Source organism: Ideonella sp. BN130291, assembly GCF_036231905.1.
Classification (GTDB): Bacteria; Pseudomonadota; Gammaproteobacteria; order Burkholderiales; family Burkholderiaceae_C; genus CAMLIZ01.
In genome coordinates, this window is the sequence record NZ_JAZARE010000006.1 from 163,958 (window position 1) to 218,128 (window position 54,171).

Consider the following 54,171-nt stretch of genomic DNA (forward strand, 5'->3'; position numbering starts at 1 on the left):
ACGCCGCGCAGCACCGTCATCTTCCAGCGCCCGTCGTACACCGTGCGCAGGGCCCACACGCCATAGCCCACCACACCCAGCACGCCCCAGAAGGTGGCCGCATCGGGCAGCAGCCACAACGCCAGCAGCGCCAGGAACCAGAACGCATGCATGTGCAGGGCGAATACCACGTGCTCGCCATAACGCATGCGCCGGCTGCGGTAGGCCAGCATCACGATGGCTGCGAACACCGGCAACATCAGGAACACCGCGTAGGGCACCATCGATGTGAAGCGGGACAGGAAGTGCTCGCTGGCGCGTGGGTCCTGCTTCCAGCGCTGGGCGGCGCTCGCAATCGAGGTCTCCAGCCGGCCGCAGCGCGCGCCGGGCTTGAGGCATTCGGCGAGGTCCCCGGCGTCGTCCTCCACCACGCCCTCCTGCTCGATGGCCTGCTTCGGGTTGAGCAGGCCATGGCTGCCGGGCGGCGGCGGTGCACCCGGCATCAGCTTGATGATCAGGAAGAACAGGAAACTGCAGGTGAGGTACAGCCGCAGCGGCAGCACGTAGCGCCGGCGCCGGCCGGCAAAGTATTCGAGCGTGAGCTGGCCGGGCCGCGTGATCAGCAGCGTCAGCGTGCGCCACAGTGCGCCTTCCAGCGCGATGTAATGGCCGACGAATTCATGCAGGAACTCGCCCAGCGTGGGCGGGTGCAGCGCAGTCTCCTGGCCGCACTGCCCGCAGTAGCGCGGCGCGGGTGCCTGCAGGGCCAGTTCGCTGCCGCAGTTGCGGCACGCAGTGGCGGCATCGTGATGGTGCGACGTGTCGCTCAACGGAAGGCTCCCTCTCTCGCCGGTCGGCGCGCGATTATCGGCGGCCCAATGACAACGGGCGCCTTTCGGCGCCCGTCGCAAGGCCGGCCCATCGGCCGGCCGGTGTGCTGGCTTATTGCACCACCTGGGCCAGCTCGCCGCTGGCATAGGCCTTGGCCACGTCGGTCAGCGCGCGGGCCTTGATCTTGGGCGCCTGGCCCTCGCAGCCGAATTCCATGTAGCGCTGCTTGCAGATCGCCTTGGCGGCCTCGCGCGCGGGCTTCATCCACTCGCGCATGTCGAACTTGTCGGGGCTTTCGGCAAAGAGCTTGCGCACCGCGGCGGTCATCGCCAGGCGGATGTCAGTGTCGATGTTGATCTTGCGCACACCGTGCTTGATGGCCTCCTGGATCTCCTCCACCGGCACGCCGTAGGTTTCCTTCATGTTGCCGCCGTACTTGCGGATCTCGGCCAGCAGGTCCTGCGGCACGCTGGAGCTGCCGTGCATCACGAGGTGGGTGTTGGGAATGCGGCGGTGGATCTCCTTGATGCGGTCGATCGCGAGGATGTCGCCGGTGGGCTTGCGGCTGAACTTGTAGGCGCCGTGGCTGGTGCCGATGGCGATGGCCAGTGCGTCCAGCTGGGTCTTCTTCACGAAGTCGGCCGCCTGTTCGGGGTCGGTGAGCAGCTGCTCGCGCGTCATGGTGGCGTCGGTGCCGTGGCCGTCTTCCTTGTCGCCGCGCATGGTTTCCAGCGAGCCCAGGCAGCCGAGTTCACCCTCGACCGTGACGCCCAGCTTGTGCGCCATGTCCACCACCTTCTTGGTGACATCGACGTTGTACTCGTAGCTGGCGATGGTCTTGCCGTCGGCTTCCAGCGAGCCGTCCATCATCACCGAGGTGAAGCCCAGGTCGATGGCGCCCTTGCAGACGTCCGGGCTCTGGCCGTGGTCCTGGTGCATCACCAGCGGCACGGTGGGGTAGGCCTCCAGGGCCGCCAGGATCAGGTGCTTGATGAAGGGCTCGCCGGCGTATTTGCGGGCACCGGCGCTGGCCTGCAGGATCACCGGGGCGCCCACCTCGGCGGCGGCCGACATCACGGCTTGCACCTGCTCCAGGTTGTTGACGTTGAACGCCGGGATGCCATAGCCGTTTTCGGCGGCATGGTCGAGCAGCTGGCGCATCGAGACGAGTGGCATGACGGTCTCCAGAAGTGAAAAAACTTTGGCGGCGCGTGGGCAGCGCTTGGGGGTGTCGCCGGCGGAGAAGCAAGACAGGTGCCCTCGGCCGACTGTGCGCCGTAACCGCGCCGTAACTCAAGGGATTCTAACGATCACCCTGCTGGCCGGCCGGGCCGGCAGCTCCTACACTGCCGCCACCCCGCGAACCGGTGGACGGCGTTTGCCACCACCCTGCACATCACACAACAGCGGGGCAACCCTGGAGGGAAATCATGGACACCCTGGTCTATCCGCGCGAGCGCACACTCGGCACCATCACCCTGGTGGTGGGCAGCATCCTGTGGCTGCTCATCGCCGTGGGCACCGTCGGCATCGTGCTGCTGTACCTGCTGATGGGTTTCATCGCCTACCTGTTCGCGCAGTCGGCACTCATCGCCTACATCCGCAACACCGCGGTGCAGCTGTCGCCGCAGCAGTTGCCCGACCTGCATGAGCGCTTCCTCGCCTGCTGCGAAAAGCTCAAAATCGACACCCCGCCCGAGGCCTATGTGCTGCAGGGCAACGGGCTGCTCAACGCGTTTGCCGCCCGTTTTCTCGGGCGCCATTTCGTGGTGCTGCTGTCGGACGTGGTGGACGCGCTGGAGCCGCTGCCCGACGGCCTCAACTTCTACATCGGCCATGAGCTGGGCCACATCCGCATGAAGCACATGACCGGGCAGATCTGGCGCTGGCCGGTGCTGTGGCTACCCCTGCTCGGCGCCGCCTATTCGCGCGCCAAAGAGAGCACCTGCGACCGCCACGGCCTCGCCTGCTGCGAGAGCCCGGAATCCGCCGCCCGCGCGCTGGCGGTGCTGGCCGCCGGCAGCCGGCGCTGGCAGACCGTGGACCTGCGCCACTACGCCCGCCAGGCGCAGGAGAACAACGGCTTCTGGGCCGCCTTCCATGAGCTGGTGGGCGGTTACCCGTGGCTGACCAAGCGGGTGGCGCGGGTGATCAAGCCGGACGCCCGCATGCCCGGCCGCAGCCCGTTCGCCTACCTGCTGGCGCTGTTCGTGCCCTATGGCGGGCGCATGGGCTCGGCTGCTGGCCCGCTGATCGTGGTGGCGATCATCGGCGTGCTGGCCGCCGTAGCGCTGCCCGCCTACCAGGACTACACCCAGCGCGCCAAGGTGCAGGCGGCCTGGAACCAGGGCAGCGGCGCCCGCGAGACGCTCGCCCGCTTCTACGACAGCCAGCACCGCGCACCCCAGTCGCTGGACGAAGCGGGCCTCGCCGACCGCCTGGCCGACGGCAGCGCGCTGAGCCTGGACGAAAAGCACATGGTGCTGACGGTGACCACCGCACTGGGTGAGCTGGCGATGGTGCCGCAGCTGGACGCCCAGGGCAAAGTGCACTGGGCCTGCCAGGCCGGCGAGGGCCTGCGCCCGGCCGCGCTGCCCGCCAGCTGCAAGGCGGCCCCCGCGCCGCGCTGACGGCGGCGGCTTCAACTGGCCCGCAAAGGGCCGGTTATTCCACGTTTGGGCCGGCCGGCGCGGCGCAGACACTGGCATGAGGACCGCTCCCCCTGCCAGCGATGCAACGCCTCAACCTGACCGCCATGACCTCGTGGATCACCGCCGCTGCGCTGCAGCGGCCGGATGACCTGGCCAGCCTGGTGATGGAGCGCACTGGCGCCAGCCGCGCTTCGGCGCTGAAGGCGCTGCGCCGGTTGGTGGCCATGCAATGGCTGCAGCGCAGCGGCAGCCGCCAGCGCCCGGTGTACGCACCCGGCCTGCTGCGCCAGGTGGTCAAGCGCTATCCGCTGGCCGGGTTGTCGGAAGACCTGCCCTGGTCACGCGACTTCGCGCCCAACTTCGCGCTCACGCCCGCCGTGGGCCGCATGCTGCAGCACGCCTTCCAGGAGCTGCTGAACAACGCCATCGACCACAGCGAGGGCACGGCGGTCACGATGTCGGTGCGGCAGACGCCCACCCAGGTGCAGCTGCTGGTGTCCGACGACGGACGCGGCCTGTTCGACCGGGTGCGCGAATCGTTCGACATCGACGATCCGATGCACGCGATGCTGGAGCTCAGCAAAGGCAAGCTGACCAGCGCGCCCGACCGCCACACCGGCCGCGGGCTGTTCTTCACTTCGCAGCTGGCCGACGTGTTCGACCTGCACGCCAACGGCTCGGCCTTCCAGCGCCGCGGCTGGGACGGCCCGGGCTGGCGCAGCGGCCGGCCGCTGCCGCGCCAGGGCACCTCGATCTACCTGGCGATTGCGCTGGACACCCGGCGCACGCTGGACTCGGTGCTGGACGCCTGGAGCTGCGACGGCAGCGGCGTGGCCTTCGACCGCACCAGCGTGTCGCTGCGCCTGCTGGCCGGCAGCAACATCGCGCTCGATTCACGCGCCCAGGCGCGCCGCGTGGTGGCCCGGCTGCAGCAGTTCCGCCGCGCCGAGGTGGATTTCGACGGGGTGCACGACATCGGCCACGGTTTCGCCGACGAGCTCTTCCGCGTGTTCGCTCAAAGTCACCCGGGCGTGCAGATCGTGCCGACGAACATGAGCGGCCGCGTCGCCGCCCTGGTCAACGCCGTGCACGCCGGCACGGCCTGAACCTCAGCCGACCCGGCAGACTTTGAGCATGTTGGTGCCGCCGGGGTAGCCCATCGGCTCGCCGCAGGTGATGGCGTAGGTATCACCGGGCTTCAGCACACCCCGCTCCACCAGCAGTGATTCCGCAGCCGCCAGCGCCTGGTCCCGGTCCTGGAAGGTGGGCATCGGCAGCGGCGTGACGTTGCGGAACAGTGCCATGCGGCGCTCGCTCACCGTCTGCGAGGTGAGGCCGTAGATCGGCACGTGCACGCGGTGGCGGCTCATCCACAGCGCGGTGGAGCCGCTTTCGGTCAGCGCCATGATCGCCTTGCAGCCCAGGTGGTGCGCGGTGAACAGCGCCCCCATGGCGATCGACTGGTCGATCCGGCCGAAGCGCTTGTTGGTGAAGTCGGCGTCCAGCGCCACGTCCTCGGCGCGCTCGGCGGCCTCGGCGATCGCGGCCATCGCTTCCACCGTTTCCACCGGGTACTTGCCGGCGGCGGTTTCGGCGCTGAGCATCACCGCGTCGGTGCCGTCCAGCACCGCGTTGGCCACGTCGCTCACCTCGGCGCGGGTGGGCACCGGGTTGACGATCATGGACTCCATCATCTGGGTGGCGGTGATCACCACCTTGTCCATCTCGCGTGCCATCTTGATCATGCGCTTCTGCAGCGCCGGCACCGCGGCGTTGCCCACCTCCACCGCCAGGTCGCCGCGCGCCACCATGATGCCGTCGCTGGCCTTGAGGATCTGGTCCAGCACGGGGATCGCCTCGCTGCGCTCGATCTTGGCGATCATGCCGGGCTTGTGGCGATACGGCTCGCCGGCCACGTTGGCCAGCTGGCGCGCCATCTCCATGTCGGTGGCGTTCTTGGGGAAGCTCACCGCCAGGTATTCGCACTGGAAGCTCATCGCGGTCTTGATGTCTTCCATGTCCTTGGCGGTCAGCGCCGGGGCGGTGAGGCCGCCGCCCGCCTTGTTGATGCCCTTGTTGTTGGACAGCTCGCCGCCGATCTTCACCGTGGTGTGCACCTGCTCGCCCTTGATGAACTCCACCGTCAGCACGATCAGGCCGTCGTTGAGCAGGAGCGTGTCGCCTGGCTTCACGTCGCGCGGCAGTTCCTTGTAGTCCAGGCTCACCCGCTCGATGTTGCCCAGCTCCTTCATGGCGGCGTCCAGGATGAAGCGTTCGCCGTTCTGGAGCTGGACCTTGCCTTCCTCGAACTTGCCGACCCGGATCTTCGGGCCCTGCAGGTCGGCCATGATGGCCACCGACTTGCCGACCTTGGCGGCCACCTCGCGCACCAAGGTGGCGCGGTCGATGTGGTCCTGCGCCTTGCCGTGCGAGAAATTCAGCCGCACCACGTCGACGCCGGCCCGGATGATCTGTTCCAGCACCTCCGGCGAGGAGGAGGCGGGGCCGAGCGTGGCAACGATCTTGGTCTGGCGTGGCATGGGGGCGGACTCCGGCAGCAAAGGCAACTTGTGATTATTGCGGCCGATGATGCCTCATCGGCCGTCAGAAGTTACCAGCAAGGAACAAGCGCAGGCTCAGCGTTGCTCCGCCGCGTCGGCCACCGCCAGGGCCGTCATGTTCACCACCCGCCGCACCGTGGCGGACGGCGTGAGGATGTGCGCCGGCTGCGCCGTGCCCAGCAGCACCGGCCCCACGGTGACGCCGTGGCCGCCCGTCATCTTGAGCACGTTGAACAGGATGTTGGCCGCATCCAGGTTGGGCATCACCAGCAGGTTGGCCTCGCCGGTGAGGCTGCTCTCGGGCAGGAAGCGGTCGCGCACCTCCTGCGACAAGGCAGCGTCGCCGTGCAGTTCGCCGTCGCATTCGATGCCGGGGGCCATCTGCTTGAACAGCTGTGCCGCCGCCCGCATGCGCCGGGCCGACTCGCGGGTGGACGAGCCGAACATCGAGTGCGACAGGAAGGCCACCTTGGGCGGCAGGCCGAAACGCTGCACTTCCTCGGCCGCCATCAGGGCGATCTGCGCCAGCGCTTCGGCGCTGGGCTGCTCGTTGACGAAGGTGTCGGTGAGGAACAGGGTGCGCGACTCCAGCAGCAGCGCGTTCATGGCGGCCAGGCCATGGGCCCCCGGCTTCACGCCGATCACGTTGCCGATGTGCTCCAGGTGGTGCTCGAAGCGGCCCACCAGGCCGCACAGCATCGCATCGGCGTCGCCGCGCTTGAGCAGCATGGTGGAGATGAGCGTGTTGGAGCGCCGCATGGCCGCCTTGGCCATCTCCGGCGTCACACCCTCGCGGCCCATCAGCTGGTGGTAGGCCTCCCAGCATTCGCGGAAACGCGGGTCGTCGTCCGGGTTCACCGCTTCGAAGTCGCGGTCCATCTTCAGGCGCAGGCCGGCGCGCTCGATGCGCATCTGCATCACCGACGGGCGGCCCACCAGGATGGGTTTGGCCAGGCCTTCGTCCAGCACCACCTGCACCGCACGCAGCACCCGCTCGTCCTCGCCTTCGGCATAGACCACCCGGCCGGGCTTGGCCTTGGCGGCGGCGAAGATCGGCCGCATCACCATGCCGGTCTGGTAGACGAAGCGGTGCAGGGACTGGCGGTAGGCGTCCAGGTCGGCAATCGGCCGGGTGGCCACGCCGCTCTCCTCCGCGGCCTTGGCCACCGCGGGTGCGATGCGCAGGATCAGGCGCGAGTCGAAGGGTTTGGGGATGATGTAGTCCGGCCCGAAGATGAGCTCCTGGCCGGCGTAGGCCGCCGCCACTTCGTCGCTGGTCTCCGCCTTGGCCAGCGCCGCGATCTCGCGCACGCAGGCCAGCTTCATCTCCTCGGTGATGCGGGTGGCACCGCAGTCCAGCGCGCCGCGGAAGATGTAGGGGAAGCACAGCACGTTGTTGACCTGGTTCGGATAGTCCGACCGGCCGGTGGCGACGATGCAATCGGGCTTCGCCTGCTTGGCCAGCTCAGGCCGGATCTCCGGCTCCGGGTTGGCCAGCGCCAGGATGATGGGCCGCGAACCCATGGTGGCCACCATCTCGGGCGTCAGCACGCCGGCGGTGGAGCAGCCGAGGAACACGTCGGCGCCGTGCATCACGTCGGCCAGCGTGCGCGCGGTGGTCTTCTGGCAGTAGCGCTGCTTGCTTTCGTCCAGCTTGCCGCTTTGCGCGTCGGCACGCTCATGCTGGATCACGCCCTTGGAGTCCACCACGAAGATGTGCTCGCGCTTCACGCCCAGGCCGACCATGATGTCCAGGCAGGCGATGGCGGCCGCACCGGCACCCGAAGCGACGAGCTTGATGCGGTCGATCGGCTTGCCCACCAGCTCCAGCCCGTTGAGCAGGGCGGCGCCGGAGATGATGGCGGTGCCGTGCTGGTCGTCGTGGAAGACCGGGATCTTCATGCGCGCCTTGAGCGCCTTCTCGATGTAGAAGCACTCGGGCGCCTTGATGTCCTCCAGGTTGACCCCGCCCAGCGTGGGCTCCAGGGCCGCAATGATCTCGATGAGCTTGTCCGGGTCCTTCTCGGCGAGCTCGATGTCGAACACGTCGATGCCGGCGAACTTCTTGAACAGGCACCCCTTGCCTTCCATCACCGGCTTGGCGGCCAGCGGGCCGATGTCGCCCAGGCCCAGCACCGCGGTGCCGTTGGTGATCACACCCACCAGGTTGCCGCGCGAGGTGTACTCGGCGGCGAGGTTCGGGTCCTGCTCGATCGCCAGGCAGGGATACGCCACGCCCGGGGAATACGCCAGCGACAGGTCGCGCTGGTTGGACAGCGGCTTGATCGGGTGCACCGCGATCTTGCCGCGCGCCGGCTTCTGGTGGTACTCGAAGGCGGCGTCACGCAACGCCTGTTCGGCCGGGGACAGCGGCTGGGCCATGGCTGAATTCCTCAAAATCGCGGGGACAGCGAGGTTACAGCCGCAAGCGGCGCTTGGCAGTACGTAGATGGCGCAGGCCCATGCCGCTTAGGCATGGGCCCCTATCGAACGGGTTATGAAGCTTTAACCGGCCGCGCGCTTGGTCAGGATCTCGAAGGCCGGCAGGGTCTTGCCTTCCAGCACCTCCAGGAAGGCGCCGCCCCCGGTGGAGATGTAGCCCACGTCCTGCTCGATGCCATATTTGGCAATCGCGGCCAGGGTGTCGCCCCCGCCGGCGATGCTGAAGGCGTCGCTGCCGGCAATCGCCCGGGCGATGGTCTCCGTGCCCTTGGCGAAGGCGTCGAACTCGAACACGCCCACCGGGCCGTTCCACACGATGGTGCCTGAGGCCTTGAGCTTGTCGGCCAGCTTGGCCGCCGTCTTGGGGCCGATGTCCAGGATCATGTCGTCCGGCTGCACGTCGGCCGCGGCCTTCACCGTGGCGGGCGCGTCGGCCTTGAACTCCTTGGCCACCACCACGTCCTCGGGGATGGGCACTTCCGCGCCGCGCACCTTCATCGCCTCGATCACCGCCTTGGCCTCGTTCAGCAGGTCGGCTTCCACCAGCGACTTGCCCACCGGCAGCCCGGCGGCCAGCATGAAGGTGTTGGCGATGCCGCCGCCGACGATCAGGCCGTCCACGTTGCGCGCCAGGCTTTGCAGGATGGTGAGCTTGGTGCTCACCTTGGAGCCGGCCACGATGGCCACCAGCGGCCGCTTGGGATGGGCCAGCGCCTTGGTGATCGCATCGATCTCGGCGGCCAGCAGCGGGCCGGCGCAGGCCACCTTGGCGAACTGCGCGATGCCGTAGGTGGAGGCTTCCGCGCGGTGGGCGGTGCCGAAGGCGTCATGCACGAAGATGTCGCACAGCGCCGCCATCTTCTTGGCCAGTTCCTCGTTGTTCTTCTTCTCGCCCTTGTTGAGGCGGCAGTTTTCCAGCAGCACCAGCTCGCCGGGCTTCACGTCCACGCCGTCGACCCAGTTGGACTTCAGCGCCACGTGGCGGCCCATCAGCTCGCCCAGGCGGTCGGCCACCGGCTGCAGCGAGTCGGCGGGCTTGAACTCGCCCTCGGTGGGGCGGCCGAGGTGGGAGGTGACCATCACCGCCGCGCCCGCCTTCAGCGCCAGCTCGATGCAGGGGATGGAGGCGCGGATGCGGGTGTCCTCGGTGATCGTGCCGCTGTCGTCCTGCGGCACGTTGAGGTCGGCGCGGATGAACACGCGCTGCCCGGCCACCTTGCCTTGGGCGACCAGGTCGGTAAAACGGATGACGTTCATGGGGCTGTGGGTCTGCGGTTGGGTGGACCCCGGATTCTAGGGAGTCACCAGCCCAGGCCCAGCCGCAGCGCCAGCATCACCGCGGTACCGGTGACGATGGTGCCCAGGATGCCGCGGCGCCAGAAGAAATAGGCGGTTGCGGCGGCCGCGGCATACAGGCGCGCGTCCTTGAACGTGTGGATCAGGTGGCCCTGGGTCATCACGACCTCCGGCACCACGATCGCCGCCATGGCGGCCAGCGGCGCATAACGCAGCGCCTGCTTCAGCCAGCGGGGCAATGGAACTTCCTTATCGGGGAACAGGAAGAAGGCGCGGGTGACGACCGTCACCGCCGCCATGCCGAGGATGGTGACGAAGGCTTCGACAAAGCTCATGTCCTGTCCTCCACCGGCCGCGGCGTGCGGGCGCTGTGGTCCAGCACCAGCCCGATCGCCACCGAGGCGGCCACCGCCACCAGGATGTTCAGCTTCAATGGCAGCCCGTAGGCCGCCACCGCGGCACAGCCGGCCACCGCGGCGGAGATCCAGGTGGCCTTGTCGGACAGCATCGAGTAGATGAGCCCCAGCAGCGCCACCGTGCCGGCGAAGCCGATGCCCCACTCCGTGGGGATCGAGTCCGCCGCGAAGATGCCGATCATCGAGGGCACCTGCCACGCCAGCCAGTTCACCGCCACGCCACCCAGGAAGTACGGCACCTGCTCCGGCGACGGCTGCGGGCGCGGAAAGCGCCGCATGAAGATCACGTAGTTGAGGTCGGCAGTGAAGTAGCTCAACGCCACCCGTTTGGCGCGCGGAAAGTGGCCGAAATACGGCCGCCATTGCGCGCTGAAGATGATGAAACGCAGGTTCACGCAGAAGGCGGTGGCCCACACCACCCAGATCGGCGCGCCGCTGGCGATCAGCGGCAGGGAGGCGAGCTGGGAGCTGCCGGCAAACACCAGCAGCGACATGGCCACCGCGAGTGGCACGCCCAGGCCGCTCTTGGTCATCGCCACGCCGGTCACCAGGCCCCAGGCCGCGATGCCCATGGCGGTGGCCACCATCTCCTGGGCGCCGCGGCGGAATTCCGGATGGCGCCAGACGGCTTGCGCCGGCGCCGGAGACAGTTCGGTCATCTGCCGGATTGTCCCGCGCGGCACCCGGTGGCGCTGGCGCGGGGTTACCGGCGCTCGTTCAGCGGCGGCTGACGCTGCCGCTGCCGGCGATCGAGGTCTTGAGCTGGGCGTCGCCGTGATAGATCACGTCGCCCGAGCCGGCGATGGAAACGCTCAGCGTCTTGTTGGCGGTGACGTCGGCATCGCCGCTGCCGGCAATGCCCACCGTCACGTCGTCGGCCTTCAGGCCTGCCATGCGCACGTCGCCGCTGCCGGCGATGCTCACCTTCACCCGGCTGGCGCTGCCGGCGGCGCTGATGTCGCCGCTGCCGGAGATGCTCACGGTCAGGTCGTCGGCCTGCAGGGAAGCCAGGCTGGCATCGGCGGAGCCGGCCAGGTTCAGCGCGAGCGAGGGTGTCTTCAGTGCCTCCACCCGCACGTCGCCCGAGCCCGCCGAAGCGATGGCTTTCAGCTGCACCACGTCCACGGTCACCACCATGTCGCTGTGGGTGCGGATGTTCTGGCCCTTCTTCACGCCCACCATCAGCGTGCGCCCGTGGCTGCCGCTTTCCACGGTGGTCTCGATCAGCGGCAGCAGGTTGTCGTCGGCGCGCACTTCCACCGCCTCGCGGCTGGCCTGGCGCACCACCAGCCGCACCGGCCCCCTGGCGGTGATGGCCTGGAAGTCGCTCAAGGGCCGGGTTTCACTGGCCGGCTTGCCGGAACCGACCACGCGGGCGCCGCCGCCCACGTTGATCTCCAGGGCGTGGGCAGGCAGGGTGGCTGCGGCGGCCAGCAGCAGGCCGGTACCGGCATGGCACAGGCGGGAAAACAAGGAAGTGGGGGCGGTCATGCGTGCTCCTCTGATGTCGAGGGCCGCAGCATGGCGGCGCCATGCCCGGGCGTCAGCTCGCGTGCGACGCACCGCCGCGCGAGGCGGACAGACGGTTGCTGCGTCGGTCCGAGCGGAGTCCTTCTCAGGAGTCGTGCTTCTTGGCGTCGGCCTTTTCGCCCTTGGCGGGCTTTTTCGGCGCCGGGTCTTCCACCGGCGCTTCGGCAGGCGCGCTGCGCGCTACCTCGGTGGGCGCGGTCAGCTGGGGCGACACCGCCTCGATCTTGTTCTCGCGCATGTAGTCGTTCATTTCCCGCCAGCCGGCAAACACCGCGGCCTTGTCGGCCTTGCGGTTGAGCGCGTAGCAGTCCTCGATCGCCCGGCCGGCGTGGCGGCAGGCGCCACCGATGGCCTTGCCCTCGGCCTCGCGCTGGGCGGCCACGGCGGTGCTGGACTCGATGCCCAGCATGTCGCAGCCAGCGAGCAATGCCGCAGCGACACCGACGAAGAGAAAGGAGCGCAACATGCACTGCATATCGGCCAGGGGCGGCGCCGCTTGAGGGCGGCCCTTGGGCGGCGCAACGCTTGTGGCGCCGCCGGCCGTGCGCTATCTGACGCCGCGCGCCGCCATCTCCAGCAGCCGTTCCACCCGTTCCTCGGTGGACGGATGGGTGGAGAACAGGCCCTTGAGCCCGCCACCCGACAGCGGGTTCATGATCATCATCTGCGCGGTGGCCGGGTTGCGCTCGGCTGCTTCCAGCGGAATGCCCTGGGCATACCGCTGGATCTTCTGCAGCGCGGCCGCCAACGCCTGCGGGTCGCCGGAGATCTCGGCGCCGCCGCGGTCGGCCTCGAACTCGCGCGCCCGACTGATCGCCATCTGGATCAGGCTGGCGGCGATGGGCGCCAGGATGGCGACCAGCAGGCCCACGATCGGATTCGCCGGCCGGCCTTCTTCGTCGCGACCACCGAAGATCATCGCGAAGTTGGCCAGCATGCCGATCGCACCCGCCATGGTGGCGCTGATGGTGGAGATGAGGATGTCGCGATGGCGCACGTGCGCGAGCTCATGCGCCATCACACCGCGCAGTTCGCGCTCGCTCAGCACCCGCAGGATGCCGGTGGTGGCGGCCACGGCCGCATGCTCCGGATTGCGGCCGGTGGCAAAGGCGTTGGGCGCGTCTTCCTGGATCAGGTACACGCGCGGCATCGGCAGCTGCGCCCGTTGTGCCAGCTCGCGCACCATGCGGTAGAACTGCGGCGCCGAGGTTTCGTCCACCTCCTGCGCGTTGTACATGCGCAGCACCAGCTGGTCGGAAAACCAGTAGCTGAAGACGTTCATCCCCAGCGCCAGCAACAGCGCGAACATCATCCCGGCCTTGCCGCCGATGAGCGCACCGATCGCCATGAACAGCGCGGTGATCGCCGCCATCAGCACGGCGGTCTTCATCAGATTGAACATGCAGTCTGCCCTCCAGAGCAGCATAGATGCGGCCGGGCGGCCGGAGTTCAATCGGCCAGGCGCTGCCCAGAGGCCAGCGGCCGGCCGTGCACGAACGCCTGCACCGGCTGTCGGCGGCCTCCGGGGCGCTGCAGTTCCAGCAGGTCCAGGCTGCCCTCGCCGCAGGCCACCGTCAGGCGCTGGGCGTCAGCGTGCACCAGGGTGCCGGGCTCGCCACCCGCGTCGGCGCGCAGCGCGGCACGCCAGAGCTTGATCGCATCGCCGCCCAGCTGGAAGCTCGCGCCGGGAAATGGATCGAACGCGCGCACGCGGCGTTCGATCACCGCGGCGGGCAGCGACCAGTCGATGGCCGCTTCGCTCTTGTCGATCTTGTGCGCGTAGCTCACGCCCTCCAGGGGCTGGGGCCTGCGCGGGAGGCCGCCGCAGGCCGCGGCTTCCAGCGCTTCGACGATCAGGCGCCCGCCCAGGGCCGCCAGCCGGTCGTGCAGGGTGCCGGTGGTGTCATCGGCGGCGATCTCGAGCGGCTCGACCAGCAACATGTCGCCGGTGTCCAGGCCGGCATCCATCTGCATGATGGTGATGCCGGTGCGCGTGTCACCGGCTTCGATCGCACGGTGGATAGGCGCCGCACCGCGCCAGCGTGGCAGCAGCGACGCATGGATGTTGAGGCAGCCCAGGCGCGGCAGGTCCAGCACCCACTGCGGCAGGATCAGCCCGTAGGCGGCCACGACCAGCACGTCCAGCCGTGCCTCCACCAGTTGCCGGCCGGCGGCTGCCGCGTCGTCGGGGTACTTGCCGTCCAGGCGCAGGCTGCGCGGCTGCAGCACCGGGATGGTGTGGGCCTGCGCCAGTTGCTTCACCGGCGAGGGCTGCAGCTTCATGCCGCGGCCGGCGGGCCGGTCAGGCTGGGTCAATACCAGGGGAACGGAAAACCGGGCCTCCAGCAGGCGCTGCAGCGCGACCGCCGCAAACTCCGGCGTACCGGCAAACCCGACGCGCATCAGGCGCGCCGCGCCGGCTGTTCTTCGCGCGCCTTCTTCAGCATCTTGGACTTGATGCGGTCGCGTTTAAGCGGGCTGAGGTACTCCACGAACACCTTGCCCACCAGGTGGTCCATCTCGTGCTGCACGCACACGGCCGTCAAGCCCTCGGCGTCGAATTCATACGGCTGGCCGTCGCGGCCGATGGCACGCACCCGCACCCGCGCGTGGCGCGGCACCTTGTCGTAGATCTGTGGCACCGACAGGCAGCCTTCGTCGCCCAGCATCATCTCTTCACTGCGCTCCAGCAGCTCGGGGTTGATCAGCACCCGCGGCTCGTCACGCGCCTCGGAGGTGTCCATCACGATCACGCGCTCATGCACGTCCACCTGCGTGGCGGCCAGGCCCACGCCATCGGCCGCGTACATGGTCTCGAGCATGTCGTCCACCAGTTGGCGGATGCGCTCGGTCACTTCGCCGACCGGTTTGGCCACCGTGTGAAGCCGCGGATCGGGGTATCGCAGGATGTGAAGAAGGGCCATGGTGATGCTGCGCGAGCGGGTCGGGAAACGTGCTGAAACATTGTGGGCGCGTGAGAACGCGCACCTGCGTGAAAGGCTTCGCATAAATCGCGCCTGCGCCCAAGTTTCGTTGCGATATCAAGGGTTTAGGGGCAGAATCTGCGAAACCGTATGAGCATTTTCGCCGAACTGCCGAGGGCAATTTCGGCAGCGCTTCAGAAACCATACAGGGCGAGATTTTGCCCGCCGCGCCGAGTTTCAAGCTCGCGGCTCTTACAACGCCCGGGAGACCCCCTTTGATGATGCGACGCCCGCCTTCCCGTGTTCGTGCAGTCCACGCCGTGGCCGCGGGCAGCGCCTCGGTGCTGATGTGGGCCCTGGCCGCACAACCGGCCGTCGCGGCCGGCAATTACCCCGTCACCCCCCAACAGCGCGCCACCGCGCAACAGGTGGCCCAGGCCGGCGTGCCGCTGTCCGAACTGGCGCCCAATGCGCCCGATTCGCACACCGTCAAGTCCGGCGACACGCTGTGGGACATCTCCAGGCTGTTCCTCAAGAGCCCGTGGCGCTGGCCCGAGCTGTGGGGCATGAACCTGGACCAGATCCGCAATCCGCACCTGATCTACCCGGGCCAGGTGCTGGTGCTGGAAAAGGTCGATGGCCGGGCCCGCCTGCGCCTGGCGGACGGCAGCGGCGGCACCACCGGCACGGTGAAACTGTCGCCTCGCATCCGCAGCGACCTGAACGAAAGCAACCCGATCTCGGGCGTGCCGCTGCACCTGATCCAGCCCTTCCTGAACGACGCGGTGGTGTTCGACACCGACGAGCTGGCCGCCGCACCGCGCATCGTCGCCGCGCAGGAAGGCCGTGTGATGCTGTCGCGTGGGGACACCGCCTATGTGCGTGGTGAACTCAACGGCCAGCGCGAGTTCCGCGTGTTCCGCACCGCCAAGCCGCTGCTGGACCCCACCACACGCGAGATCCTCGGCTACGAAGCGCCGTTTGTCGGCACCGCCGACTTCGTGCGTGCCGGCGGCACCACCGATGAAGCCGATGGTGGCAAGACCCGCGTGGTCCCGGACACCTTCGTGCTGAGCAGCATCCGCGAGGAAGTCGGCGTGGGCGACCGCCTGGCGCCCGTGCCGCCGCGCGACTTCAGCACCTACGCTCCGCATGCCCCCGGCGCGCCGATGTCCGGGCGCATCATCTCCATCTATGGCGACGCGCTGAACGCGGGCCAGAACCAGATCGTGGCGCTGAACCGCGGCGCGCGCGATGGGGTGGAACGTGGCCACGTGCTGGCCCTGTGGCGCAATGGCGCCGATGCGGTGGACCGCACCGACGGCTCGCGCACTGCGATGAAGCTGCCCGACGAGCGCCACGGCATGCTGTTCGTGTTCCGTGTGTTCGAGCGCGTGTCCTACGCGCTGATCCTGACGGTGCAGGAGCCGGTGAAGGCTGGCGACCGCTTCACCCAGCCCTGATCCAGGGCGCGGGTGTTGACGGCGATGCTCGCCGCCAGTGAACTGGCCGCCTGGCTGCGGCTGCTGCTGTCCGATGGCCTGGGCCGCACCAATGCGCGCCGGCTGCTCGCCGCCTTCGGCAGCCCCGAGGCCGTTTTCGAAGCGCCGCCGGCGGATCAGCGCGGCGTGGTGGGTGCGGCTGCCGATGCCCTGGCGCGGGAGCCGGACGACCTGCGCACGCAGTGCGCCGCCGTCGACGCATGGCTCGCCCTGGGCGGCGGGCGCAGCATCATCACCCTGGGTGACCCCGGCTACCCGCAAGCCTTGCTGGAAACGGCGGACCCACCGCTGCTGCTGTTCCTGCAAGGGCGCGCCGAGCTGCTGCAGGCGCCCAGCGTCGCCGTGGTCGGTAGCCGCAACGCCAGCCCGCAAGGCCTGGAGAACGCGCGAGCCTTCAGCGCCCATCTGAGCCGGGCAGGGCTGTGCGTGGTGTCCGGGCTGGCTGCCGGCATCGACGGTGCGGCCCATGAAGGCGGCCTCACTGGCCCCGGCAGCACGGTGGCGGTGGTCGGCACGGGCCTGGATCGCGTGTACCCCCAGCGCCATCGCCAGCTGGCCCACCGCATCGCCGCGGAAGGCTTGCTGGTGAGCGAATTCCCGCTCGGCACGCACCCGCTGGCGCAGAACTTCCCGATGCGCAACCGCATCATCGCGGGGCTGTCGCTGGGCACGCTCGTGGTGGAGGCTGCCGTCCAGTCCGGTTCGCTGATCACCGCCCGCCTGGCGGCCGAGATGGGCCGCGAGGTGTTTGCCATCCCCGGCTCCATCCACCAGCCGCAATCACGCGGCTGCCATGCGCTGCTCAAGCAGGGCGCAAAACTGGTGGAGAGTGGCGAGGACGTGCTGGAAGAGCTGCGCTTCACCGCGCCTGCCCCGGCGGCGCCCGATGCCGGCGGGCGGGACACCCCGCAGCACGAGGCGGACCCCGTGCTCGAAGCAATGGGCCACGACCCGGCCACCCTGGACACCCTGATCGCGCGCACCGGCATACCGGCGGCCACCCTCAACGTGCGGCTGCTGGAGCTGGAGCTGAACGGCCAGGTGGCGCGCCTGCCGGGTGCCCTCTTCCAGCGCCGTTTCGCCGGCTGATCCGCCGCCGGCCTGCCCTGCCGAAAGCGGGCCTTTTGCACCGCCGGGCACAAGAACCCTCAGGTATAGTGGGTCGCATGTTTGACGTGCTCGTCTACCTGTACGAAAACTACTGGCGGCCGGACGCCTGTCCGGACCACGACCAGCTGACGCGCAAGCTGTCCGCCGTGGGGTTCGAATCCGACGAGATCCAGGAGGCGCTGAGCTGGCTCGATGGCCTGGCCAGCGCAGCCGAGTCCTACGACGGCCAGCAGGGCCCGCTCAGCATGCGCGTCTACTCCGTGGGCGAGCAGGAGCTGCTGGGCGAAGAGTCCATCGGCTTCATCAGCTTCCTCGAGTCTGCCGGCGTGTTGCCGCCGCCCATGCGTGAGGTGGTGATCGACCGTGCCACCGCCATCTCCTCCGGCCCGCTGGAGCTGGAAGACCTGAAGATCATCGTGCTGATGGTGTTCTGGAGCCTGGGCGAGGAGCCCGATGCGCTGATCCTGGACGAACTTTTCGTCGACGTCGAGGACCGACTGATCCATTGATTGATTGTTGGCCCCCGCCGCCTGGCGGCGGCCCCCGTGGGGGCTCGAAACACGGCCGGGCAACCCGTCCGTGTTCCGCCCCTCCGCCATCACCGCCCCTGGCCGCTGCGCGGCCTGTCCCCAAGGGGGCCGGGTTGCCTCGGCAGGACCGTTGTGTGAGGTTCGGTCTGGTCAGTTCAGCAGGCGCGCGGGATCCACATCCAGTTTGGCCAGTGCCGTGCGCGTGGCGCGCACGGTGAGTGCCTCGTCCTGCGCCGGCAGCAGCAGGCCGGCCTGCAGGAACGCCGCCAAGCGCTGCTGTTGGAACAGCACGCAGCGGCCTTGGGCAGTGACAAACAGCGACAGCTGCTTGCGCAGGCCTTGCCATGCCAGCTGCACCGCCTCGTTGCGGCCGCGGTAGTCCAGCATGTACCAGGAACCGACCTGCAGCTCGCGCGCCCACGCGAGCATCGCAGGCGTGGGCATGGAGCCACCTTCGGCCACCACCTCCAGCTCCGAGCTTTCGTGGCCGGACAGGTCCAGCACCAGCGACTCGTCGATCTGCATCTCGGCGTCGGGCAGCAGCTCTTCCAGGGTTTCCAGGCGTTCCATCAGCTCTTCCAGCCGGTCCGATGGAATGACGGCCGACTTGGCGGTGAACGCCGCCGCCAGTGCGTTGTTGAGCGCATGGATCTGCTCGTCCTGCTTGTCCTGCGCCAGACCAGCCGACGCCATGCCTTCGCGCAAGGTCTTCAGCAGCGGCGGCAGGCGGCGAATCACCTCGGCACGCTCCTCCCGCGACACCTTGGCGCCCGCTGACCAGATGAGGTCCGTCGCCGCGCGTTTCATCGCCTTGGTGTCCTCGGACTGCGGCCCCGACTTCACCGCCGCCATCGCCAGCACGTCGGCCCACACCTGGAACAGGAACTGGCGCACGCCCTCCTGCACCGGCACGCCCTCGAGCATCTTGCGCAGCTCGATCGTGTACTGGATGGCCAGCGTTTCGCGCTGCTCCACCTGCTGCGCAAGCGACACGCCCTTGCGGGTGGCTTCGTTCTCGTTGCGGAAGTAGTGCTCCAGGAAACGCTCGAACTCGGTGAGCACGGTCTGGAACACGCGGCGCCCGGTGTCGGGGTAGGCCTCCACCACCTGCACCACGCGCTTGATCTCCTTCTCGAGCGCATCCCCCACCGCGCGGGCCGACGCGTCGAAGCCCATCACGCAGGCGCCCATGCGGTCGATCAGCCGCCGCGCCGGGTGGTCCACGGTGGCAAAGAAGTCGGGTTCGCCGATCGCCACACGCAACACCGGCATCTGCAGGCGCGCGAACCACACCCGCACCGTGGCGGGAATGCGCTCCTCGGTGAGGATGCTCTGGAACAGCAGCGCGACGATCTCGATGGTCGCGCGTTCGATCGGGGTTTCGGCCGCCTGCTTGAGCGCCCGCTTGCGCTGGTCCAGCTGCTGCAGCAGCGCCGGCGTGGTGATCTGCTCGGTGATCGGGCCGGTGTCGCGCAGCTGCTGCCGCATGCTGGTTTCGACCTGCGCGATCGCGGCGCGCAAGGCCGGCGAGGCGGGTTGTGCGCGCGCCGCGGTGTCGGCAAACGCGGGCAGCTGGCGCCCAATGAGGCGGTTGAGCCGGCCCAGCACGGCCTCGGCATGGTCGGGCATGCGGCCGAACCCCGGCGAGCGGGTCATCAACCGGGTTTCTTCCTGCACTGCAGTGGCCGCCGGGTCCTGGCCGGTGCCGGTCCAGCGCGAGGCAAAGGTGCCGGTGGGCTGGCCGCCAAAGCGGGTGGCGTCGCCCAGGCCGCCCTGGCCCGAGGGCGTAGCGCCGCTCTCGCGCGTGCGCCGGATCATCGGGCGCAGGTCCACCTCGGGCAGCACGCCCTGGGACATCAGCCAGCGATTGGTCTCGTGATAGGCCTCTTCGACCAGCAGCGACAGCTCTTCCTGCAGCGTCGCCTGCAGCTCGCGCCAGGCGTCCAGCGACAGGCCGGCGGCACGCCAGGCGTCGATGACGATGCGCGACATCACGTGGGCACGCAGCATGTCCTGCGGGTCCAGCTCCTCGCGCCGCTCCAGCACCGAGATGCGCGAGCGCAGGTCGGAGAACTCCCAGGAGGCGCGGTCCATGATGGCCAGGGACAGGCGCGAACTGAGGATCTCGCGCTCGATGGTGTCGTCGTCCACCAATGACAGGTCGCCCAGCACCTGGCGGCCCGGCGGCGGCAGGTCCGACGGCTTGGCAGCCGAGAGCCCATGGTTGAGCGCCCGCTGAAGGCCCTGCACGACGGCATGCTGCCAGGCGGCGATGGAGCGCTGGATTTCCTCTGCCACGTCGCGGCGGCGCTGGGCCACCGCGTGTTCGGCCGGCTTGCCGCGCAGTTCACGCGCGGCTTCGGCCAGGTGCCGCACCACGCCGCCCATGCCCTTGACCAGCTCTTCCGTATGGAGACGGCGTGCTTGTGTGGCCAGGGTCAAGGAGGCGGCGCTGGTCGCCATGAAGCTCAGGGGTCGGCGCCCTTCAGACGGAGTGCACCAACTCTACACCACGGCCCCGGCGTTGGGGTCGTTCGGATCGGCGGCCTTGCGCTCGCCAGCCTTGACCAGGTCCTCCCGCTTCACGCCCAGCCACATCGCGATGGCGGCGGCCACGAACACCGAGGAGTAGATGCCGAACAGGATGCCGATGGTCAGCGCGATCGCAAAGCCGTGCAGCGTGGGGCCGCCGAACACCAGCATGGAGACCACCATCATCTGGGTGCAGCCGTGGGTGATGATGGTGCGGCTGATGGTGCTGGTGATGGCGTGGTCGATCACCTGCACGGTCGTCATCTTGCGGTACTTGCGGAAGGCCTCGCGGATCCGGTCGAAGATGACGACCGATTCGTTCACCGAATAACCCAGCACGGCCAGCACCGCAGCCAGCACCGTGAGCGAGAACTCCCATTGGAAGAAGGCGAAGAAGCCGAGGATGATCACCACGTCGTGCAGGTTGGCGATGATGGCTGCCACCGCGAACTTCCACTCGAAGCGCATCGCCAGGTAAGCCATGATGCCGATCACGGTGACCAGCAGGGCCAGCGCGCCGTCGCGGGCGAGCTCGGCGCCGACGCTCGGGCCCACCGCCTCGCTGCGGCTGAAGGTGAGCGGCACGGCGCCCGCGGCCGTCTTGCAGGCCGGCCGGCTGATCGCTTCGCCCTTGGCGCTGGTGAACTGCTCGGTGCTCACCGTGCCACCTTCGGAGCGGCAGAGCTCGGCGAACACCCGGCCGGCCACCTCGGTGGGGTTGACGCCCTTGCGCACCGGCAGGCGCACCAGCACGTCGCGCGAGGTGCCGAAGTTCTGCACCTGCGATTCGCCCAGGCCGAGCGCGTCCACCGCGTGGCGCGCCTTCTCCAGGTCGGGCGCCTGCGCGTACTGCACTTCGGTGAGCGTGCCGCCGGTGAACTCCACCGACAGGTGCAGGCCCTTGGTGACCAGGAAGAACACCGCGGCCAGGAAGGTGACCAGCGACACGATGTTCAGCACCAGCGCATGGCGCATGAACGGGATGTCGCTCCGGATCCGGAAAAATTCCATGTGTTTGCTCCGTCAGGCTTTCAGGCCTTGCCCGCCGGCTCGGCGGCCGGCTTCCACACCTGGCCGATGGCCACGGACTTCAGCTTCTTCTGGCGGCCGTACCACAGGTTCACCAGGCCGCGCGAGAACACCACCGCCGAGAACATCGACGTGGTGATGCCCAGCACGTGCACCACCGCAAAGCCGCGCACCGGGCCGGAGCCGAAGATCAGCAGCGCGATGCCGGCGATCAGGGTGGTGACGTTGGAGTCCAGGATGGTGGCGAAGGCGCGTTCGTAGCCGGCGTTGATCGCCGTCTGCGGCGACGAGCCGTTGCGCAGCTCCTCGCGCACCCGTTCGTTGATCAGCACGTTGGCGTCGATCGCCATGCCCAGCGTCAGCGCGATGGCCGCGATGCCGGGCAGCGTGAGCGTGGCCTGCAGCATGGACAGCACCGCCACCAGCAGCAGCAGGTTGAACGCCAGCGCCAGCGTGGAGAACAACCCGAACAGCAGGTAGTAGGCGCACATGAACAGCGTGATCGCGGCAAAGCCGTAGAGCACGCTGTCGAAGCCCTTGGCGATGTTCTCGGCGCCCAGGCTGGGGCCGATGGTGCGCTCCTCGATGATCTCCATCGGCGCGGCCAGCGAGCCCGCGCGCAGCAGCAGCGCCTGGTCGTTGGCTTCCTGCGTGGTCATACGGCCGGAGATCTGCACCCGGCCGCCGCCGATCTCGCTGCGGATCACCGGCGCCGTCACCACCTCGCCCTTGCCCTTCTCGAACAGCAGGATCGCCATGCGCTTGCCGACGTTCTCCCGCGTCACGTCGCGGAAGACGCGCGCACCACGGGCGTCCAGCGTCAGGTTGACGGTGGGCTCTTGGGTCTGGCTGTCGAAGCCGGGCTGGGCGTCGGTGAGGTTCTCGCCAGTGAGGATGACCTCTTTCTTCACGATCAGCGGCTGGCCCTCGCGCTCCAGGAAGCGCTCCGTGCCGAAGGGCACTGGCCCGCTGCCCACCGCGGCCGCGGCGGCTTCGGCGCTACCGTCCACCATGCGGATCTCCAGCGTGGCGGTGCGGCCGATGATGTCCTTGGCGCGTGCGGTGTCCTGCACGCCGGGCAGCTGCACCACCACGCGGTCCAGGCCCTGCTGCTGGATCACCGGCTCGGTGGTGCCGAGTTCGTTGACCCGGTTGTGCAAGGTGGTGATGTTCTGCTTGAGCGCAGCCTCCTGCACGGCGCGTGCGGCCTGCGGCTTGAGCGCACCGGTGAGCTTGAAGTCGGAGCCTTCGGCCGACTCGGTCCACTGCCAATCCGGCAGCTGGTCGGCCAGCACGGCCTGCGCCTGCTGCAGCACCGCGTGGTCGCGAAAGCGCACGTTCACCGTGTCGCCGTCGCGCGAGATGCCCGCGTGGCGCACGTTCTTGTCGCGCAGCAAGGTGCGTGCGTCGCCCACCACGGCCTCGGCCTTCTTGGTGAGCGCCGCCTTCATGTCCACCTGCATCAGGAAGTGCACGCCGCCGCGCAGGTCCAGGCCGCGCGCCATCGGCAGCGCCTTCAGCTTGGCCATCCAGGTGGGCGTGCGCGCCATCAGGTTCAGCGCGACGATGTAGCTCGGGTCGTTGGCGTCGGGATTGAGCGCGTGGTTGAGCGCGTCCTTGGCCTTGAGCTGGGTATCGGTGTCGGCAAAACGGGCCTTCACCGAATTGAGCTCGAACTGCACCAGGTCGGCCTTCAGGCCCGCCTGCTGCAGCACCTGCTCCACCCGCGACACGATGCTGGCGTCCAGCTTGAGCGTGGCCTTGCCGCTGGACACCTGCACCGCAGGCGCCTCGCCAAAGAAGTTGGGAATGGTGTAGAGCAGGCCGATCAGCAGCGCGATGCCGATGATCGCGTACTTCCACCAGGGATACCGGTTCATGATGCCTTCCTTGCGCAGCCAAGACGCTGCGGCGGGCAGTGAGGCGGCCGCCGCGGCGGCCGGCCTGGTTGGACTTACTTCAGGGTGCCCTTGGGCAGCACCTGCACCACCGCGGAACGCTGCACCTGCAGCTCGACGCCGTTGGCCACTTCAAGGTTCACGAAGCTGTCACCCAGCTTGGTGACGCGGCCCAGCAGGCCGCCGGAGGTGACGATCTCGTCGCCCTTGGCCAGCGCCTCGATCATGGCCTTGTGTTCCTTCTGCCGCTTCATCTGCGGCCGGATCATCACGAAGTACAGCACCACGAACATCAGCACCAGGGGCAGCATGCCCAGCAGGCTGGATTCGCCGCCGGACGCTGCGGCCGGCGCGGTTTGCGCAAAAGCTTCGGAAATGAACACGTGTGGAATCCTCGAAAGGCAAACCCGCGAGATGCGGGCGAAGCCGAAAATTCTAAGCCGCGAGGAAACCCTTGCATGCGCTGGAGCTGCGCACAAAAGAAAACAGGCCCCGGACGGGGCCTGTTTGTCTGAATGCTGGTTGCGGGGGCAGGATTTGAACCTACGACCTTTGGGTTATGAGCCCAACGAGCTACCAGACTGCTCCACCCCGCGACTGAAAAAAGGACTATAGCAGAAAATCCCAACCTGCGAGTGGGCGCTTGCAGCCGCGGGCTTGGAACGCCCGCTTCAGAGCCCGGCCGCGCGCAGCGTCTGGCTGAAGCGCTCGGCGTTCTGGAAGCCCACCACGCGCAGGTTGCGCATCTCCCGGCCCTGCGCGTCGAAGAAGATGGTGCCCGGCGGGCCGAACAACTTGAAGCGGCGCAGCAGCTCGCGGTCCTCGGCGGTGTTGTGGGTGACGTCGGCCTTCAGCAGCAGGGCCCCGGCAAGCTGGCGCTGCACGTGTGCATCGGTGAAGGTGAAACGCTCCATCTCCTTGCAGGAGACGCACCAGTCGGCATAGAAGTCCAGCATCACCGGCCGGCCGGCGGCCGCCACGGCGGCATCGAGCTCGGCCACGCTGTGCACCGCCTGGAAGGGCAGTGCGGACGCGGCGCCGCCCTGCCCCGGCACCAGGTGCGCCAGCGGTTGCAGCGGATTGCTGCCGCCGCTGGCCGCGCCCACGAACTGCAGCAGCGCAAACACACCGGCCAGCACGCCCAGCACGCGCTTGGCGGCCACAGCCACCGTGAAGCGGCCACGATGCTGGCGTGAGAACGGCCGCAACAGCGCCGACGCCAGCGCCAGCAGTACGCCCCAGGCGGCCAGTGTCAGCGCCGCGGGCAGCAGCGGCTGGATCATCCAGATGGCCACGGCCAGCAGCAGCAAGCCGAAGAACTGCTTGATGCCTTCCATCCACGGGCCGGCCTTGGGCAACAGCGCACCCGCGGAGGCACCCACCAGCAGCAGCGGCACGCTCATGCCCAGCGCCAGCGCGAACAAGGCAGCGCCCCCCAGCAGCACGTCGCGTGTCTGGCTCAGGTACACCAGTGCGCCGGCCAGGGGCGCGGCCACGCAGGGGCTGACGATCAAGGCCGACAAGCCGCCCATGACGAACACGCCGGCCATGCGGCCGCCCTGCACCCGGTGCGACGCATTCGCGAGGCGGCACGTGATCGCCGAAGGCAGGCGCAGTTCGTACACACCGAACATCGACAGCGACAGCAGCACCAGCAGCAGCGCAAAACCGCCCAGCACGGCGGGCGTCTGCAGCGCCGCGGCCAGGCCCTCGCCGGCCAGGCCGGCCGCGATGCCGAACAGCGTGTACACCAGCGCCATGCCGAGCGAATAACTGCCGGCCAGCATCAGGCCACGCCCGCGCTTCGCATCCGGGCAGGTGCCGCCGGCGATGATGGACGAGAGGATGGGCAACATCGGCAGCACGCAGGGCGTGAGCGACAGCAATACACCGGCGCCGAAAAACACGAACAGCACGGTCCAGAAACCGCCGCCCTGCAGCGCACGGTCGAGCATGCTGTCGTCGGTGGAAGGTGCGGTGGGCGGCGTGCTGCGCGGCGCAGCACCGACCACTGGCGTGGAGCTCTGCACTGCGGCGAGGTTGGCTACCGCATCCCCGGTGGCCAGCACACGGGCGCTGCCATCACCACCAAAACCCGCAAGCCTCACATCGGCCACGCTGGGCATCGGCGGGTAACACAGGCCCTGGTCGGCACAGCCCTGGCCGATGGCGGTGAGCCGGAAACTGGCACCCGCCTGGGCGACCGGCACACGCACACGCACTTCATCGCGAAAGGTCTCGACGTTCTTCTGGAAGGTCTCGTCGAACTTCACCTTGCCGCGCGGGAAGGCCGGCTCACCCAGTGTGGCGGCGTCCGCGCTGAACTTGAACTGCTCCCGGTACATGTAGTAGCCGGGTGCGATGCGATAGCTCACTTCCACCGTGCGCTCGTCCGCCGCACGCACCGCGATCTGGAAGGCTTTTTCCGGCTCGAGGAAGTCGTCGGCGAAGGCGGGTCGCCAGGCGCTCCACAGCGACACCAGCAGCAACACCAGACGCAGGACAGATGAACTCATGCGAACAAGACCAGGGAAACGGACCAAGGTTCCAGGCGCACACGCATGCCAGCACTGGGCAGCGTGACTTCGGGTGCACCCGCGATTGCAGCATAGGCCATGGTTTGTTGCAGCGGACGTCCTGGAAGGCATGAATGCGCGGCCGGCGCGGCAGGAATCGGCGGGCCGTCGGCTCGCGTGGAGCGCCTGGCACGCCTGGGCCTGGACGCACACCCCTAAAACCCTGAAGCACGCGCGAGCCGCACCTTGCAGGGCATGGTTTACCCGGCGTCGCGGCCCCCTCGTTCTTGGTCTTGCACCATCAAAGTACGGGTTGACCCCAGTTGGGGCGCGCCGGCCTCAAGGCGTATCTTTCCGCGGCAAAAGCGAACGGGCGTTCGTTTTTTTGGTTTCCACCTCGAATTTCGGGTCGTCCGGTTCGCCGGAAACAACGAAAGGCCACCATGAAACCCATGCTGATGTCGGATGTCGGTTGGTGCAAGGCGATGAAGGACGTCTTCGCGCAGCACGGGTTGGACGCGGATGCGCTGTTCGCCGAAGCCGGTATCGACGTGGGCGACATCGACGTGTCCGACCTCGGCGAGCTGACCGATGCCTTCAGCCGCGCCTGGGAGTTGGCCGTCGCCAAGACCGGCAACCCCGCGATCGGCCTCACGCAGCCCACGCATCCGCTGGCCTCGCTGGGCGTTCTCTCGCATGTGGTGCTGGCTGCATCCGACGTGCGCAGCGCCTTGCAGAGCATCGCGCGCTTCACGCACCTGGCCTCGCCCACCGCGGCGGTGGACCTCAAGTTCGAAGGCGACCGGTGCCAGATCACGTTGCAGATCTCCCCGGGCCGGCGCCCGGTGGCACCGCAGCGTTATGACTTCCTTGGCGTGACCTGTGTGCACGGCCTGCACTGGGTGACCGGCCGCACCGTCAAGCCGCTGGTGTTCCATCACCCCGGGCCAGAGCCCGCCAACCCCGAGCGCTGGCGCGAGGTGTTCGGCTGCCCGGTGATCTTCAACGCACCCAGCTGCATGTTCGAGTTGCCGGTGAGCGAACTCGCGATGCCGATCCCCACCGCCGACCCCACCGTATCGGACCTGTGCGAGCGCATCGCCGCGCAGATCGCGGAGCAGCAAGGCGGCAGCGTGAGCACGCGGGTGCGCCAGGTGCTGCTGAAGCACCTGTCCAAGGGCGACCCGCGGCGCGAGACGGTGGCCTCCACCTTGTGCATGAGCGAACGCACGCTGCAGCGCCGCCTCACCGAAGAAGGCACCAGCTTTGCGGAACTGGTGGACGAAGTGCGGCGCGCCGCGGCCGAGCGCTACTTCGCGCACGGCGACTTCAGCCCCACCGAGATCACCTTCGCGCTCGGCTTCTCGGACCCGAGCAATTTCTATCGGGCGTGCAAGCGCTGGTTCGGCCGCTCGCCGAGCACCATGCGCTGTTCGACCTGACCGCCGGGCACCGCGCCATGTCCGACGTGCACGCCATCCACTGCGCCGAGGACTTCGCGCGCCTGCTGGCCGACCCGCACACGCCGCGCGAGCTGCTCGTGTCGGTGAGCGCTTCGCGCGAGGTGTGGCTCGATGTGTTGACCCAGCATCCTTATGCAGCGGTGTGGGTGGCCGTGAATCGCCACCTGCCCGATGAGATCGTCGAACACCTCGCGGCGCATCCCGGCATCCAGGTGCGGGCCGCGCTGGCCAGCAACAGCCGGGTGCGTGACGACCTGATGATGGGCCTGGCCCATGACAAGAGCGAGCTCATCCGCTTGCGTGTGGTGTGCAACGCGCATGTGTCGCGCGAGGTGCTGGTCGCGCTCACCAACGATCCCTGCCAACTGGTGTCCACGCGTGCGCAGGCACGCCTGGTGCACGACATCAGCGGCGTCAGCCTGCCGCCGTCCTACCTCGATCAGATCGAGGTGCTGTCGCTGCTGCACTGAGCCTGCGCAAGCGCTTCTCATCCATCGTTTGCCAGCGTGCCGCCACACGCTGGCGCAGCGCTGCGCGACCCTCGTTCACTAGGTAGGTTCCCGCCCCGCGATCGCAGGGCGTGTCGGGCCATGAGCTTGGCCGCGCGAGTCAGTGCAGCGTGTGATGGAGCTGACGATCATCGCAACGCGCCGCTGACGAAGGCTTCACCGGATCACTGGGCTACCGCCCGGTGCGACTCTCAAGAGGGCACAACTCGCAAGGGTAGGGCTACCACGCAGCGCGCGAGTGCTTTCAAGCCAATTCAACACAAACCTTTTCGGAGATCAGCATGAAACTGTTCAAGCTTTGCGCCGTCGCGGCCGCCCTGTCCGCAGCCGCCCTGTCGGCATCGGCCATGACCTCGATCCAGGACGAAGAACTGAGCCAGGTCAGCGGCCAGGACGGCGTGTCCATCGTTGCCGACCTGAACATCAACATCGGTTCGTTCACCTACGGTGACAGCGGCAACACCGTGTCGTTCAACAACATCGGCATCACCGGCATGATCGTCAACACGATCGACGTGCTGAGCGGCGCCGAGTTCCAGTCGGCTGCTTCCGCTGCCCTGGCTTCGCATGGCGTGACCGCTCCCGCCGACATCGGCGCGGTGCTGACTGCCACCGCTGCTGCCACCGGCTTCACCGGCGGCGACGTGGTGCAGTTCGCCTTCCCGAACGTGGGTGGCGTGACCGCTCGCCCGGCCACCCCGACCATCACGGTCGCTTCCGTGACCACCGGCCACGGCGGTGCGTCCTTCGGCTCGTTCGAGATCAAGAACCTCGACCTGCAAGGCACCAAGGTCTGGATGTACGGCCACTAAGCCGACTGGCTGCGAGGGCCCTTCGCGGGGCCTTTGCAGCGCATCGTGCGGAGGCCTCGTGGCTTCATCACCACGAGGCCTTTCCATCTGACGATCCAGACACCCGCCATCGCACCATGTTGTGCCGCCTCGCATTCGCCCTCTGCCTGAGCACCGCCTTGCTGGGTGCGGCTGGCAGCGCCTGCGCGCAGGGCCGGCCGATGGACGAAACACAGCTGTCCGACGTGTGGGGCCAGGCCCTGCTGCAGCTGACGAACACCAGCCTGAACGGCTACGACTTCTCCCGCATCACACTGGGCGCCGACGTCCAGTTCAATGCCAACTTCACCAACGTGCGCCTTGGCGAGTACAGCTACAGCGCCCGCAACGGCACCGGCGCCGACATCGACCTGGGCGCGTTGCGCTTCGGCCGCAGCGACGGCACCGAAGCGCAACGCGTGGTGAACATCACCGACCCGTACCTGGAGTTCGTCTACAAGAACGTGGGCGACGCGAGCAAGCGCGAAGTGGTGGGCATGCGCCTGGGCTTCGGCAGCATCCAAGGCGACGTGGGCATCCAGATGAACAGCGTGAGCGGCTCGCTGCTCATCAATGCCGCGGGCGGCGCGATCGATTCCCGCCTGGATCCGCTGGGCGGCAAGCGCTGGGACGGCACCACTTGCGGCGCCTCCGCGTGCAGCCTGGCGCTGTCGCAGATCGGCGGCATCACCGCGGGCGACGCGAATGGCGCCAGCCGCGACTTCTTCATCTCGCTGCTGCGCGAAGCGGTGCAGTACCCCACCGTCAACGGTGCGGGCGCGTCCGACAAGGCGCTCGAAGGGTTCTGGCTCAATTGGCGCGACCGGCTTACCGCCAATCGCATCAACCAGCCACCACCGCCCAACCTGCCGAAGCCGCCCGGAGGTTGATGTGGGAACGACCGTGATGTCGGCTTTCGGCCGCGCTGCGCTGCGCGCGATGTTCGCCGTGTCGATCGGCGGCGTTGCGGTGTGCGCGCAGGCCGCCGACATGCAGGCGCTGGACGAGACCGAGCTGGCCGACGTGCGCGGCAGCAACGGCATCGCGTTCAACCTCGTCAACTTCTCGCTCGCGGGCCCGCTGTCCCTCACCTACACCAGCCCGAACGGTGCCTCGCTGTCGCTGTCCAACCTGGCGCTGTCGCGCTCGGACGATCCGGACGCCACCTTCAGCGACCCCTACACGTTCAAGCTGGTGGGCCGCCCCGGCCTTGCCGATGCGATGCAGCTGTCCGAGCCGCTCAACGCCAACGGCCTGCTGAAGTGGCAGTTCGCGGCCGACTGGCGGGTGCAGGCCGACGGCATCACCCACGACGGTGGCGCGCTGGTCATCAATGACCTGGTGTCACGCGCGGGCCAACTCACGCTCACCACGCCCGCCACAGCCGGCGTGGACGGCATCGCCTTCGGCCTGGCACTCAACCTCGACATCGGCGACGTGCTGCTGCGCCCGCGTGGCCGCGCCGACGCCACCGAGCAGCTGCAGCTGCATGGCATCCGGCTGGGCGCCGCGGCGGAAGACGGCACGCCGCTCGGCACGCCCTGGGCGCTGGCCGACGCCAGCCTGCAGCCCGGCATCATCAACGCGGTGACCGATGCCGACGGCAAGTCCAGCCTGCACGTGGGCATCGGCTGGCCCACCACGACCGCGGGTGCGCCGATCGGCAGCCTGGTGATCGACAACACCAGCTTCAAGAGCGACATGCTGCCGGGCGGGCAGATGGACCTGGGCTCCAGCCGGATCGGCACGATGCAGATCCAGTACCTGGACGTCAAGCTGCGCCCCGGCTTGTGAGCTCACCATGCATGCGGTTGCCCTGCTCCTGGCCTTGCTGTGCTGCACCTTGCGTGCGGTGGCTGCGCCCGAGGCGCTGGACGACGACGCTCTCGCCGAGGTGCATGGCCAGGACGGCGTCAGCCTGTTCCTGCACCTGGAACTCGACACCTCGCTGAACCTGGGCTTCAAGGTCGATGGCCGCACCACGTTTGCAGTGTTGCAGGGCGTGGGCGGCACGGCCGACCTGTTCGGCCTCACGCTGGACATCGGGCGCCGGCCCGATGGCCTGGGCACCTTCATCGACGTGGGGCTGCCCGCGTGGGTGGGCTTCAAGGACTTCGGCTTCCGGGCCCTCGGCGCCCAGGCCGACCCGCAGACGCCCATCACGCCGGCCACCAGCTACGGGCAGCTGCTGATCAACGGCACTGCCAACCTGACCGGCCACGTCTACCTGTGGGCCGCGCCCTGAAGCGCCGCCGCAGCCATCCAGAGGACTTTCAAGCATGTGGACCATCCTGCTCGGTGTCGTGGCCGCCATGATCGGCGGCGCCGGCGCCAACGAACACCATCCGGCCAAGCCGCAGCCCGCCGACCAGTACGCCCTGCCGATGGTGCTGGTGGGCGGCGGCGTGGCGCCGGAAGACGCGCGCATCGAACCGTACTCCGAGTTCAAGTACCGCAACATCGTGCGCCAGGCCTACGACTACAGCTGCGGCTCGGCCGCGCTGGTGACCGTGATCAACAACTACCTCGGCATCCCGGTCACCGAGCAGCAGGCGATGGAAGGCATGCTGGAGCATGGCGAGCGCGAAAAGATCATCGCGCGGCGTGGCTTTTCGCTGCTGGACATGAAGCGATATGTCGCCACGCTGGGCGGTGACGCGGCGGGCTTTCGCGCCGACCTGAACGACCTGGCCAAGCTGCAGCAGCCGGCCATCGTGCCGATCGACTACGCCGGCTTCAAGCACTTCGTGGTGTTCCGCGGCCTGCGCGACGGCAAGGTGTTCATCGCCGATCCGTCGGCCGGCCACCTGGTGTTCTCCAGCGAGGAGTTCGCCAAGCTGTGGGACCGCAACACCCTGTTCATGCTGTACCCGCCGAAGGACCAACCCACCACGCTCGCCCGCCTGTCACTCACGGACCGTGAACTCGGCGTGGTGGACGGCGACCTCGTGCGGCAAGAAGCCGTGCTTCCCCAACTGGACCGGTCCGAGGCGCTGCAGCGTGCAGTGCAGTCGGGCCTGGGCATCTTCACCCTGCGAAAGCAATGACTCCGCTGTTCAAGACCTTCTCCACTGCGTCGGCCCTCGTGCTGTTTGCCGGCACCGCCGGCGCCCAGGGTGCCACCCCGCCGTCGGCTGCCGCCTCGGCGCCTGCAGCGGCGCCCGCAGCGGCGTCTGCGCCCACGCCAGCCCCGGCCACCGTGGTGGCACCGGCGCAACCCACCAGCGCCGAAGCCGCGCGTGAAGCCTTGAGCAAGAAGGAAGGCGACGTCGACCAGGCCAAGCTGCTGAAGGAGACGCTCACCGCCACCGACAAGCAGTACTCGCTGATCCGCAAGGGCCAGATCGCAGCGACCTACGACCTCAGCTATTCGTACATCGGCCAGCAGACCATCGACGTCAGCTTCAGCGACAGCGGCGAGATCAGCAACTTCGCACTCACCAACACCCGCGGCCACACGTTCACCAACACGGTGTCGGCCGACTACGGCGTGATGAACAACCTCACCGCCAATGTGACGGTGCCGTTCGTGAGCCGCTACTCGCAGTCCGAAAGTTTCTCCGGCCTGAGCAATGCGTTCGGCGACATCTCGCTGGGCGCGCGCTTCCAGCCCTTTGCCCTCAGCCGCGACATCCCCGCGCTGACCACCACCGCCACCTTGCGCCTGCCCACCGGCCGCAGCCCGTTCAAGACCATCGACGGCCAGGGCCTGGGCACCGGCTCGGGCTACACCTCGCTGTCGTTGGGCCTGAACGCGTCCAAGATCGTGGACCCGGTGGCGCTGTTCGGTTCGTTCAACGTCACGTTGGGCGCACCGGCCAAGCACCTGAGCCAAGTGCGCAACGGCCTGACGCTCACCGAAGTGAAACCCGGCCCGGCCTTCGGCTTCGGTGTCGGTTTTGCGTACGCGCTGTCCTACAACATCTCCACCAGCATGTCGTTCCAGGAGATGGTGTCCGGCCGCAGCACCCTCACGCTGGTGGACAACGGCGTGGGTGGCACCGGCAACACCACGCATCGCAAGACCACCACCCAGACGGCCTCCACGCTCAACCTGGGCCTGGGTGTGCGTGTCTCGCCGCAGACCACCGCCAACTTCAATGTCGGCATCGGCCTGACCAGCGACACACCGGACTTCAGCTTCGGCGTGAACGTGCCGCTGCACTTCTGAGGCAGGCTTCGTGATGCGGTCCCTCTCCTGCGCAGCGCGCCTGCGCGCCCGCCGCGGTGTGGTCAGCATGGCGATCGGAGCGCTCGCCGCTTTGTGTGCCGGCAACGCCAGCGCCTCGCTCACCGAGAACATCGGCGTCAACCCGATCGCGATGTCCATGGGCAACGCGGTCACGGCCGATCCGCCCGGCGTGGCGTCCATCCACTTCAACCCCGCCGGCCTCACGCGGCTGAAGGGCGAGGTGCGCCAGGACAGCGTGTTCGGCGCCTCCATCAAGCCCTACGCGAGCTTCCGCCAGCCGAAGGGATTCGACATCGGCGGCTGGCAGGAAGACCCGCTCAACGGCACCTCCACCGGCCGTGTGCGCCAGACCCTCATCCTGCCCGTCATCGGCATGGTCAAGGGCCGGCTGCCCGCCGCTGCGGCCGCCGGGCTTGGGCTGTCGTTCCACAAGGAAGGTTCTCCCTGGACCTTTGCCACCGGCGCCTACGTGACGCAGGCCGTGGGCCTGGACCGCACGCTGGACAAGGACGACCCGGCCCGCTTCGACGGCAAGAAGGTGGCCATCCAACGCCTGGTGTACCTGTCGCCCTCGGTGGGCTACAAGTGGAGCGACACGCTGAGCTTCGGCGTCGCGGTGCCGATCGCGCACCAGGGTTTTGCGCTGGACACCGACATGCGCATGCCCAACAAGCTGCTGGGCATCATCGGCCAGCTGCAGGACGCCTGGTGCGGCGACGACAGCAACCCGCTGGACGAGTTCGGCTTCGGCCTGTGTGGCGACCATCAAGGCGGCGGCCGTCTGCGGCCCTTCAACAAGATCGGCTCGATGCAGTTCGAGCTCACGGCGCCGGCCGATCCCACCTTGAACCTCGGTGTGCTGTGGGAGCCCACGCCCTGGGCTGCCGTGGGCGCCACCTACCAGTCGGGCTCCAAGACGGTGCTCACCGGGCGCTACACCTTCCAGGCCGAGCCCGACCTGGACAAGTTCGTGCAGGGCATGTACCACAGCCTGCTGGGCCCGATCGTGGCCTCGATGTTCGGCATGCCGACCTCGATACCGCCGTACCAGACCGGCAACGTCACCATGGTGCTGCCCTTCCCCGAGCATGTGCAGGTGGGCGTGAAGCTCAAGCCGCTGGAGCGGGTGCAACTGAACCTGGACGCCGGGTGGACCAACTGGAAGCGCTGGGACAAGCTGACCTTCCAGTTCGACAAGCAGATCAACCTGCTGATGATGGCGCGCCTGTTCGGCCAGACCGACCCGAGCAAGCTGGTCATTCCGCGCGGCTACAAGAACACGGTGGACTACAGCGCCGGCTTGCAGGTGCAGCTCACCGACAAGATCGTCGTGCGGGCCGGCTATGAGCCGCGCAAGAGTTCCATCCCCACCAACAAGATGGACCTGATCGCGCCGCTGCCCGACATCACCGTCAAGAGCCTGGGCCTGGGCTACCAGCTCAAGGAAGGCACCCGCATCGACGTGGCCGCCAGCTACGCCAGCGCCACCTTCAACCTGCCGGCCGAGACCAGCTGCAACCTCAACTGCAGCAACTTCTTCAACGTCATCTACAACCCCTACGCCGGCCTGGACGTGTCCGGTGGCATCCGCATCCGCTATTTCGGCATCCAGCTGACCCACCCTTTCTGAACGCCCGCCAAATGAAGTCCACGATGTTCCGCCGTACCGCCCTGGCCGCCCTGCTGGCTGCCGGTTCCATGTCCTTCGCCAGCGCGGCTTCGGCCCAGCAGGCGCCGTCGGCCGACAAGCAGAAGCTGGTGCAGCGGGCGCTCGCGCTGTGGCATGTGGAAGACGCTGCGGTGGCGATGGCGCAGCGCCCCGCCGCCGAGGCGGTGCAGCAGGCGCGCATCGCGCTGCAGGGCCGCGTGCCGGCGGCCAAGCAGGACAGCACGCTCAAGGAGATGGCGCCCGACGTGCAGAAGTTCATCGACGAGGTGACGCCCATCGTGCGCGACAACGCGGTGCGCCTGAAGGAGCCGGTGCTCGGGCCGCTGCTGGCGCAGAACTTCACCGAGGAGGAACTCAAGCAGCTGATCGCGATGCTGGAGTCGCCGGTGAAGAAGAAGTTCGAGTCGCTGGTGCCGCAGCTGGAACGGGCCTACGGCGAGAAGATCGCCGCCGACAGCCGCGCCGCCGTGGACCCCAAGCTGCAAGCGATGACGCAGGCCGTGGGCAGCAAGCTGCGCGCGGCCAGCATCGCACGCTGACCGGCGCCACACCGAAGCGCCAGCGCGAAGGAGGACGCCGTGACCCCCCCCCCGCCCGCGGCCCGGCCGCTGTCTGCCGCAGACCATGCGTGGCTGCGCATGGACACCGCGCAGAACCTGGTGGTGATCCACCTGGCATTCTGCTTCGATGGCGAAGTGCCGCTCGCCGCGGTGATCGCCAAGCTGCGTGCGCGCCTGCTGCCGCACCACCAGTTCACCCACCGCATCGTGCGGGGATGGTGGCGCGCGCACTGGGTGCTGGACCCGCAGTTCAGCATCGCGCGCCACCTCGACGAACTGTGGCTGCCGCCGGGCTCCAGCGCCGCCGACCTGAAGAGCTGGATGTCCAGCCGCGCCAGCCATCCGCTGCCGGCGGACCGGCCCTTGTGGCAGGCGACGCTGGTGCACGGCGTAGGCGGCCACAGCGCGCTGGTGATGCGGGTGCACCACTGCCTGGCCGACGGCATCTCGCTGATGAACCTGATCAGCGGCATGACCGACATCGCCGAAGGTGAACAGCCGGTGGCGCCCGCACGGGCCGCCGAGCGCGATGACCTGAGCCTGCGGTTGCTGCTGCGCCGCGCACCCCGTGTGCTGGCGGATGCCGCCCACATGCTGTTCATGCGGCGCGACCGGCCCAGCCGCCTCAAGGGCCGGCCGGGCATGGACAAGGCGGTGGCCTGGTCGCAGCCGCTGTCGCTGGCGATGGCGCGCGACCTCGCGCACCGGCAAGGAGCGACCGTGAACGACGTGATGCTCGCGGTGATCTCCGACGTGCTGCGCCGCCACCTGCAGGCCCGCGGCGCCGCCCACATCGGCGCGCCGCTGCGCACCGTGATCCCGATGAACATGCGCCCGCACGACGAAGCCCACCTGCTGGGCAACCGCTTCGGCCTGGTCGGCCTGGAGCTGCCGGTGCACCTGGCCGATCCGCTGCAGCGCCTGCATGCGGTGCGCGACGGCATGCAGGCGCTCAAGCGCGGCTTCCAGGGCCAGCTCGCGCTGGCGCTGGTGCGGGTGGCCGGCCGGCTGCCCGCAGCCTTGCAGACCGCGCTGCTGGGCATCTTTTCGCGCCGCTGCACCGTCATCGTCACCAACGTGATCGGCCCGGCGGAAGGGCGCAGCGTTGCCGGCCGGCGCATGGACGAGCTGATGCTGTGCGTGCCGCAAGGCATGACGGTGGGCGTGGGCGTGTCCATCGTGTCGTACGCCGGCGAGCTGCGCATCGGCTTCCTGGTGGACCAGCGCCTGATGCCTGACTGCGCCGCCGCCGCGGCCTCTGTGCGCGCGTGTTTCGAGCAGTTGCGCAGCGCGGCCTGTGCGTCCCCGGCGACGCTGCCGGCGCCCCTGGCGGAAGACGACAGCTTCTGGCCCTCGCCCATCGGGCTGGATGGAAAGGCCTGCGCACCATGAGCCCCCGCATCATCAGCACGATGAAGGCCTGGTCACTCGCTGCGCTGCTGGCGCTGGCGGCCTGTGGCGGCGGCGGTGGCGGTTCCAGCGACACCGCGCCACCGCCCGATGCCGCCCAGGGCAGCGTCTCCCTCAGCTTTTCCGGCGGTGCCCCCAGCGGCGTGGACCATGTGTGGGTCACCGTCACCGCGGTGGCGCTGCATGCCAGTGCCGACCAGCCCTGGTCGGCGTCCGACAGCAGCTGGCAGGTGGTGCGGCTGGACACGCCGGTCACCGTGGACCTGGCGGCACTGACCAATGGCTTGGTGGCCTCCTTCCTGATCGGCCAGGTGCTGCCGGCTGGCGACTACGGCCAGATGCGCCTGTTCATCGCGGCGCCGGACGGTCAGCTCACCGAGGGCGCCCGGCAGCTGAACCTGCTCTACAACGCACAGGTGGATGCCACCGACAGCGCGGGCGCGGTGTTGCACCAGCCGCTGGAGCTGGCGCAGCTCGGCCTGGGGCTGCGCGTGGCCGGGCCGCTGCATGTGGAGGCGCAGTCCAACAACGAGATCACGCTGCAGCTGGACCTGCAGCACAACCTGGTGCGCCTGGCGGGCGACGATGGCAACGACCGTTTCCTGCTGCGGCCGGACCTGCGCCCCTTGCGCCTGGATGCCACTGCCGCGATCGTCGGCCTGATGGACAAGAGCGCGTTCTGTGCGCCGGGCGTGCGCGCCGCCGGCTGCGTCCACGACGTGGTGGCGAGTGCGCTGCTGCCGTCGCCGGACGGCCGCTTCAAGCGCGTGGAGCGCTCCGCCCCGGTGACGGTGGGCCAGGACTACGCGGTCTTCGCGCTCTACCCGCTGCCCGAGAACGCGATGGTGGATGTGGTCATCCGGGGCCGCAACATGCAAACCATGGTGGTGCGCGCGGTACCCGCCGCGCCGGCCGACCTGCTGCATGCCACGCCCACCCAGCTGGGTGGCAACCCGGCCGATCCGAAGCATCCGGTGCCCATGGTGCCGGTGGTCCGGGCCGAGGGCGACGCCTTCGCCGCGGTGAGCCCGCCGCTGTCGCAGCCCGGTGTGCAGATCGTGTTCGCGCAGACACTCCCGGGCGCGGGCGAGCTGCCGCTGGAGATCAGCAGCGCCAACCTCGACCCCTTCACCGGCCTGCTCGTCCATGCGGAGCCGCTGCCCAGCGGGCCGTTGCGCGTGGCGACCTATTCGAGCGCGGCGCCGCTCAGCTTTGCCGATGTGGCGCCGGCCGAAGGCAGCAACCGCTTCAGCGTGGCCAGCCTGGGCACGGCCTACCAGGACACCAGCGCCTGGAAAGTGGTCGACCTGCCGGCCGGTGCGTCGACCGCCATCACGCCGCCCGATCCGATGGCCCGGGCCGGGCTGCAAAGTGGCATCCTGCACGTCACCCTCGGGGCCTCCCCTGCAGGCGTGTTCGATGCCGCGCAACTGGTGATCGCCGACGTGGGCGGGGTGGTCGCGGTGCGCGATGTGTCGGCCCTGCTGGCCGGCGGTGGCTCGCTCGATGTCGACGTGCCGGCCGGCAGCAACGCAGCCGCGCTGGGCGGCACGGCGGTGTACACCGTGTCGGTCCGCGCCTGGAAGCGCAGCGCGGCCGGCACCAGCCTGCGTTGGGCCCGTGCCGCTGCGCCGGTCGACATGCGCAGCGCACTGACCGGCAGCGCCAGCCTCAGCGCGCAGCCATGAACTGGTCGGTGGCCACCGCCCTGGCAGGCAAGCGGGTGCTGATCACCGGCACCACTGGTTTCATCGGCAAGGTGGTGCTGGAAAAGCTGGTGCGTGACGTGCCCGGCATTGCGCGCATGGTGCTCGTGCTGCGCGGCAGCCGGCAGCACGCTGACGCGCTGCAACGCTTGCGCGCCGAGGTGCTGTCCTCCAGCGTGTTCGATCACCTGCGTTGCACAGCCGCCGCGCGACTGCAGCGCTTCGTGGACGAACAGCTGCAGGTGGTGGACGGCTCGCTCACCGAGCCGCAACTGGGCCTGGAGGCCGAGGCCTTCGCGCGGCTGGCCAGCGAGGTCGATGTCATCGTGAACATCGCCGCCAGCGTGAACTTCCGCGAGGCGCTGGACCAGGCGCTCGCGATCAATACCTTCAGCGTGCGGCACCTGGCGGAGCTGGCCCGCGCGGCGGGCGGCATTCCGCTGGTGCAGGTCTCCACCTGCTATGTCAACGGCCATCGGCGCGGCCTGATCGCGGAGACGCTGGCGCCCGGAGTTCGCACCCGCCTGGCCGCACAGCCCGATGGCAGCTCCGATGTGCAGGGGCTGCTCGCGCAGTTGCAGCAGCAGGTCGCGCAGCTGAAGCAGCGTGTACCGGCCGGCCCCGCACAGGAGCGCGCGCTCGTGGACCTGGGCATCCGCCAGGCCAGGCGCCTGGGCTGGAACGACACCTACACCTTCACCAAGTGGCTGGGCGAACAGGTGGCCCGCCACGAGATGCGGGGCGGCACGCTGAGCATCGTGCGCCCGGCCATCGTGGAAAGCGCCTGCCACGAGCCGCAGCCCGGCTGGATCGAAGGCATGAAGGTGGGCGACGCGATCGTGCTCGCGTATGCGCGCGGCAAGACGCGCCTCTTTCCGGCGCGCCCGGCCGGCGTGGCCGACATCATCCCGGTGGATTTGGTGGCCAACAGCATCGTGCTCGCCACCGCGGAGGCGCTGCAGCACCCGGGCGCCTGCCGCATCTACCAGGCCGCCAGCGGTGCACGCAATCCGGTGCGGGTGGGCGAGTACGTGCGCCTGTGCCAGACCGAGATGCGCAGCAACGCGGCCGCATATCCGCGCCTGATCCGCCGCCCGCTGGACAAGCCGTTTCGCACCGTGCCACGCCCGCTGTTCCTCGCCGGCCTGGGCATTGCCGTGGCATTCGCGGGCTTGGCGCATCGCGTGGCGCGCGCGTTCGGCCTGCCGGCGCAACGGCTGGCCTTCTACGATGCGATCAACACCACGCGCGAACTGGCCACGGTGTTCTCCTTCTACACCTCGCCGCGTTACGTGTTCGACAACCGGGAACTGCTGGCGCTGGCGCAGCGTTTCGAGCCAGCGGACCGGCAGCGCTTTGAAGTGGATCCGCTGTGTTTCGACTGGGCCCATTACGTGGCCCGCATCCACCTGCCCGGGCTGGAGCGCTATGCGGTGAAGTCCGCGCCGACGGAGGGCGCGCGGGCTGCGCCCGAAGCCGCAGCGGCATTGCCTGGTGCGACGGCGCAGCTGCCCGGCAGCGCCAGCTGAGGCGCTGCAAGCGCAGTCAGGACATCTGGCGCAGCTCTTTCGGCGACTGGCCGAACCAGCGCTTGCAGGCACGATAGAAGTTGCTCGGGTCGGCAAAGCCCAGCTCGAAGCTCATCTCCTTGGGCGACAAGCGCCCGGCCGACAGGAACTGCTGAGCCAGCTCGCGCCGGGTGGCGTCCACCAGCTCCTGGAAGTGCGTGCCTTCTTCAGACAGGCGCCGCTGCAATGTGCGTTCGCTCATGCGCAGGGCCGAGGCCACTTCGTCGCGGCGCGGGTCGCCCTTGGGCAGCAGCTCCACCAGCACCTTCTTCACACGCACCCGCAGCTGGCCGCGCCGCGTCTGCTCCAGGTCGGCCGCGAGCCGGCCGCACCAGTCGGCCACCAGCGGGTTGGCTGTGGGCAGCGGCACATCCAGGTCGGCCGGGTCGAAGTCCATGGCGCAGATGGGCTGCTCAAAGCGCACCGGCGAGCGGAACGCCTCGAGATACGGCCCCGGGTCGCCGGGCGCCGCCAGGGGATGGAAGATCACGCGTGGCGCCACCGGGCGGCCAATCATCCATTCGATCAGCCGCAGCACCAGGCCGGCCACGAAGTCGTAGCGCTGCGGCGGCACTGGCCGCTCGCCCGGTGACAGGTGCAGCACCAGGCGCACACGATCGGGCAAGGCGTCCACCCGGGCCGTGGCGGTGGGCAGCACGAAGCCCACGTACTGGCACAGGCGCTCCAGCGCCTGCAGCATGGTGGGGCAGGCCAGGATCAGGTGCGCAATCAGCCCCAGCGAGCCGAGCGGCTGCTTGGGCGCGGTCTTGATGCCGACATAGGGGTCGCCAGTGGCCTGCACCGCGAGCTCCCATAACAGGCTGAGCTTGTCGGACAGCAGGGCCGGCTCCAGCAGATGGCTGGAGCCCACGTCCAGGCCGGCTTGGCGGAACAGGGCTTCCGCGTCCAGGCCATGCTGTTTCCACGCATCGCTCAGGCCACGCAGCCAGGCGTCTTGCGCACAACGCTCGTCGATCACATCAACCTCCGTCGAATGATGAGCGACAACCGATGTGAGGGCTTCTGCGGGCCCTCTGCAGCGACGTCTTCCCGCGGCCGGGAATGTAGCCCGCTGCGAATGCGCTGTCAGTGGCGGTGAACCCGTAGCGCAAATCGGGGGCAAAAAGGAAAAAGGGCCGGTAAAAACCGGCCCTTGATCTGCGGAGCGTGAGCGCTTATTCGGCGCCGCCTTCGGTGGCGGCCTCGGCCACTTCCGGGCGGTCGACGAGCTCGACAAAAGCCATGGGCGCGTTGTCGCCGACGCGGAAACCCATCTTCAGGATGCGGGTGTAGCCGCCCGGACGGGCCTGGTAGCGCGGGCCCAGTTCGCTGAACAGCTTGGTGACCACATCGCGGTCGCGCAGGCGGTCGAATGCCAGGCGGCGGTTGGCCAGCGTGGGCTCCTTGGCCAGGGTGATCAGCGGCTCGACGACGCGGCGCAGTTCCTTGGCCTTGGGCACGGTGGTCTTGATCGCTTCGTGCTGCAGCAGCGACACGCACATGTTGCGCAGCATCGCGAGGCGGTGCGAGCTGGTGCGGTTCAGTTTGCGGAGTCCTTGACGGTGACGCATGGTGCTTGTTCCTTTCGTTTGTAGATACCGGCAGCCGTATCAGGTACTGCCGGGTGCACCGGGTTGCCTAGACAACCCTCGTTCTTTCAACTTAACGCTTGTCCAGACCCTGGGGCGGCCAGTTCTCGAGGCGGGCGCCCAGCGTGAGGCCACGCGAGGCCAGCACTTCCTTGATCTCGTTGAGCGACTTGCGGCCCAGGTTCGGGGTCTTGAGCAGCTCGGTCTCGGTGCGCTGGATCAGGTCGCCGATGTAGTAGATGTTTTCGGCCTTCAGGCAGTTGGCCGAACGCACGGTGAGCTCCAGCTCGTCCACCGGACGCAGCAGGATGGGGTCGAACTGGGCGCTGCGCTGTGCAGGCTGGTCGAAGGCGGCGATCTCGCTGCCTTCCAGCTGGGCGAACACCGCCAGCTGCTCGACCAGGATCTTGGCCGAGGCGCGGATCGCTTCTTCCGGGCTGATCGCACCGTTGGTCACGATCTCCATCACCAGCTTGTCCAGGTCGGTGCGCTGCTCCACACGGGCGCTTTCCACCGTGTAGCTCACGCGGCTGACCGGCGAGAACGAGGCGTCCAGCACGATGCGCCCGATGCTCTTGGTGGGCTCGTCGCCATAGCGGCGCAGGTTGCCCGGCACATAGCCGCGGCCTTTTTCCACCTTGATCTGCATGTCCAGCTTGCCGCCTTGGGCCAGGTGGGCGATCACGTGGTCGGGGTTGATGATTTCCACGTCGTGCGGCGTCTGGATGTCGCCGGCGGTGACCGGGCCTTCACCTTCCTTGCGCAGCACCAGCGTCACTTCGTCGCGGTTGTGCAGGCGGAAGACCACGCCCTTCAGGTTCAGCATGATGTGGACCACATCTTCCTGAACGCCGTCGACCGTGGAGTACTCGTGCAGCACCCCCGCGATCGTGACTTCCGTCGGCGCGTAACCCACCATCGACGACAGCAGCACGCGCCGCAGCGCGTTGCCCAGCGTGTGGCCGTAGCCGCGCTCGAACGGCTCGAGCGTCACCTTGGCACGGTGGCCGCCCAGCGGCTCCACATTGATGGCTTTGGGTTTCAGCAGATTGGTTTGCATTGAGTCTTGTTCCTGTCAATACCCTCGGCTCGTTACACCGATAAGGCTGATGGACGCGCCGGGCTTGAAGCGGATCGCCGCTGCGCCCGGCATGCAGCGGCAAAGAGATGAAACGCCCGCGCGCCACGACGGCGGCGCGGGCACCCGCGCCGGATCAGCGCGAGTAGAGTTCCACGATCAGCGATTCGTTGATCTCGGCGCCGAACTCGTCGCGGTCCGGCACCTTCTTGAACGTGCCTTCGAGCTTGGCGGCGTCCACCTGCACCCAGGCCGGCATGCCGATCGACTCGGCCAGCTTCACGGCTTCAGTCACGCGCAGCTGCTTCTTGGCCTTTTCACGCACGGCGACCACGTCGCCCGGCTTGACCATGTAGGAAGCGATGTTCACCACTTCACCGTTCACCGTGATGCCCTTGTGCGACACCAGCTGGCGCGCTTCGGCGCGGGTGGAGCCGAAGCCCATGCGGTACACCACGTTGTCCAGGCGCGACTCGAGCAGTGCCAGCAGCGTGGCGCCGGTGTTGCCCTTGCGGCGCTCGGCTTCGGCGAAGTAGCGGCGGAACTGGCGCTCCAGCACGCCGTACATGCGCTTGACCTTCTGCTTTTCACGCAGCTGCAGGCCGAAGTCGCTGGTGCGCGAGCCGGAGGTGCGGCCATGCTGGCCGGGCTTGCTGTCGAACTTGGCCTTGTCGCTGATGGCGCGGCGGGCGCTCTTCAGGTAGAGGTCGGTGCCTTCACGGCGGGAAAGTTTGGCCTTGGGGCCGAGATAACGTGCCACTTGATGTGTCCTTGTTCAATCTGACGCGACGTGTGTTTCGCGCGAGCCTGGCGGATGTTGTTCGGAACGACGCTCAGGCGGTGGGCTTCAACGGAGTCGCCGGCGATGGTGCCTTGCAGCACCCGCCGGCGATCGAACTCTCAATTGTAAAACAAGCGCCAAAGGCGCTGTCGGCCGCAAGGCCTTAGATGCGACGACGCTTCTGCGGGCGGCAGCCGTTGTGCGGCACCGGCGTCACGTCGGAGATCGAGTTGATGCGGATGCCCAGCGAAGCCAGGGCGCGCACCGAGGACTCGCGGCCGGGGCCCGGGCCCTTGATCCGCACGTCCAGGTTCTTGATGCCTTGTTCCTGCGCCGCACGGCCGGCCACTTCGGCCGCGACCTGGGCCGCGAACGGGGTCGACTTGCGCGAGCCCTTGAAGCCCTGGCCACCGCTCGATGCCCACGACAGCGCGCCGCCCTGGCGGTCGGTGATCGTGATGATGGTGTTGTTGAACGACGCGTGCACGTGCGCAATGCCGTCCGCAATGTTCTTGCGGATCTTCTTGCTGACGCGGCGCGCGGCGGTGTTTTGAGGTGCCTTAGCCATTGGAGCCTTCTTTCAGTTCAGTCTAGCCGCGCGAATCACTTCTTGACCATGGCGCCGGACTTGCGCGGACCCTTGCGGGTGCGGGCATTGGTGCGGGTGCGCTGGCCGCGCACCGGCAGGCCGCGGCGGTGGCGCAGGCCACGGTAGCAACCGAGGTCCATCAGGCGCTTGATGTTGATCGACATCTCGCGACGCAGGTCACCCTCGATCGTCATGCGGCCGACCTCTTCACGGATCTTCTCCAGATCGGTGTCGGTCAGGTCCTTGATCTTCCGGTCGAACGGAATGCCGCAGCTTTCGCAGATCTTCTGCGCGGTCGTGCGACCGATGCCATAGATCGACGTCAGGCCGATCTCGGCATGCTTGTGCGGCGGAATATTGATACCAGCAATACGTGCCATGGGGTGTCCTTCAGTTCGCTTCTAGCGGGTGATCATCAACCCTGGCGCTGCTTGTGGCGCGGGTCAGTGCAGATCACGCGCACCACGCCCTTGCGGCGGATGATCTTGCAATTGCGGCACATTTGCTTAACCGATGCCGAAACTTTCATGCTCTTCTCCTTATGCGTTCACTTCGCGCGGAACACGATGCGAGCGCGACTCAAATCGTAGGGTGTCAACTCGACGGTAACCTTGTCGCCCGGCAGGATGCGGATGTAGTGCATGCGCATCTTCCCGGAAATGTGTCCGAGCACCACATGGCCGTTTTCCAGTTTGACCCGGAAGGTGGCGTTGGGCAGATTCTCCAGAATCTCGCCCTGCATCTGGATGGCGTCGTCCTTCGACATCTCAGCTGGCCTTGAAGTTCGCCTTCTTCAACAGCGACTCGTACTGCTGGCTCATCACGTACGACTGCACCTGAGCCCAGAAGTCCATGGTCACCACCACGATGATCAACAGCGAGGTGCCGCCGAAGTAGAACGGCACGTTGTACTTCAGCACCAGGAACTCCGGCAGCAGGCACACCGCCGTGATGTACGCAGCGCCCGCCAGGGTCAGCCGGGACAGGATCTTGTCGATGTGGCGTGCCGTCTGCTCACCGGGGCGGATGCCCGGGATGAAGGCACCGCTCTTCTTCAGGTTGTCCGCCGTCTCACGGCTGTTGAACACCAGCGCCGTGTAGAAGAAGCAGAAGAACACGATCATCGCGGCGTACAGCAGCACGTAGATCGGCTGCCCCGGCGACAGCGCCGAGGAGATGTCCTTCAGCCAGCGCATGCCTTCGCCGGTGGCAAACCAGCCCACGATGGTGGCCGGCAGCAGGATGATCGACGACGCGAAGATCGGCGGGATCACGCCCGACATGTTGAGCTTCAGCGGCAGGTGCGACGACTGGCCACCATAGACCTTGTTGCCCACCTGGCGCTTGGCATAGTTCACCAGGATCTTGCGCTGCCCGCGCTCCACGAACACGACCGCAAAGGTGACAAACACCACCAGCGACACGATGAACAGTGCAGCGATGATGCTCATCGCCCCGGTGCTCACCAGCTCCAGCAGGCCGCCAATGGCGTTCGGCAGGCCGGCCGCGATGCCACCGAAGATCAGGATCGAGATGCCGTTGCCCAGCCCGCGCTCGGTGATCTGCTCACCCAACCACATCAGGAACATGGTGCCGGCCACCAGGCTCACGGTCGCCGTCATGCGGAAACCGAAACCGGGGTTCATCACCAGCCCCTGCTGCCCCTCCAGGGCCAGCGCGATGCTGAGCGCCTGAAAGATCGCCAGGCCGAGCGTGCCGTAACGCGTGTACTGCGTGATCTTGCGGCGGCCCGATTCGCCTTCCTTCTTCAGCGCTTCCAGGCTCGGCACCACGTAGCTCATGAGCTGCATGATGATCGAGGCCGAGATGTACGGCGTGATGCCCAACGCGAACACCGCGAAGCGCGACAGCGCGCCACCGGAGAACATGTTGAACAGGTTCAGGATGCCGCCTTGCTGCCCCTTGAAAAGAGCCGCCAGCTGGTCGGGGTTGATGCCCGGCACCGGAATGTGCGCGCCGATGCGGTAGACCACGAGCGCCAACAGCAAGAACACAAGCCGGCGACGCAGGTCGCCGAACTTGCCGCTCTTGGCCAGCTGATTCGCGTTGGTTGCCACGAGTGCGTGTGCCTTCTGCGCCTTAAGCGGCGATCGAGCCGCCAGCGGCTTCGATGGCAGCCTTGGCGCCAGCGGTGGCACCGATGCCCTTGAGCACGACCTTCTTGCTCAGCTCGCCCGACTTGATGACCTTCACCACCTTGGCGATCTCGCCGACCAGGCCGGCTCGCTTCAGGGTGAGCAGGTCCACCTCGTCGGCGCCCAGCGCCTGCAGGTCGCCCAGGGTGACTTCGGCGTTGAACTTCAGCGAAGCCGACTTGAAGCCGCGCTTGGGCAGGCGACGCTGCAGCGGCATCTGGCCGCCTTCGAAGCCCACCTTGTGGTAGCCGCCGGCACGGGACTTCTGGCCCTTGTGGCCACGACCGGCCGTCTTGCCCAGGCCCGAGCCGATGCCGCGGCCGACACGGCGCTTGGCATGCTTGGAGCCGGCACCCGGCTTGATGGTGTTGAGTTCCATGTTCTTTCCTTGGGTCAGGTGCTCAAAGCACCTGCACGAGGTAGGCGATCTTGTTGATCATGCCGCGCACTGCCGGCGTGTCCTCGAGTTCGGACACGCTGTTCAGCTTGCGCAGGCCCAGGCCCTTGACCGTGGCACGGTGGGATTCCTTCGTGCCGATCGGGCTGCGGACCAGCTTGACCTTCACGGTTTTCTTTGCGTCTGCCATGGTTGGCCCCTTTAGCCGAGGATCTCTTCGACCGACTTGCCGCGCTTGGCAGCGACTTCAGCCGCCGTGGTCGACTTCTTCAGCGCGTTCAGCGTGGCACGCACCATGTTGTACGGGTTGGTCGACCCGAGGCTCTTGGCCACGATGTCGGTCACGCCCATCACTTCGAACACGGCGCGCATCGGGCCGCCAGCGATGATGCCGTCACCCTGCTTGGCCGGTGCCATCAGCACCTTGGCAGCACCGTGCTCGCCGCGCACGTTGTGGTGGATGGTGCCGTTCTTCAGCTGCACCTTCACCATGTTGCGGCGGGCCGCTTCCATGGCCTTCTGCACCGCGACCGGCACTTCCTTGGCCTTGCCCTTGCCCATGCCGATGCGGCCATCGCCGTCACCGACCACGGTCAGCGCGGCGAAGCTCAGGGTGCGGCCACCCTTCACGACCTTCGTCACGCGGTTGACCGCGATCATCTTTTCCTTCAGGCCGTCGTCGTTGCCTTCGGTCTGAGCGCGAGGTTGAAACTTTGCCATTGCTTAATCCTTTGCGATCAGAACTGCAGGCCCGCTTCGCGAGCGGCCTCGGCCAGCGCCTTGACGCGGCCGTGGTATGCGAAGCCTGCACGGTCGAACGCGACCTTCTCGATGCCGGCAGCCTTGGCCTTCTCGGCGATGCGCTTGCCGATGACCGCGGCAGCGGCGGCGTTGCCACCCTTGCCGGCGCCCAGCTGTTCGCGCACTTCCTTCTCGGCCGTGGAGGCACTGGCCAGCACGCGGGTACCGTCGTCGGACACGACGCTGGCGTAGATGTGCAGGTTGGAGCGGAACACCGTCAGGCGGGCCACACGCTGCTTGGCGATGCGGACACGCGTCTGGCGCGAGCGGCGGATGCGCTGATCCTTCTTGTTCAGGGTCGTCATGCTGCCACTCCTTACTTCTTCTTGGTCTCTTTGAGGACCACGCGCTCTTCCGCGTAGCGGATGCCCTTGCCCTTGTAGGGCTCGGGCGGGCGGATGGCGCGCACTTCAGCGGCGATCTGCCCCACCACCTGGCGGTCGGCACCCTTGATCAGGATCTCGGTCTGGGTCGGCGTCTGGACGGTGATGCCAGCGGGCATGTCCTTGACGACCGGATGCGAGAAACCGATCTGCAGGTTGAGCTTGGAGCCTTGAGCGGCAGCGCGGAAACCCACGCCCACCAGGGTGAGCTTGCGCTCGAAGCCCTTGCTGACGCCGTTCACCATGTTGGCCACCAGGGCGCGCATGGTGCCGCTCATCGCGTCGGCCTCGGTCGACTCGTTGGCCGGCACGAAGGTCAGCGTGCCGGCATCATTCTTCACATTCACCAGACCGTTGACCGCGCGGGTCAGGGTGCCTTGCGGCCCCTTCACGCTGATCTGGTCGGCGTTGATCGACACGTCCACGCCTTGCGGGACGGCGATCGGCATTTTTCCAACGCGGGACATTTGCTGTTCTCCGATCAGGCGACGTAGCAGAGCACTTCGCCGCCGATACCGGCTTGACGTGCCTTGCGGTCGGTCATCACGCCCTTGGGCGTCGTGACGATCGCCACACCCAGGCCGTTCATGACCTGCGGGATGTCGTGGCGGCCCTTGTAGATGCGCAGGCCGGGGCGGCTGACGCGCTCGATGCGCTCGATCACCGGACGGCCGGCGTAGTACTTCAGGCCGATTTCCAGCTCGGCCTTGGCCTCGCCCTTGACGGCGAAGTCGTCGATGTAGCCCTCGTCCTTCAGGACCTGGGCAATCGCCACCTTCAGCTTGGACGACGGCATCGTCACGCTGGCCTTCTCGACCATCTGCGCGTTCCGGATGCGGGTCAGCATATCGGCGATAGGATCACTCATGCTCATTGCGTAATCTCCTCGTGCCGATTACCAGCTGGCCTTGACGACACCGGGGATGTCGCCCTTGAAGGCCAGTTCACGGATCTTGTTGCGCGCCAGACCGAACTTGCGGAAGGTGCCACGCGGACGGCCGGTCAGGCCGCAACGGTTGCGCAGGCGCGTGGGGTTCGCGTTGCGGGGCAGCTTCTGCAGCTCCAGGCGAGCGGCGTAGCGCTCTTCTTCCGAGCGCTTGAAGTCGTCGATGATGCTTTTCAGCTCGGCGTACTTCTTGGCGTACTTCGCGACCAGCGCTTCGCGCTTGGCTTCACGTTGCTTGAGGGACGTTTTGGCCACAGGGCACCTCAGTTCTTGAACGGGAAGCGGAAGGCAGCCAGCAGCGCCTTGCACTCGTCGTCGTTCTTCGCGGTCGTCGTGATGCTGATGTTCAGACCACGCAGAGCATCCACCTTGTCGTACTCGATCTCGGGGAAGATGATCTGTTCCTTGACGCCGATGTTGTAGTTGCCGCGCCCGTCGAACGAACGGCCCGAGATGCCGCGGAAGTCGCGCACGCGCGGCAGCGCGATCGTGACGAAGCGGTCCAGGAATTCGTACATGCGGGTGCCGCGCAGCGTCACCATGGTGCCGATGGGCACGTTCTCGCGGATCTTGAAGCCCGCGATGGCCTTCTTGGACTTGGTGACCACGGGCTTCTGGCCGGCGATCTTGGTGAGGTCGCCCACGGCGTGGTCCATCACCTTCTTGTCCGACACCGCCTCGCTCACACCCATGTTGAGCGTGATCTTGGTGATGCGCGGCACTTCCATCACGGACTTGTAGCCGAACTTCTGCACCAGCTCGGGCACGATCTTCTCGCGGTAGATCGCATGGAGGCGGGCCTGAGGGGCCGCTTGCGACGCCGTTTCGGCTGCTTTTTGCTTAGCCATGGAGTCCTCTTAAGCCTTGATCTCTTCGCCGCTCGACTTGAAGACGCGAACCTTCTTGCCGTCTTCGAGGAGCTTGATGCCGACGCGATCGGCCTTGCCGCTGGCGCCATTGAAGATGGCGACGTTGGACTGGTGGATCGGCATGGTCTTGTCGACCACACCGCCGGTCGTGCCCTTCATCGGGTTCGGCTTCACGTGCTTCTTGACCACGTTGATGCCTTCGACGAGCACATGGTCCTCGTCCACACGGGCCGTGACGGTCCCGCGCTTGCCCTTGTCGCGGCCGGTCAGCACGATGACCTGGTCGCCCTTGCGAATTTTGTTCATGAATATGTCCTTCCAGCGGATGGGCGCGAGATCAGAGGACCTCGGGCGCCAGCGACACGATCTTCATGAAGCGCTCGGTGCGCAGCTCGCGCGTGACCGGCCCGAAGATGCGGGTGCCGATCGGCTCCAGCTTGGCGTTGAGCAGAACGGCGGCGTTGCCGTCGAACTTGACGAGCGAGCCATCCTGGCGGCGCACACCCTTGGCAGTGCGAACGACGACGGCACTGTAGACCTCGCCCTTCTTCACACGGCCACGCGGCGCCGCTTCCTTGATGCTCACCTTGATGATGTCGCCAATGCCGGCGTAACGACGCTTGGAACCGCCGAGCACCTTGATGCACATGACGGACTTAGCGCCGGTGTTGTCCGCGACGTCGAGCCGCGATTGCATTTGGATCATGTTCTGTCCCCAACTTGTCCCGCAGCCGGCGAGCCGAAAGCGGTCAGTCTTGGGCCCGTGTGTGGGCGGATCCGGAAAAAGCACCAGGCCGAATGACCGTGGCCGCCCTTTTCCGGCGAAGCTTTGGATGATACAGGGGAAACGCGGGCAAGGTCAAGCGGCCCGCGTTGAAAACTTCAGGCCGCCTGCTTGGCCTGCGCGAGGATCATATCGGCACCGCTCACTTCGAACTTGCCGGGCGCCTCGATGTTCAGGGTCTTCACCACGCCGTCCTTGACCAGCATGGAATAGCGCTGCGAACGCACACCCATGCCTTTGCCGGTGAGGTCCAGCGTCAGGCCGGTGGCCTGTGTCCAGGTGCCGCTGCCGTCGGCCATCATGCGCACCTTGCCGGCCGTCTTCTGGTCGCGCCCCCAGGCGCCCATCACGAAGGCGTCGTTGACCGACACGCACCACACCTCGTCGATGCCGGCGGCCTTCAGCTCAGCGGCCTTGGCCACGTAGCCGGGGACGTGCTGGGCCGAGCAGGTGGGCGTGAAGGCACCCGGCAGCGCGAAGATCGCGATCGTCTTGCCGGCCGCTTCCTTCTGCACGTCGAAGCTGTTCGGCCCCAGCGAGCAGCCGTTGCCCTCGACTTCGATGAATTCCTGCAAGGTGCCGGCGGGCAGTTTGTCTCCGACTTTCAGCATGGTGTATCTCCTGTAGGGATGGCAAAACGGCCGGGCGCCAGTCTCCCAGCGTTCCGGCCGTTCCTGAGAGGCTTCTCGCGAAGACCCCGCAGCGGGCACTACTTAAACGGTTGCGGCCTTTTGCACCAGGCGCGTCACGACCCAGGACTTCGTCTTGGAGATCGGACGGCTTTCGGCGATTTCGACCACGTCGCCCATCTTGTACTCGCCGTTTTCGTCATGAGCGTGGTACTTGCTCGACTTGGCGACGATCTTGCCGTACAGCTCGTGCTTGGTGCGGCGCTCCACGAGAACGGTGATGGTCTTGGCGCGCTTGTCGCTGACGACCTTGCCGATCAGGGTGCGGGTATTCTTTTCCGGCTTGCTGGTTTGAGCTTCCGTCATTTGGCGGCTCCTTGGCGCTTCTTCTCGGCCAGGATGGTCTTGGCGCGAGCGATGTCGCGGCGCGTCCGGCCCAGCTGGGTGTGATTGCCCAGCTGCTGGGTGGCCTTCTGCATGCGCAGACCGAAGTGCGCCTTCAACAGGTCGGACACTTCCTTTTCGAGTGCGGCAACGTCCTTGCCGCGCAGTTCAGATGCTTTGCTCATGGTGTGTTCCTTCAGGCTCCGACCTGGCGGGCCACGAACGTGCAGCGCAGGGGCAGCTTGGCAGCTGCCAGCGTGAACGCCTCGCGGGCCAGGGCTTCGGGCACACCGTTGAGTTCGTACAGCACCTTGCCCGGCTGGATTTCGGCGACGTAGTACTCGGGGTTGCCCTTGCCGTTACCCATGCGCACTTCGGCCGGCTTCTGCGAAATCGGCTTGTCGGGGAAGATGCGGATGAAGATGCGGCCACCGCGCTTGATGTGGCGCGAAATGGCACGACGGGCGGCTTCGATCTGGCGGGCCGTGATACGGCCGCGCTCGGTCGCCTTGAGGCCAAATTCGCCGAACGACACGTTGGCGCCGCGGGTGGCGATGCCGGTGTTGCGGCCCTTCTGTTCCTTGCGGAACTTGCGGCGTGCTGGTTGCAGCATGTTTTATTCTCCTTTGGCGTCGCCAGGCGCGGGCGCCTTGCGCACGACACGCTTGGCGGCCGGTGCCTTGGGCGCATCAGCGGCTCCCACGGCGGGCTTGTCGCTGCCTTCGGCCGGGGCGCCGCCTTGACGCGGTGCGCCACGGTCGCGGTCGCCACCGGTGCGCGGGCCACGGCGGTCGCCAGGCGCGCCCGGACGGGCATTGCGACGCGGACGACGATCTTCTTCGGCGGCATCCGACTTGATGACCGGCGCTTCGCCATTGGCGAGGCGGTCACCGCGATAGACCCACACCTTGACGCCGATGACGCCGTAGGTGGTCTTCGCTTCGGAGAAGCCGTAGTCGATGTCGGCCTTCAGGGTGTGAAGGGGCACGCGGCCTTCGCGGTACCACTCGGTACGTGCGATTTCGATACCGTTCAGGCGGCCGGCGCTCATGATCTTGATGCCCTGGGCGCCCAGGCGCATCGCGTTCTGCATCGCGCGCTTCATCGCACGGCGGAACATGATGCGCTTTTCCAGCTGCTGGGTGATCGAGTCGGCGATCAGCTGGGCATCGACTTCGGGCTTGCGCACCTCTTCGATGTTCACTGCCACCGGCACACCCAGGCGGCGGGTCAGCTCGGCCTTCAGGTTCTCGATGTCCTCGCCCTTCTTGCCGATCACCACACCCGGACGTGCCGAGAAGATGGTGATGCGGGCGTTCTTGGCGGGGCGCTCGATCAGGATGCGCGACACGGCCGCGTTCTTCAGGCGCGCCTTCAGGTACTCGCGAACATCCAGATCTTCGGCCAGCATGGTGGCGAAGTTCTTGTTGTTCGCGTACCAGCGCGACGCCCAGGCACGGGTGACGGGCAGGCGGAAGCCGGTCGGATGGATCTTTTGTCCCATGGTCTTCCTCAGTTCCCGACGGTCACGAAGATGTGGCAGGTGGGCTTGCTGATGCGGTTGCCACGGCCCTTGGCCCGTGCAGAGAACCGCTTCAACGTGGCGCCTTGCTCCACATAGATCGAGGTGACCTTGAGTTCGTCGATGTCGGCGCCGTCGTTGTGCTCGGCGTTCGCGATCGCGGACTCCAGGGCCTTCTTGACGATGCCGGCTGCCTTCTTCTGGGTGAACGCCAGGATGTTCAGCGCCTGGTCCACCTTCTTGCCGCGGATCAGGTCAGCCACGAGACGGCCCTTGTCGGCCGACAGGCGGACACCGCGCACGCTTGCTTTGGTTTCCATCGTGGTCATCCTTACTTCTTGGCCTTCTTGTCGGCCGGGTGACCCTTGAAGGTGCGGGTCAGCGCGAACTCGCCCAGCTTGTGGCCCACCATCTGATCGGATACATACACCGGCACGTGCTGCTTGCCGTTGTGCACCGCGATCGTCAGGCCGATGAACTCCGGCAGGATCGTCGAGCGGCGCGACCAGGTCTTGATCGGCTTCTTGTCCTTGATGGCGGTGGCCTTCTCGACCTTGGCCAGCAGGTGGTGATCCACGAAGGGACCTTTTTTCAGTGAACGGGTCATTGAGCTACCCCTTCCTTACTTCTTGCGACGCGAGACGATGAACGTCTGCGTGCGCTTGTTGTTGCGAGTGCGGTAGCCCTTGGTCATCGTGTTCCACGGCGACACCGGCACCTGGCCTTCACCGGTGCGGCCTTCGCCACCACCGTGCGGGTGGTCCACCGGGTTCATCGCAACGCCGCGCACGGTCGGGCGGATACCCTTCCAGCGGATCGCACCGGCCTTGCCGTACTGGCGCAGGCTGTGCTCTTCGTTGCTGACTTCGCCGATGGTCGCGCGGCAGTCGATGTGGATGCGGCGCACTTCACCAGAGCGCAAGCGCAGCTGGGCGTAGGTGCCTTCACGCGCCATCAGCACCACGGAGGTACCGGCGGAGCGGGCGATCTGCGCGCCCTTGCTGGGCAGCATCTCGACGCAATGCACGGTGGAGCCGACCGGGATGTTGCGGATGGGCAGCGTGTTGCCGGCCTTGATCGGCGCTTCGGCGCCGCTCATGATCGTGGAGCCGACTTCCAGGCCGCGCGGGGCGATGATGTAGCGACGCTCGCCGTCGGCATAACACACCAGTGCGATGTGGGCCGTGCGGTTCGGGTCGTACTCGATGCGCTCGACCTTCGCGGGAATGCCGTCCTTGTTGCGCAGGAAATCGACGACGCGGTAGTGGTGCTTGTGGCCACCACCCTTGTGACGCATCGTGATGTGGCCGTTGTTGTTGCGGCCGGCATTCTGCTTCTGGGGCTCGAGCAGCGATGCTTCCGGAGCGCCCTTGTGCAGGTGCTTGTGCACCACCTTCACCACGGCGCGGCGGCCGGGCGATGTGGGTTTGACTTTGACGACAGCCATTTAAGCGGCCTCCCCGGAGAAGTTGAGCTCCTGGCCCGGCTTCAGCGACACATACGCCTTTTTGACGTGGTCGCGGCGGCCGATGGAACGGCCGAAGCGCTTGACCTTGCCCTTCTGGTTGACGGTCTGCACCGAGTCCACTTCCACCTTGAACATCAGTTC

The 54,171-nt window shown here is 67.6% G+C and carries 63 protein-coding genes and 1 tRNA gene (2 of these 64 only partly in view); 18 read left to right on the top strand and 46 right to left on the bottom strand.

What is annotated here, in order from left to right; genetic code table 11:
• Positions 1–809 carry the 5' portion of a DUF3667 domain-containing protein gene (locus VPH43_RS14415; protein WP_328578417.1) on the bottom strand. It extends 79 nt beyond the left edge of the window, so only the first 809 of its 888 coding nucleotides appear in the window; it begins with the start codon at positions 807–809; its stop codon lies off the left edge, out of view.
• A 112-nt stretch (positions 810–921) separates the two neighbouring features.
• A complete protein-coding gene (fba, locus tag VPH43_RS14420; protein WP_328578418.1) occupies positions 922–1,986 on the bottom strand; it encodes a class II fructose-bisphosphate aldolase in 1,065 nt (354 codons plus the stop codon).
• Positions 1,987–2,240: 254 nt separating this feature from the next.
• Between fba and VPH43_RS14425 the strand changes: the two genes are divergently transcribed.
• Together VPH43_RS14425 and VPH43_RS14430 are read left to right on the top strand one after the other, a co-directional pair.
• A complete protein-coding gene (locus VPH43_RS14425; protein WP_328578419.1) occupies positions 2,241–3,440 on the top strand; it encodes a M48 family metalloprotease in 1,200 nt (399 codons plus the stop codon).
• Positions 3,441–3,541: 101 nt separating this feature from the next.
• Positions 3,542–4,567, top strand: coding sequence for an STAS-like domain-containing protein (locus VPH43_RS14430; protein WP_328578420.1), 1,026 nt, complete (start codon positions 3,542–3,544; stop codon positions 4,565–4,567).
• A gap of 3 nt (positions 4,568–4,570) precedes the next feature.
• Here the strand turns inward: VPH43_RS14430 and pyk are convergent, their stop codons facing one another.
• The 10 genes from pyk to def form a co-directional block, all read right to left on the bottom strand.
• Positions 4,571–6,001 (bottom strand): pyruvate kinase, encoded by a 1,431-nt coding sequence (gene pyk, locus VPH43_RS14435; protein ID WP_328578421.1) that lies wholly within the window; start codon positions 5,999–6,001, stop codon positions 4,571–4,573.
• Positions 6,002–6,097: 96 nt separating this feature from the next.
• A complete protein-coding gene (locus VPH43_RS14440) occupies positions 6,098–8,404 on the bottom strand; it encodes an NADP-dependent malic enzyme (protein ID WP_328578422.1) in 2,307 nt (768 codons plus the stop codon).
• Between the two features lie 123 nt (positions 8,405–8,527).
• Entirely contained in the window at positions 8,528–9,721 is a 1,194-nt protein-coding gene (locus VPH43_RS14445; RefSeq protein WP_328578423.1) for a phosphoglycerate kinase, read from the bottom strand.
• A 44-nt stretch (positions 9,722–9,765) separates the two neighbouring features.
• Positions 9,766–10,095 carry an AzlD domain-containing protein gene (locus VPH43_RS14450; protein WP_328578424.1) on the bottom strand — a complete coding sequence of 110 codons (330 nt, stop codon included), beginning with the start codon at positions 10,093–10,095 and terminating at the stop codon, positions 9,766–9,768.
• Entirely contained in the window at positions 10,092–10,835 is a 744-nt protein-coding gene (locus VPH43_RS14455; protein ID WP_328578425.1) for an AzlC family ABC transporter permease, read from the bottom strand. Before VPH43_RS14455 ends, VPH43_RS14450 begins: the two co-directional genes overlap by 4 nt.
• Before the next feature lie 58 nt (positions 10,836–10,893).
• Positions 10,894–11,667, bottom strand: coding sequence for a head GIN domain-containing protein (locus VPH43_RS14460; RefSeq protein WP_328578426.1), 774 nt, complete (start codon positions 11,665–11,667; stop codon positions 10,894–10,896).
• Between the two features lie 124 nt (positions 11,668–11,791).
• Positions 11,792–12,172 (bottom strand): hypothetical protein, encoded by a 381-nt coding sequence (locus VPH43_RS14465; RefSeq protein ID WP_328578427.1) that lies wholly within the window; start codon positions 12,170–12,172, stop codon positions 11,792–11,794.
• Positions 12,173–12,253: 81 nt separating this feature from the next.
• Positions 12,254–13,108: a zinc metalloprotease HtpX gene (gene htpX, locus VPH43_RS14470; RefSeq protein ID WP_328578428.1), complete on the bottom strand. Its 855-nt coding sequence runs from the start codon at positions 13,106–13,108 to the stop codon at positions 12,254–12,256.
• 47 nt (positions 13,109–13,155) lie between these two features.
• The gene (gene fmt / locus VPH43_RS14475; protein WP_328578429.1) at positions 13,156–14,109 is read right to left on the bottom strand and encodes a methionyl-tRNA formyltransferase; all 954 of its coding nucleotides are present in this window, start codon (positions 14,107–14,109) and stop codon (positions 13,156–13,158) included.
• The gene (gene def / locus VPH43_RS14480; RefSeq protein WP_328578430.1) at positions 14,109–14,630 is read right to left on the bottom strand and encodes a peptide deformylase; all 522 of its coding nucleotides are present in this window, start codon (positions 14,628–14,630) and stop codon (positions 14,109–14,111) included. The genes fmt and def overlap by 1 nt, the downstream gene beginning before the upstream one ends.
• A gap of 278 nt (positions 14,631–14,908) precedes the next feature.
• Between def and VPH43_RS14485 the strand changes: the two genes are divergently transcribed.
• The 3 genes from VPH43_RS14485 to VPH43_RS14495 all read left to right on the top strand — a co-directional run bounded on the left by VPH43_RS14485 (position 14,909) and on the right by VPH43_RS14495 (position 17,751).
• The gene (locus VPH43_RS14485; protein ID WP_442909291.1) at positions 14,909–16,093 is read left to right on the top strand and encodes a LysM peptidoglycan-binding domain-containing protein; all 1,185 of its coding nucleotides are present in this window, start codon (positions 14,909–14,911) and stop codon (positions 16,091–16,093) included.
• A 24-nt stretch (positions 16,094–16,117) separates the two neighbouring features.
• Entirely contained in the window at positions 16,118–17,221 is a 1,104-nt protein-coding gene (gene dprA / locus VPH43_RS14490; protein ID WP_328578671.1) for a DNA-processing protein DprA, read from the top strand.
• A gap of 77 nt (positions 17,222–17,298) precedes the next feature.
• Complete coding sequence (locus VPH43_RS14495; RefSeq protein ID WP_328578431.1) at positions 17,299–17,751, top strand: DUF494 family protein; 453 nt, start codon at positions 17,299–17,301, stop codon at positions 17,749–17,751.
• Between the two features lie 171 nt (positions 17,752–17,922).
• Here VPH43_RS14495 and VPH43_RS14500 read toward each other — a convergent pair whose 3' ends face one another.
• The 6 genes from VPH43_RS14500 to dsbD all read right to left on the bottom strand — a co-directional run bounded on the left by VPH43_RS14500 (position 17,923) and on the right by dsbD (position 25,747).
• Complete coding sequence (locus tag VPH43_RS14500; RefSeq protein ID WP_328578432.1) at positions 17,923–20,235, bottom strand: DUF1631 family protein; 2,313 nt, start codon at positions 20,233–20,235, stop codon at positions 17,923–17,925.
• Between the two features lie 42 nt (positions 20,236–20,277).
• The gene (gene secF / locus VPH43_RS14505; RefSeq protein WP_328578433.1) at positions 20,278–21,315 is read right to left on the bottom strand and encodes a protein translocase subunit SecF; all 1,038 of its coding nucleotides are present in this window, start codon (positions 21,313–21,315) and stop codon (positions 20,278–20,280) included.
• 20 nt (positions 21,316–21,335) lie between these two features.
• Complete coding sequence (gene secD, locus VPH43_RS14510; protein WP_328578434.1) at positions 21,336–23,213, bottom strand: protein translocase subunit SecD; 1,878 nt, start codon at positions 23,211–23,213, stop codon at positions 21,336–21,338.
• Positions 23,214–23,287: 74 nt separating this feature from the next.
• Positions 23,288–23,614, bottom strand: a complete 327-nt coding sequence (gene yajC, locus VPH43_RS14515) for a preprotein translocase subunit YajC (protein ID WP_328578435.1) — start codon at positions 23,612–23,614, stop codon at positions 23,288–23,290.
• A gap of 136 nt (positions 23,615–23,750) precedes the next feature.
• Positions 23,751–23,827: transfer RNA gene (locus tag VPH43_RS14520), tRNA-Met, on the bottom strand.
• Positions 23,828–23,902: 75 nt separating this feature from the next.
• Positions 23,903–25,747 carry a protein-disulfide reductase DsbD gene (gene dsbD, locus VPH43_RS14525; RefSeq protein ID WP_328578436.1) on the bottom strand — a complete coding sequence of 615 codons (1,845 nt, stop codon included), beginning with the start codon at positions 25,745–25,747 and terminating at the stop codon, positions 23,903–23,905.
• 443 nt (positions 25,748–26,190) lie between these two features.
• Here dsbD and VPH43_RS14530 point away from each other — a divergent pair, with 443 nt between their 5' ends.
• The 13 genes from VPH43_RS14530 (at position 26,191) to VPH43_RS14590 (ending at position 39,615) form a co-directional block, all read left to right on the top strand.
• Positions 26,191–27,189, top strand: coding sequence for an AraC family transcriptional regulator (locus VPH43_RS14530; RefSeq protein WP_328578437.1), 999 nt, complete (start codon positions 26,191–26,193; stop codon positions 27,187–27,189).
• Entirely contained in the window at positions 27,138–27,680 is a 543-nt protein-coding gene (locus VPH43_RS14535; RefSeq protein ID WP_328578438.1) for a hypothetical protein, read from the top strand. Before VPH43_RS14530 ends, VPH43_RS14535 begins: the two co-directional genes overlap by 52 nt.
• A 320-nt stretch (positions 27,681–28,000) precedes the next feature.
• A complete protein-coding gene (locus VPH43_RS14540) occupies positions 28,001–28,531 on the top strand; it encodes a DUF6160 family protein (RefSeq protein WP_328578439.1) in 531 nt (176 codons plus the stop codon).
• A gap of 116 nt (positions 28,532–28,647) precedes the next feature.
• The gene (locus VPH43_RS14545; RefSeq protein WP_328578440.1) at positions 28,648–29,439 is read left to right on the top strand and encodes a hypothetical protein; all 792 of its coding nucleotides are present in this window, start codon (positions 28,648–28,650) and stop codon (positions 29,437–29,439) included.
• A 1-nt stretch (position 29,440) separates the two neighbouring features.
• The gene (locus VPH43_RS14550) at positions 29,441–30,343 is read left to right on the top strand and encodes a hypothetical protein (protein WP_328578441.1); all 903 of its coding nucleotides are present in this window, start codon (positions 29,441–29,443) and stop codon (positions 30,341–30,343) included.
• 7 nt (positions 30,344–30,350) lie between these two features.
• Entirely contained in the window at positions 30,351–30,794 is a 444-nt protein-coding gene (locus tag VPH43_RS14555) for a DUF6160 family protein (RefSeq protein WP_328578442.1), read from the top strand.
• Between the two features lie 34 nt (positions 30,795–30,828).
• Positions 30,829–31,596, top strand: coding sequence for a C39 family peptidase (locus VPH43_RS14560; RefSeq protein ID WP_328578443.1), 768 nt, complete (start codon positions 30,829–30,831; stop codon positions 31,594–31,596).
• Positions 31,593–32,720 (top strand): transporter, encoded by a 1,128-nt coding sequence (locus VPH43_RS14565; RefSeq protein ID WP_328578444.1) that lies wholly within the window; start codon positions 31,593–31,595, stop codon positions 32,718–32,720. The genes VPH43_RS14560 and VPH43_RS14565 overlap by 4 nt, the downstream gene beginning before the upstream one ends.
• 13 nt (positions 32,721–32,733) lie before the next feature.
• Positions 32,734–34,371 (top strand): OmpP1/FadL family transporter, encoded by a 1,638-nt coding sequence (locus VPH43_RS14570; RefSeq protein WP_328578445.1) that lies wholly within the window; start codon positions 32,734–32,736, stop codon positions 34,369–34,371.
• 23 nt (positions 34,372–34,394) lie between these two features.
• Entirely contained in the window at positions 34,395–34,949 is a 555-nt protein-coding gene (locus tag VPH43_RS14575; protein WP_328578446.1) for a DUF2059 domain-containing protein, read from the top strand.
• A 39-nt stretch (positions 34,950–34,988) separates the two neighbouring features.
• On the top strand, positions 34,989–36,362 hold the full coding sequence (locus VPH43_RS14580; protein ID WP_328578447.1) for a WS/DGAT domain-containing protein: 1,374 nt from the start codon (positions 34,989–34,991) through the stop codon (positions 36,360–36,362).
• Positions 36,359–38,068, top strand: coding sequence for a DUF4382 domain-containing protein (locus VPH43_RS14585; RefSeq protein ID WP_328578448.1), 1,710 nt, complete (start codon positions 36,359–36,361; stop codon positions 38,066–38,068). Before VPH43_RS14580 ends, VPH43_RS14585 begins: the two co-directional genes overlap by 4 nt.
• Positions 38,065–39,615, top strand: a complete 1,551-nt coding sequence (locus tag VPH43_RS14590; protein ID WP_328578449.1) for a fatty acyl-CoA reductase — start codon at positions 38,065–38,067, stop codon at positions 39,613–39,615. Before VPH43_RS14585 ends, VPH43_RS14590 begins: the two co-directional genes overlap by 4 nt.
• A gap of 16 nt (positions 39,616–39,631) precedes the next feature.
• On the opposite strand, the gene VPH43_RS14595 is transcribed toward VPH43_RS14590, so the two are convergent.
• The 28 genes from VPH43_RS14595 to rplW all read right to left on the bottom strand — a co-directional run.
• The gene (locus VPH43_RS14595) at positions 39,632–40,633 is read right to left on the bottom strand and encodes an AraC family transcriptional regulator (RefSeq protein WP_328578450.1); all 1,002 of its coding nucleotides are present in this window, start codon (positions 40,631–40,633) and stop codon (positions 39,632–39,634) included.
• Between the two features lie 196 nt (positions 40,634–40,829).
• Positions 40,830–41,225, bottom strand: coding sequence for a 50S ribosomal protein L17 (rplQ, locus tag VPH43_RS14600; protein ID WP_328578451.1), 396 nt, complete (start codon positions 41,223–41,225; stop codon positions 40,830–40,832).
• Positions 41,226–41,316: 91 nt separating this feature from the next.
• Positions 41,317–42,303 (bottom strand): DNA-directed RNA polymerase subunit alpha, encoded by a 987-nt coding sequence (locus tag VPH43_RS14605; RefSeq protein WP_328578452.1) that lies wholly within the window; start codon positions 42,301–42,303, stop codon positions 41,317–41,319.
• Positions 42,304–42,457: 154 nt separating this feature from the next.
• The gene (gene rpsD / locus VPH43_RS14610; RefSeq protein WP_328578453.1) at positions 42,458–43,081 is read right to left on the bottom strand and encodes a 30S ribosomal protein S4; all 624 of its coding nucleotides are present in this window, start codon (positions 43,079–43,081) and stop codon (positions 42,458–42,460) included.
• 184 nt (positions 43,082–43,265) lie between these two features.
• Positions 43,266–43,670, bottom strand: coding sequence for a 30S ribosomal protein S11 (gene rpsK / locus VPH43_RS14615; protein WP_328578454.1), 405 nt, complete (start codon positions 43,668–43,670; stop codon positions 43,266–43,268).
• Between the two features lie 35 nt (positions 43,671–43,705).
• On the bottom strand, positions 43,706–44,071 hold the full coding sequence (gene rpsM / locus VPH43_RS14620; protein ID WP_328578455.1) for a 30S ribosomal protein S13: 366 nt from the start codon (positions 44,069–44,071) through the stop codon (positions 43,706–43,708).
• Positions 44,072–44,106: 35 nt separating this feature from the next.
• On the bottom strand, positions 44,107–44,220 hold the full coding sequence (gene rpmJ / locus VPH43_RS14625) for a 50S ribosomal protein L36 (protein ID WP_056194202.1): 114 nt from the start codon (positions 44,218–44,220) through the stop codon (positions 44,107–44,109).
• Positions 44,221–44,238: 18 nt separating this feature from the next.
• Positions 44,239–44,457, bottom strand: coding sequence for a translation initiation factor IF-1 (gene infA / locus VPH43_RS14630; protein WP_209384880.1), 219 nt, complete (start codon positions 44,455–44,457; stop codon positions 44,239–44,241).
• 1 nt (position 44,458) lies between these two features.
• Entirely contained in the window at positions 44,459–45,769 is a 1,311-nt protein-coding gene (gene secY / locus VPH43_RS14635; RefSeq protein WP_328578456.1) for a preprotein translocase subunit SecY, read from the bottom strand.
• A gap of 22 nt (positions 45,770–45,791) precedes the next feature.
• Positions 45,792–46,226: a 50S ribosomal protein L15 gene (gene rplO, locus VPH43_RS14640; RefSeq protein ID WP_328578457.1), complete on the bottom strand. Its 435-nt coding sequence runs from the start codon at positions 46,224–46,226 to the stop codon at positions 45,792–45,794.
• A gap of 22 nt (positions 46,227–46,248) precedes the next feature.
• Entirely contained in the window at positions 46,249–46,434 is a 186-nt protein-coding gene (gene rpmD / locus VPH43_RS14645; protein WP_328578458.1) for a 50S ribosomal protein L30, read from the bottom strand.
• Between the two features lie 11 nt (positions 46,435–46,445).
• Positions 46,446–46,964, bottom strand: a complete 519-nt coding sequence (rpsE, locus tag VPH43_RS14650) for a 30S ribosomal protein S5 (RefSeq protein ID WP_328578459.1) — start codon at positions 46,962–46,964, stop codon at positions 46,446–46,448.
• A gap of 17 nt (positions 46,965–46,981) precedes the next feature.
• Positions 46,982–47,350 (bottom strand): 50S ribosomal protein L18, encoded by a 369-nt coding sequence (rplR, locus tag VPH43_RS14655; RefSeq protein ID WP_328578460.1) that lies wholly within the window; start codon positions 47,348–47,350, stop codon positions 46,982–46,984.
• A gap of 11 nt (positions 47,351–47,361) precedes the next feature.
• A complete protein-coding gene (gene rplF, locus VPH43_RS14660) occupies positions 47,362–47,895 on the bottom strand; it encodes a 50S ribosomal protein L6 (protein ID WP_328578461.1) in 534 nt (177 codons plus the stop codon).
• Between the two features lie 14 nt (positions 47,896–47,909).
• On the bottom strand, positions 47,910–48,302 hold the full coding sequence (rpsH, locus tag VPH43_RS14665; protein ID WP_328578462.1) for a 30S ribosomal protein S8: 393 nt from the start codon (positions 48,300–48,302) through the stop codon (positions 47,910–47,912).
• A gap of 21 nt (positions 48,303–48,323) precedes the next feature.
• The gene (gene rpsN, locus VPH43_RS14670) at positions 48,324–48,629 is read right to left on the bottom strand and encodes a 30S ribosomal protein S14 (protein WP_328578463.1); all 306 of its coding nucleotides are present in this window, start codon (positions 48,627–48,629) and stop codon (positions 48,324–48,326) included.
• Between the two features lie 8 nt (positions 48,630–48,637).
• Positions 48,638–49,222: a 50S ribosomal protein L5 gene (rplE, locus tag VPH43_RS14675; RefSeq protein WP_328578464.1), complete on the bottom strand. Its 585-nt coding sequence runs from the start codon at positions 49,220–49,222 to the stop codon at positions 48,638–48,640.
• Positions 49,223–49,231: 9 nt separating this feature from the next.
• Entirely contained in the window at positions 49,232–49,549 is a 318-nt protein-coding gene (gene rplX / locus VPH43_RS14680; RefSeq protein ID WP_328578465.1) for a 50S ribosomal protein L24, read from the bottom strand.
• A 31-nt stretch (positions 49,550–49,580) separates the two neighbouring features.
• Positions 49,581–49,949, bottom strand: coding sequence for a 50S ribosomal protein L14 (gene rplN, locus VPH43_RS14685; RefSeq protein WP_088286487.1), 369 nt, complete (start codon positions 49,947–49,949; stop codon positions 49,581–49,583).
• A 176-nt stretch (positions 49,950–50,125) separates the two neighbouring features.
• Complete coding sequence (locus VPH43_RS14690; RefSeq protein WP_328578466.1) at positions 50,126–50,638, bottom strand: peroxiredoxin; 513 nt, start codon at positions 50,636–50,638, stop codon at positions 50,126–50,128.
• 102 nt (positions 50,639–50,740) lie between these two features.
• Complete coding sequence (rpsQ, locus tag VPH43_RS14695) at positions 50,741–51,022, bottom strand: 30S ribosomal protein S17 (RefSeq protein WP_328578467.1); 282 nt, start codon at positions 51,020–51,022, stop codon at positions 50,741–50,743.
• On the bottom strand, positions 51,019–51,225 hold the full coding sequence (gene rpmC / locus VPH43_RS14700) for a 50S ribosomal protein L29 (RefSeq protein ID WP_328578468.1): 207 nt from the start codon (positions 51,223–51,225) through the stop codon (positions 51,019–51,021). The genes rpsQ and rpmC overlap by 4 nt, the downstream gene beginning before the upstream one ends.
• Positions 51,226–51,236: 11 nt before the next feature.
• On the bottom strand, positions 51,237–51,653 hold the full coding sequence (gene rplP, locus VPH43_RS14705; protein ID WP_328578469.1) for a 50S ribosomal protein L16: 417 nt from the start codon (positions 51,651–51,653) through the stop codon (positions 51,237–51,239).
• A gap of 3 nt (positions 51,654–51,656) precedes the next feature.
• Positions 51,657–52,544, bottom strand: coding sequence for a 30S ribosomal protein S3 (gene rpsC, locus VPH43_RS14710; RefSeq protein WP_328578470.1), 888 nt, complete (start codon positions 52,542–52,544; stop codon positions 51,657–51,659).
• Positions 52,545–52,552: 8 nt separating this feature from the next.
• Entirely contained in the window at positions 52,553–52,882 is a 330-nt protein-coding gene (rplV, locus tag VPH43_RS14715) for a 50S ribosomal protein L22 (RefSeq protein WP_328578471.1), read from the bottom strand.
• Between the two features lie 11 nt (positions 52,883–52,893).
• Positions 52,894–53,169, bottom strand: a complete 276-nt coding sequence (rpsS, locus tag VPH43_RS14720) for a 30S ribosomal protein S19 (RefSeq protein WP_328578472.1) — start codon at positions 53,167–53,169, stop codon at positions 52,894–52,896.
• A 15-nt stretch (positions 53,170–53,184) separates the two neighbouring features.
• Positions 53,185–54,009, bottom strand: coding sequence for a 50S ribosomal protein L2 (gene rplB, locus VPH43_RS14725; protein ID WP_328578473.1), 825 nt, complete (start codon positions 54,007–54,009; stop codon positions 53,185–53,187).
• On the bottom strand, positions 54,010–54,171 hold the 3' portion of the coding sequence (gene rplW / locus VPH43_RS14730; RefSeq protein ID WP_328578474.1) for a 50S ribosomal protein L23. 156 nt of this gene lie beyond the right edge of the window; only the last 162 of its 318 coding nucleotides appear in the window; its start codon lies off the right edge, out of view — the gene reads right to left on this strand; the stop codon is at positions 54,010–54,012.

What these genes read in the sequence shown, in the direction of transcription:
- dprA (WP_328578671.1), top strand. Translation starts at nt 16,118, where the DNA reads ATGCTCGCCGCCAGTGAACTGGCCGCCTGGCTGCGGCTGCTGCTGTCC.
- rplP (WP_328578469.1), bottom strand. Translation starts at nt 51,653, where the DNA reads ATGCTGCAACCAGCACGCCGCAAGTTCCGCAAGGAACAGAAGGGCCGC.
- rpsM (WP_328578455.1), bottom strand. Translation starts at nt 44,071, where the DNA reads ATGGCACGTATTGCTGGTATCAATATTCCGCCGCACAAGCATGCCGAG.
- rplX (WP_328578465.1), bottom strand. Translation starts at nt 49,549, where the DNA reads ATGAACAAAATTCGCAAGGGCGACCAGGTCATCGTGCTGACCGGCCGC.
- rplE (WP_328578464.1), bottom strand. Translation starts at nt 49,222, where the DNA reads ATGGCTAAGCAAAAAGCAGCCGAAACGGCGTCGCAAGCGGCCCCTCAG.
- VPH43_RS14545 (WP_328578440.1), top strand. Translation starts at nt 28,648, where the DNA reads ATGTTGTGCCGCCTCGCATTCGCCCTCTGCCTGAGCACCGCCTTGCTG.
- VPH43_RS14455 (WP_328578425.1), bottom strand. Translation starts at nt 10,835, where the DNA reads ATGACCGAACTGTCTCCGGCGCCGGCGCAAGCCGTCTGGCGCCATCCG.
- VPH43_RS14565 (WP_328578444.1), top strand. Translation starts at nt 31,593, where the DNA reads ATGACTCCGCTGTTCAAGACCTTCTCCACTGCGTCGGCCCTCGTGCTG.
- rplQ (WP_328578451.1), bottom strand. Translation starts at nt 41,225, where the DNA reads ATGCGTCACCGTCAAGGACTCCGCAAACTGAACCGCACCAGCTCGCAC.
- rpsS (WP_328578472.1), bottom strand. Translation starts at nt 53,169, where the DNA reads ATGACCCGTTCACTGAAAAAAGGTCCCTTCGTGGATCACCACCTGCTG.
- rplF (WP_328578461.1), bottom strand. Translation starts at nt 47,895, where the DNA reads ATGTCCCGCGTTGGAAAAATGCCGATCGCCGTCCCGCAAGGCGTGGAC.
- pyk (WP_328578421.1), bottom strand. Translation starts at nt 6,001, where the DNA reads ATGCCACGCCAGACCAAGATCGTTGCCACGCTCGGCCCCGCCTCCTCC.
- VPH43_RS14445 (WP_328578423.1), bottom strand. Translation starts at nt 9,721, where the DNA reads ATGAACGTCATCCGTTTTACCGACCTGGTCGCCCAAGGCAAGGTGGCC.
- rpmC (WP_328578468.1), bottom strand. Translation starts at nt 51,225, where the DNA reads ATGAGCAAAGCATCTGAACTGCGCGGCAAGGACGTTGCCGCACTCGAA.
- VPH43_RS14485 (WP_442909291.1), top strand. Translation starts at nt 14,909, where the DNA reads ATGATGCGACGCCCGCCTTCCCGTGTTCGTGCAGTCCACGCCGTGGCC.
- VPH43_RS14585 (WP_328578448.1), top strand. Translation starts at nt 36,359, where the DNA reads ATGAGCCCCCGCATCATCAGCACGATGAAGGCCTGGTCACTCGCTGCG.
- VPH43_RS14530 (WP_328578437.1), top strand. Translation starts at nt 26,191, where the DNA reads ATGAAACCCATGCTGATGTCGGATGTCGGTTGGTGCAAGGCGATGAAG.
- VPH43_RS14465 (WP_328578427.1), bottom strand. Translation starts at nt 12,172, where the DNA reads ATGTTGCGCTCCTTTCTCTTCGTCGGTGTCGCTGCGGCATTGCTCGCT.
- VPH43_RS14570 (WP_328578445.1), top strand. Translation starts at nt 32,734, where the DNA reads ATGCGGTCCCTCTCCTGCGCAGCGCGCCTGCGCGCCCGCCGCGGTGTG.
- VPH43_RS14690 (WP_328578466.1), bottom strand. Translation starts at nt 50,638, where the DNA reads ATGCTGAAAGTCGGAGACAAACTGCCCGCCGGCACCTTGCAGGAATTC.
- rplR (WP_328578460.1), bottom strand. Translation starts at nt 47,350, where the DNA reads ATGACGACCCTGAACAAGAAGGATCAGCGCATCCGCCGCTCGCGCCAG.
- rplB (WP_328578473.1), bottom strand. Translation starts at nt 54,009, where the DNA reads ATGGCTGTCGTCAAAGTCAAACCCACATCGCCCGGCCGCCGCGCCGTG.
- def (WP_328578430.1), bottom strand. Translation starts at nt 14,630, where the DNA reads ATGGCCCTTCTTCACATCCTGCGATACCCCGATCCGCGGCTTCACACG.
- VPH43_RS14495 (WP_328578431.1), top strand. Translation starts at nt 17,299, where the DNA reads ATGTTTGACGTGCTCGTCTACCTGTACGAAAACTACTGGCGGCCGGAC.
- rpsC (WP_328578470.1), bottom strand. Translation starts at nt 52,544, where the DNA reads ATGGGACAAAAGATCCATCCGACCGGCTTCCGCCTGCCCGTCACCCGT.
- VPH43_RS14500 (WP_328578432.1), bottom strand. Translation starts at nt 20,235, where the DNA reads ATGGCGACCAGCGCCGCCTCCTTGACCCTGGCCACACAAGCACGCCGT.
- VPH43_RS14540 (WP_328578439.1), top strand. Translation starts at nt 28,001, where the DNA reads ATGAAACTGTTCAAGCTTTGCGCCGTCGCGGCCGCCCTGTCCGCAGCC.
- rpsE (WP_328578459.1), bottom strand. Translation starts at nt 46,964, where the DNA reads ATGGCAAAGTTTCAACCTCGCGCTCAGACCGAAGGCAACGACGACGGC.
- secF (WP_328578433.1), bottom strand. Translation starts at nt 21,315, where the DNA reads ATGGAATTTTTCCGGATCCGGAGCGACATCCCGTTCATGCGCCATGCG.
- VPH43_RS14450 (WP_328578424.1), bottom strand. Translation starts at nt 10,095, where the DNA reads ATGAGCTTTGTCGAAGCCTTCGTCACCATCCTCGGCATGGCGGCGGTG.
- VPH43_RS14430 (WP_328578420.1), top strand. Translation starts at nt 3,542, where the DNA reads ATGCAACGCCTCAACCTGACCGCCATGACCTCGTGGATCACCGCCGCT.
- VPH43_RS14440 (WP_328578422.1), bottom strand. Translation starts at nt 8,404, where the DNA reads ATGGCCCAGCCGCTGTCCCCGGCCGAACAGGCGTTGCGTGACGCCGCC.
- rpsK (WP_328578454.1), bottom strand. Translation starts at nt 43,670, where the DNA reads ATGGCTAAGGCACCTCAAAACACCGCCGCGCGCCGCGTCAGCAAGAAG.
- VPH43_RS14575 (WP_328578446.1), top strand. Translation starts at nt 34,395, where the DNA reads ATGTTCCGCCGTACCGCCCTGGCCGCCCTGCTGGCTGCCGGTTCCATG.
- htpX (WP_328578428.1), bottom strand. Translation starts at nt 13,108, where the DNA reads ATGTTCAATCTGATGAAGACCGCCGTGCTGATGGCGGCGATCACCGCG.
- infA (WP_209384880.1), bottom strand. Translation starts at nt 44,457, where the DNA reads ATGTCGAAGGACGACGCCATCCAGATGCAGGGCGAGATTCTGGAGAAT.
- rplV (WP_328578471.1), bottom strand. Translation starts at nt 52,882, where the DNA reads ATGGAAACCAAAGCAAGCGTGCGCGGTGTCCGCCTGTCGGCCGACAAG.
- secD (WP_328578434.1), bottom strand. Translation starts at nt 23,213, where the DNA reads ATGAACCGGTATCCCTGGTGGAAGTACGCGATCATCGGCATCGCGCTG.
- VPH43_RS14560 (WP_328578443.1), top strand. Translation starts at nt 30,829, where the DNA reads ATGTGGACCATCCTGCTCGGTGTCGTGGCCGCCATGATCGGCGGCGCC.
- dsbD (WP_328578436.1), bottom strand. Translation starts at nt 25,747, where the DNA reads ATGAGTTCATCTGTCCTGCGTCTGGTGTTGCTGCTGGTGTCGCTGTGG.
- rplN (WP_088286487.1), bottom strand. Translation starts at nt 49,949, where the DNA reads ATGATCCAAATGCAATCGCGGCTCGACGTCGCGGACAACACCGGCGCT.
- VPH43_RS14605 (WP_328578452.1), bottom strand. Translation starts at nt 42,303, where the DNA reads ATGCAAACCAATCTGCTGAAACCCAAAGCCATCAATGTGGAGCCGCTG.
- VPH43_RS14555 (WP_328578442.1), top strand. Translation starts at nt 30,351, where the DNA reads ATGCATGCGGTTGCCCTGCTCCTGGCCTTGCTGTGCTGCACCTTGCGT.
- VPH43_RS14590 (WP_328578449.1), top strand. Translation starts at nt 38,065, where the DNA reads ATGAACTGGTCGGTGGCCACCGCCCTGGCAGGCAAGCGGGTGCTGATC.
- rpsH (WP_328578462.1), bottom strand. Translation starts at nt 48,302, where the DNA reads ATGAGCATGAGTGATCCTATCGCCGATATGCTGACCCGCATCCGGAAC.
- VPH43_RS14460 (WP_328578426.1), bottom strand. Translation starts at nt 11,667, where the DNA reads ATGACCGCCCCCACTTCCTTGTTTTCCCGCCTGTGCCATGCCGGTACC.
- rpmD (WP_328578458.1), bottom strand. Translation starts at nt 46,434, where the DNA reads ATGGCAGACGCAAAGAAAACCGTGAAGGTCAAGCTGGTCCGCAGCCCG.
- rplO (WP_328578457.1), bottom strand. Translation starts at nt 46,226, where the DNA reads ATGGAACTCAACACCATCAAGCCGGGTGCCGGCTCCAAGCATGCCAAG.
- VPH43_RS14425 (WP_328578419.1), top strand. Translation starts at nt 2,241, where the DNA reads ATGGACACCCTGGTCTATCCGCGCGAGCGCACACTCGGCACCATCACC.
- rpsQ (WP_328578467.1), bottom strand. Translation starts at nt 51,022, where the DNA reads ATGACGGAAGCTCAAACCAGCAAGCCGGAAAAGAATACCCGCACCCTG.
- rpmJ (WP_056194202.1), bottom strand. Translation starts at nt 44,220, where the DNA reads ATGAAAGTTTCGGCATCGGTTAAGCAAATGTGCCGCAATTGCAAGATC.
- fba (WP_328578418.1), bottom strand. Translation starts at nt 1,986, where the DNA reads ATGCCACTCGTCTCGATGCGCCAGCTGCTCGACCATGCCGCCGAAAAC.
- fmt (WP_328578429.1), bottom strand. Translation starts at nt 14,109, where the DNA reads ATGCGCGTCGGGTTTGCCGGTACGCCGGAGTTTGCGGCGGTCGCGCTG.